At 72.7% G+C, this 56,527-nt stretch carries 49 protein-coding genes and 4 pseudogenes (2 of these 53 cut by a window edge); 34 read left to right on the forward strand and 19 right to left on the reverse strand.

From position 1 onward, the window contains the following. On the reverse strand, positions 1-2,601 hold the 5' portion of the coding sequence (locus tag ACIA8L_RS17415) for a putative bifunctional diguanylate cyclase/phosphodiesterase (RefSeq protein WP_395905436.1). Its footprint begins 321 nt before the window's first position; 2,601 of the gene's 2,922 nt are visible here — the first part of the coding sequence; it begins with the start codon at positions 2,599-2,601; the stop codon falls past the left edge of the window. Between the two features lie 123 nt (positions 2,602-2,724). Between ACIA8L_RS17415 and ACIA8L_RS17420 the strand changes: the two genes are divergently transcribed. Continuing rightward, positions 2,725-3,462 (forward strand): N-acetyltransferase, encoded by a 738-nt coding sequence (locus tag ACIA8L_RS17420; RefSeq protein ID WP_395905437.1) that lies wholly within the window; start codon positions 2,725-2,727, stop codon positions 3,460-3,462. A 6-nt stretch (positions 3,463-3,468) separates the two neighbouring features. On the opposite strand, the gene ACIA8L_RS17425 is transcribed toward ACIA8L_RS17420, so the two are convergent. The 4 genes from ACIA8L_RS17425 to ACIA8L_RS17440 form a co-directional block, all read right to left on the reverse strand. Next, the gene (locus tag ACIA8L_RS17425; protein ID WP_395905439.1) at positions 3,469-5,343 is read right to left on the reverse strand and encodes a diguanylate cyclase domain-containing protein; all 1,875 of its coding nucleotides are present in this window, start codon (positions 5,341-5,343) and stop codon (positions 3,469-3,471) included. 129 nt (positions 5,344-5,472) lie between these two features. Beyond that, entirely contained in the window at positions 5,473-6,726 is a 1,254-nt protein-coding gene (locus ACIA8L_RS17430; RefSeq protein ID WP_395905441.1) for a hypothetical protein, read from the reverse strand. 11 nt (positions 6,727-6,737) lie between these two features. Further along, entirely contained in the window at positions 6,738-8,204 is a 1,467-nt protein-coding gene (locus tag ACIA8L_RS17435) for an NADH-ubiquinone oxidoreductase-F iron-sulfur binding region domain-containing protein (protein WP_395905443.1), read from the reverse strand. Continuing rightward, positions 8,201-8,914, reverse strand: a complete 714-nt coding sequence (locus tag ACIA8L_RS17440) for a hypothetical protein (protein ID WP_395905445.1) — start codon at positions 8,912-8,914, stop codon at positions 8,201-8,203. Before ACIA8L_RS17440 ends, ACIA8L_RS17435 begins: the two co-directional genes overlap by 4 nt. Before the next feature lie 167 nt (positions 8,915-9,081). Here ACIA8L_RS17440 and ACIA8L_RS17445 point away from each other — a divergent pair, with 167 nt between their 5' ends. Next, entirely contained in the window at positions 9,082-9,819 is a 738-nt protein-coding gene (locus ACIA8L_RS17445; protein WP_395905447.1) for a DUF4142 domain-containing protein, read from the forward strand. A gap of 174 nt (positions 9,820-9,993) precedes the next feature. Here ACIA8L_RS17445 and ACIA8L_RS17450 read toward each other — a convergent pair. Further along, positions 9,994-10,368 (reverse strand): annotated as a pseudogene (locus ACIA8L_RS17450) (MarR family winged helix-turn-helix transcriptional regulator); the annotation flags it as partial. A gap of 26 nt (positions 10,369-10,394) precedes the next feature. On the opposite strand from ACIA8L_RS17450, the gene ACIA8L_RS17455 reads away from it, so the two are divergent. Both ACIA8L_RS17455 and ACIA8L_RS17460 read left to right on the forward strand, forming a co-directional pair. Beyond that, positions 10,395-10,835, forward strand: a complete 441-nt coding sequence (locus ACIA8L_RS17455) for a MaoC family dehydratase N-terminal domain-containing protein (RefSeq protein WP_395905449.1) — start codon at positions 10,395-10,397, stop codon at positions 10,833-10,835. Continuing rightward, positions 10,832-11,236 (forward strand): MaoC/PaaZ C-terminal domain-containing protein, encoded by a 405-nt coding sequence (locus ACIA8L_RS17460; protein WP_395905451.1) that lies wholly within the window; start codon positions 10,832-10,834, stop codon positions 11,234-11,236. The genes ACIA8L_RS17455 and ACIA8L_RS17460 overlap by 4 nt, the downstream gene beginning before the upstream one ends. On the opposite strand, the gene ACIA8L_RS17465 is transcribed toward ACIA8L_RS17460, so the two are convergent. From ACIA8L_RS17465 to ACIA8L_RS17480, 4 genes are read right to left on the reverse strand one after another with little or no spacing between them, the layout of a single operon-like run. Next, positions 11,231-12,382 (reverse strand): thiolase family protein, encoded by a 1,152-nt coding sequence (locus ACIA8L_RS17465; protein WP_395905453.1) that lies wholly within the window; start codon positions 12,380-12,382, stop codon positions 11,231-11,233. The genes ACIA8L_RS17460 and ACIA8L_RS17465 overlap by 6 nt on opposite strands. 8 nt (positions 12,383-12,390) lie before the next feature. After that, positions 12,391-13,428 carry a CaiB/BaiF CoA transferase family protein gene (locus tag ACIA8L_RS17470; RefSeq protein WP_395905454.1) on the reverse strand — a complete coding sequence of 346 codons (1,038 nt, stop codon included), beginning with the start codon at positions 13,426-13,428 and terminating at the stop codon, positions 12,391-12,393. Further along, a complete protein-coding gene (locus tag ACIA8L_RS17475; protein ID WP_395905456.1) occupies positions 13,425-14,288 on the reverse strand; it encodes an SDR family NAD(P)-dependent oxidoreductase in 864 nt (287 codons plus the stop codon). Before ACIA8L_RS17475 ends, ACIA8L_RS17470 begins: the two co-directional genes overlap by 4 nt. After that, the gene (locus ACIA8L_RS17480) at positions 14,285-15,490 is read right to left on the reverse strand and encodes a CaiB/BaiF CoA transferase family protein (protein WP_395905458.1); all 1,206 of its coding nucleotides are present in this window, start codon (positions 15,488-15,490) and stop codon (positions 14,285-14,287) included. The genes ACIA8L_RS17475 and ACIA8L_RS17480 overlap by 4 nt, the downstream gene beginning before the upstream one ends. A 112-nt stretch (positions 15,491-15,602) precedes the next feature. On the opposite strand from ACIA8L_RS17480, the gene ACIA8L_RS17485 reads away from it, so the two are divergent. From ACIA8L_RS17485 to ACIA8L_RS17535, 11 genes are all read left to right on the forward strand, one after another. Then, positions 15,603-17,153: an AMP-binding protein gene (locus ACIA8L_RS17485; RefSeq protein WP_395905460.1), complete on the forward strand. Its 1,551-nt coding sequence runs from the start codon at positions 15,603-15,605 to the stop codon at positions 17,151-17,153. Then, on the forward strand, positions 17,150-18,346 hold the full coding sequence (locus ACIA8L_RS17490) for an acyl-CoA dehydrogenase family protein (protein ID WP_395905462.1): 1,197 nt from the start codon (positions 17,150-17,152) through the stop codon (positions 18,344-18,346). The genes ACIA8L_RS17485 and ACIA8L_RS17490 overlap by 4 nt, the downstream gene beginning before the upstream one ends. A gap of 78 nt (positions 18,347-18,424) precedes the next feature. Beyond that, positions 18,425-19,621, forward strand: coding sequence for an acyl-CoA dehydrogenase family protein (locus tag ACIA8L_RS17495; protein ID WP_395905464.1), 1,197 nt, complete (start codon positions 18,425-18,427; stop codon positions 19,619-19,621). Continuing rightward, positions 19,618-20,022, forward strand: coding sequence for a nuclear transport factor 2 family protein (locus ACIA8L_RS17500; RefSeq protein ID WP_395905465.1), 405 nt, complete (start codon positions 19,618-19,620; stop codon positions 20,020-20,022). Before ACIA8L_RS17495 ends, ACIA8L_RS17500 begins: the two co-directional genes overlap by 4 nt. Beyond that, the gene (locus ACIA8L_RS17505; protein ID WP_395905467.1) at positions 20,019-20,879 is read left to right on the forward strand and encodes an acyl-CoA dehydrogenase family protein; all 861 of its coding nucleotides are present in this window, start codon (positions 20,019-20,021) and stop codon (positions 20,877-20,879) included. Before ACIA8L_RS17500 ends, ACIA8L_RS17505 begins: the two co-directional genes overlap by 4 nt. A gap of 17 nt (positions 20,880-20,896) precedes the next feature. Continuing rightward, on the forward strand, positions 20,897-21,448 hold the full coding sequence (locus tag ACIA8L_RS17510) for a VOC family protein (protein ID WP_395905469.1): 552 nt from the start codon (positions 20,897-20,899) through the stop codon (positions 21,446-21,448). A gap of 70 nt (positions 21,449-21,518) precedes the next feature. Further along, positions 21,519-22,742, forward strand: coding sequence for an ABC transporter substrate-binding protein (locus ACIA8L_RS17515; RefSeq protein WP_395905471.1), 1,224 nt, complete (start codon positions 21,519-21,521; stop codon positions 22,740-22,742). Between the two features lie 25 nt (positions 22,743-22,767). Next, positions 22,768-26,217, forward strand: coding sequence for an ATP-binding cassette domain-containing protein (locus ACIA8L_RS17520; protein WP_395905473.1), 3,450 nt, complete (start codon positions 22,768-22,770; stop codon positions 26,215-26,217). Further along, positions 26,210-27,697, forward strand: coding sequence for an AMP-binding protein (locus ACIA8L_RS17525; protein ID WP_395905475.1), 1,488 nt, complete (start codon positions 26,210-26,212; stop codon positions 27,695-27,697). The genes ACIA8L_RS17520 and ACIA8L_RS17525 overlap by 8 nt, the downstream gene beginning before the upstream one ends. Positions 27,698-27,792: 95 nt before the next feature. After that, positions 27,793-28,674: a phosphotransferase family protein gene (locus tag ACIA8L_RS17530; protein WP_395905477.1), complete on the forward strand. Its 882-nt coding sequence runs from the start codon at positions 27,793-27,795 to the stop codon at positions 28,672-28,674. Further along, positions 28,671-29,012: a DUF6285 domain-containing protein gene (locus tag ACIA8L_RS17535; RefSeq protein ID WP_395905479.1), complete on the forward strand. Its 342-nt coding sequence runs from the start codon at positions 28,671-28,673 to the stop codon at positions 29,010-29,012. Before ACIA8L_RS17530 ends, ACIA8L_RS17535 begins: the two co-directional genes overlap by 4 nt. Here ACIA8L_RS17535 and ACIA8L_RS17540 read toward each other — a convergent pair. Beyond that, positions 29,009-29,629 carry a TetR/AcrR family transcriptional regulator gene (locus tag ACIA8L_RS17540; RefSeq protein ID WP_395905481.1) on the reverse strand — a complete coding sequence of 207 codons (621 nt, stop codon included), beginning with the start codon at positions 29,627-29,629 and terminating at the stop codon, positions 29,009-29,011. The two genes, ACIA8L_RS17535 and ACIA8L_RS17540, sit on opposite strands and share 4 nt — an antisense overlap. Positions 29,630-29,769: 140 nt before the next feature. Here ACIA8L_RS17540 and ACIA8L_RS17545 point away from each other — a divergent pair, with 140 nt between their 5' ends. Next, complete coding sequence (locus tag ACIA8L_RS17545; protein WP_395905483.1) at positions 29,770-30,750, forward strand: NAD(P)H-dependent flavin oxidoreductase; 981 nt, start codon at positions 29,770-29,772, stop codon at positions 30,748-30,750. Continuing rightward, complete coding sequence (locus ACIA8L_RS17550) at positions 30,747-31,526, forward strand: enoyl-CoA hydratase-related protein (protein WP_395905485.1); 780 nt, start codon at positions 30,747-30,749, stop codon at positions 31,524-31,526. The genes ACIA8L_RS17545 and ACIA8L_RS17550 overlap by 4 nt, the downstream gene beginning before the upstream one ends. Here ACIA8L_RS17550 and ACIA8L_RS17555 read toward each other — a convergent pair. Next, on the reverse strand, positions 31,514-32,587 hold the full coding sequence (locus tag ACIA8L_RS17555) for a LacI family DNA-binding transcriptional regulator (protein ID WP_395905487.1): 1,074 nt from the start codon (positions 32,585-32,587) through the stop codon (positions 31,514-31,516). The genes ACIA8L_RS17550 and ACIA8L_RS17555 overlap by 13 nt on opposite strands. Before the next feature lie 56 nt (positions 32,588-32,643). Between ACIA8L_RS17555 and ACIA8L_RS17560 the strand changes: the two genes are divergently transcribed. After that, on the forward strand, positions 32,644-33,921 hold the full coding sequence (locus tag ACIA8L_RS17560; protein ID WP_395905489.1) for an MFS transporter: 1,278 nt from the start codon (positions 32,644-32,646) through the stop codon (positions 33,919-33,921). 308 nt (positions 33,922-34,229) lie between these two features. Here the strand turns inward: ACIA8L_RS17560 and ACIA8L_RS17565 are convergent, their stop codons facing one another. Continuing rightward, complete coding sequence (locus ACIA8L_RS17565) at positions 34,230-34,589, reverse strand: hypothetical protein (RefSeq protein ID WP_395905491.1); 360 nt, start codon at positions 34,587-34,589, stop codon at positions 34,230-34,232. Positions 34,590-34,854: 265 nt separating this feature from the next. Between ACIA8L_RS17565 and ACIA8L_RS17570 the strand changes: the two genes are divergently transcribed. Next, the gene (locus ACIA8L_RS17570) at positions 34,855-35,508 is read left to right on the forward strand and encodes a TMEM175 family protein (protein ID WP_395905493.1); all 654 of its coding nucleotides are present in this window, start codon (positions 34,855-34,857) and stop codon (positions 35,506-35,508) included. On the opposite strand, the gene ACIA8L_RS17575 is transcribed toward ACIA8L_RS17570, so the two are convergent. Together ACIA8L_RS17575 and ACIA8L_RS17580 are read right to left on the reverse strand one after the other, a co-directional pair. Further along, a complete protein-coding gene (locus ACIA8L_RS17575; protein WP_395905495.1) occupies positions 35,505-36,275 on the reverse strand; it encodes an SDR family NAD(P)-dependent oxidoreductase in 771 nt (256 codons plus the stop codon). The genes ACIA8L_RS17570 and ACIA8L_RS17575 overlap by 4 nt on opposite strands. Continuing rightward, positions 36,272-36,865: a TetR/AcrR family transcriptional regulator gene (locus ACIA8L_RS17580; protein WP_395905497.1), complete on the reverse strand. Its 594-nt coding sequence runs from the start codon at positions 36,863-36,865 to the stop codon at positions 36,272-36,274. Before ACIA8L_RS17580 ends, ACIA8L_RS17575 begins: the two co-directional genes overlap by 4 nt. Before the next feature lie 83 nt (positions 36,866-36,948). Between ACIA8L_RS17580 and ACIA8L_RS17585 the strand changes: the two genes are divergently transcribed. The 6 genes and pseudogenes from ACIA8L_RS17585 (at position 36,949) to ACIA8L_RS17610 (ending at position 43,094) form a co-directional block, all read left to right on the forward strand. Then, positions 36,949-37,707 (forward strand): 3-hydroxyacyl-CoA dehydrogenase, encoded by a 759-nt coding sequence (locus ACIA8L_RS17585; RefSeq protein ID WP_395905499.1) that lies wholly within the window; start codon positions 36,949-36,951, stop codon positions 37,705-37,707. A 20-nt stretch (positions 37,708-37,727) separates the two neighbouring features. Next, positions 37,728-38,894, forward strand: coding sequence for a thiolase family protein (locus ACIA8L_RS17590; protein WP_395905501.1), 1,167 nt, complete (start codon positions 37,728-37,730; stop codon positions 38,892-38,894). Positions 38,895-38,898: 4 nt separating this feature from the next. Then, positions 38,899-40,080, forward strand: a complete 1,182-nt coding sequence (locus tag ACIA8L_RS17595) for an acyl-CoA dehydrogenase family protein (protein WP_395905502.1) — start codon at positions 38,899-38,901, stop codon at positions 40,078-40,080. Further along, positions 40,077-40,871: pseudogene (locus tag ACIA8L_RS17600) on the forward strand (crotonase/enoyl-CoA hydratase family protein). The gene ACIA8L_RS17595 and the pseudogene ACIA8L_RS17600 overlap by 4 nt, the downstream one beginning before the upstream one ends. A gap of 3 nt (positions 40,872-40,874) precedes the next feature. Continuing rightward, entirely contained in the window at positions 40,875-41,885 is a 1,011-nt protein-coding gene (locus tag ACIA8L_RS17605; protein WP_395905504.1) for a phosphotransferase family protein, read from the forward strand. Positions 41,886-41,888: 3 nt separating this feature from the next. After that, positions 41,889-43,094, forward strand: a complete 1,206-nt coding sequence (locus tag ACIA8L_RS17610) for an acyl-CoA dehydrogenase family protein (protein WP_395905506.1) — start codon at positions 41,889-41,891, stop codon at positions 43,092-43,094. Positions 43,095-43,145: 51 nt separating this feature from the next. Here the strand turns inward: ACIA8L_RS17610 and ACIA8L_RS17615 are convergent. The 4 genes and pseudogenes from ACIA8L_RS17615 to ACIA8L_RS17630 form a co-directional block, all read right to left on the reverse strand. Further along, positions 43,146-43,314, reverse strand: a pseudogene (locus tag ACIA8L_RS17615) (IS630 family transposase); the annotation flags it as partial. Next, positions 43,307-43,420, reverse strand: a pseudogene (locus tag ACIA8L_RS17620) (helix-turn-helix domain-containing protein); the annotation flags it as partial. The pseudogenes ACIA8L_RS17620 and ACIA8L_RS17615, both read right to left, overlap by 8 nt. Beyond that, positions 43,421-44,593 carry a flavin reductase gene (locus ACIA8L_RS17625; protein ID WP_395905507.1) on the reverse strand — a complete coding sequence of 391 codons (1,173 nt, stop codon included), beginning with the start codon at positions 44,591-44,593 and terminating at the stop codon, positions 43,421-43,423. Positions 44,594-44,601: 8 nt separating this feature from the next. Next, a complete protein-coding gene (locus ACIA8L_RS17630; RefSeq protein ID WP_395905509.1) occupies positions 44,602-45,330 on the reverse strand; it encodes a TetR/AcrR family transcriptional regulator in 729 nt (242 codons plus the stop codon). 330 nt (positions 45,331-45,660) lie between these two features. On the opposite strand from ACIA8L_RS17630, the gene ACIA8L_RS17635 reads away from it, so the two are divergent. The 9 genes from ACIA8L_RS17635 to ACIA8L_RS17675 form a co-directional block, all read left to right on the forward strand. Then, complete coding sequence (locus tag ACIA8L_RS17635) at positions 45,661-46,812, forward strand: LLM class flavin-dependent oxidoreductase (RefSeq protein ID WP_395905511.1); 1,152 nt, start codon at positions 45,661-45,663, stop codon at positions 46,810-46,812. Between the two features lie 66 nt (positions 46,813-46,878). Beyond that, positions 46,879-48,090: an ABC transporter substrate-binding protein gene (locus tag ACIA8L_RS17640; protein ID WP_395905513.1), complete on the forward strand. Its 1,212-nt coding sequence runs from the start codon at positions 46,879-46,881 to the stop codon at positions 48,088-48,090. Next, complete coding sequence (locus ACIA8L_RS17645) at positions 48,091-48,834, forward strand: ABC transporter ATP-binding protein (protein ID WP_395905515.1); 744 nt, start codon at positions 48,091-48,093, stop codon at positions 48,832-48,834. Between the two features lie 2 nt (positions 48,835-48,836). Continuing rightward, on the forward strand, positions 48,837-51,554 hold the full coding sequence (locus ACIA8L_RS17650) for an ATP-binding cassette domain-containing protein (RefSeq protein WP_395905517.1): 2,718 nt from the start codon (positions 48,837-48,839) through the stop codon (positions 51,552-51,554). After that, positions 51,551-52,768: an acyl-CoA dehydrogenase family protein gene (locus ACIA8L_RS17655; RefSeq protein ID WP_395905520.1), complete on the forward strand. Its 1,218-nt coding sequence runs from the start codon at positions 51,551-51,553 to the stop codon at positions 52,766-52,768. The genes ACIA8L_RS17650 and ACIA8L_RS17655 overlap by 4 nt, the downstream gene beginning before the upstream one ends. A gap of 2 nt (positions 52,769-52,770) precedes the next feature. After that, the gene (locus tag ACIA8L_RS17660; protein ID WP_395905522.1) at positions 52,771-53,937 is read left to right on the forward strand and encodes an acyl-CoA dehydrogenase family protein; all 1,167 of its coding nucleotides are present in this window, start codon (positions 52,771-52,773) and stop codon (positions 53,935-53,937) included. Next, positions 53,934-54,209 carry a hypothetical protein gene (locus tag ACIA8L_RS17665; protein ID WP_395905524.1) on the forward strand — a complete coding sequence of 92 codons (276 nt, stop codon included), beginning with the start codon at positions 53,934-53,936 and terminating at the stop codon, positions 54,207-54,209. Before ACIA8L_RS17660 ends, ACIA8L_RS17665 begins: the two co-directional genes overlap by 4 nt. 12 nt (positions 54,210-54,221) lie before the next feature. Then, complete coding sequence (locus ACIA8L_RS17670; protein ID WP_395905526.1) at positions 54,222-55,757, forward strand: class I adenylate-forming enzyme family protein; 1,536 nt, start codon at positions 54,222-54,224, stop codon at positions 55,755-55,757. A 118-nt stretch (positions 55,758-55,875) separates the two neighbouring features. Further along, positions 55,876-56,527, forward strand: the beginning of a protein-coding gene (locus tag ACIA8L_RS17675) for a 4-hydroxyphenylacetate 3-hydroxylase N-terminal domain-containing protein (protein ID WP_395905528.1). The gene runs 782 nt beyond the window's last position; 652 of the gene's 1,434 nt are visible here — the first part of the coding sequence; it begins with the start codon at positions 55,876-55,878; its stop codon lies beyond the right edge, outside the window.

Here is a 56,527-nt window from a genome sequence, read left to right on the forward strand (position 1 = left end):
GATGGAGACGCGGACGCCGGCGTCGCGCAGGGCGGCCAGGTCGGCGTGGATGTGCTCGTCGTCGCCGAGCAGCAGGCTCTCGGTGATCTCGAGGGTCAGCGCGCCGCACGGCAGGGCGGCCTGGGTGAGTTCGGTCAGGACCCGCTGGACGAAGCCGGGGGAGCGGAACTGGCGGACGGAGACGTTGACGCTCATGGTCGGGGCGTCGGCCGGATACAGCGTGCGGAAGCCGACGGCGGCGGCGATCGCGTGGTGCAGCACCCAGTCGCCGAGCGGGACGATGAGGCCGCACTCCTCGGCGATCTCGATGAACTCCAGCGGCGGGACCAGGCCGAGGGCCGGGTGCTGCCAGCGGACCAGGGCCTCGAAGCCGTGCGGGCGGCCGGTCGCCAGGTCGACGATCGGCTGGTAGTGCAGGACGAACGCGTCGGTGGCCAGGGCCTGGTCGAGGTCGGTGCGCAGGCGCATCCGGCGCACAGCCTGGGCGTGCATCGCCGACTCGTAGCGGCGCCAGCGCTCCGGGGTGCCCTTGGCGCTGTTCAGGGCCACGTCGGCCTCGCCGAGGAGCTTCGCGGCGTCGGGGGCGTCGGACGTCATCGCCACGCCGATGTTGGGCACGGCGGACACGACGCTGCCGCCGACCAGGAACGGTGGGCGAAACTCCGCGATGATGCGCTGGGCGAGGTCCTCGACGCCGGCCACGTCGGCGTGGGAGATCAGGACGCCGAACTCGTCCCCGCCCAGCCGGGCGATGACCGCCGACGCCGGGCAGACGTCGGCCAGGCGCGCGCCGAAGGCCCGCAGCAGCTGGTCGCCGACCTCCTGGCCCATGGTGTCGTTGATGGTGCGGAAGCCGTCGATGTCGACGATGAGCACCGCCGCGCCGACCGCCGTCTGCGCGCTGTCCTGGAAGCGCAGGCGGTTGCCGAGGCCGGTGAGCGGGTCCAGGTAGGCCCGGTCGAGCAGCTCCCGCTCGAGGCGGCGGCGTTCGGTGACGTCGTGGATGGTCAGGACGCGGCCGGCGACGGTCGGCTCGGCGGTCAGGTCGCGGACCGACACCTCGACCTCGGCCGTCGTGCCGTCGGGCCGGCCGAGGGCGTGCAGGCCGGGGTTGAGCTGCGGGAACTTGCGGCCGACGACGCCGGGGCCGAAGAGCGGCGCGGCGGACGGGCTGGCGTAGGTGACCCGGTCGTCGGCGCCGATGATGAGGATGACGTCGGCCGCGTTGAGGACCAGGGTGCGGAAGTAGGCCTCGGCGTCCCGCTTGGTGATCTCGCGGTTGAGGGCGATGTGGTCGAGCATGCTCGCGGCCTGGCCGGCCAGGACCCGGGCCGACTCCTGCAGCGTGACCAGGGCCCGCTCGTCGGCGGCCACCCACAGCTCGCCGAGCTGGAGGCCGCCGATGGTGAGCGGGCAGTACAGGGCCAGCTCGAACCCGTCCAGTTCGCGGGCGAAGCCCGGCGTCAGCGAGGAGACATACCGCATGCTCATGGCCGGCGGCGAGGCCTGCGCGAAGAACGCCTGTCCGGTGGCCACGCGCAGGACGGTGCGGTGGGCGGTGCCGGGGCGCAGCAGCGAGCCGACGGCGCGGCGGACGACGGCCTCGACCGCGGCCACCTCGGTCGCCGACAGCAGGGCCTCGCACGCCTTGCGCAGCGCCCGTTCGCGGGCCAGGGTGTGCCCGACGCTGCGGGCCGCGACTCCGCCGCGGCTGAGCGACAGGGTGACGAGCACGGCCGAGCCGGTCGCGATGACGACGCCGTTGTGGACGGGGCCGCGCAGGGCCTCGGCGAACAGGATGCCGGGCGCGACCAGCGACGCCACGCCGAGGACGGCCCGGCGGGGCTTGACCTGGGTGGAGCCGATGACGCGGGGCTCGGACAGCTGGGCCATCGACGGGTGCAGCGCGGCCAGGCCACCGGCGGCGAAGAAGACGATCCAGCCGACGTCGACGAAGCTGCCGAGGTCCCAGTCGCCGTTGAGCCGGCGGAGGCTGAACACGACGTCGGAGACGAGCAGGACGGCGCCGGAGGTGAGCAGCAGCGCGACACTCCAGCTGCGCCGGGCCTCGAGGACCATCCGGGCCATGACGGCCAGGAGCATCACGTCGCAGAGCGGGTAGGCGATGGAGATGGCCTTCTGGGCCGCGTTGAGGCTGGGGTCGCTCAGGCCCGGGTCGATGAGGAACACCCAGGCGAGCAGCCCGGCCCCGGCGGTGAAGATGGCCGAGTCGATGACGGTGGCCCAGTCCCGGTTGGCCGCGCCGGACCGGGAGAGCAGCAGCAGGGCGAGCAGCAGCAGCGGGAACGTGCCGCCGAGCGAGATGCCGTCGACGATGGTGGGCCAGGCGGTCGAGTGCAGGACGTCGGTCTGCACGACGGCGGCCGCGGTACCGATCGCCAGCACCAGGGAGCCGCCGGCCCACAGCAGCCAGGGCACCTTGCGGCGGGGCCGGTGCGCGCGGATGCCGTAGAGCATCGCGGCCAGGGTGCTGACGACGAGCCCGGCGAAGCACACGAGCCCAGCCGCCGGGAACAGGATGTAACTCACGGCAAGGATCAGCGCACAGAGCGCATACGCCCAGGTCACCCGCCGTGTCACGCCGCTCCCTCCCGCTCGCCAAGAGCTACTTTGTCGCCCCGATCGAGCCGGGGCAAGGTCTGATCCACCGGTATATGTATCGGCCGCGCGACGGGAGAGTGAAGGTTCTGGCAAGGTGCGCGCATGGACTTTGCCTGGCTCGAGGTGACCACGCTGGCCGAGCGGCCCGACCGCACGCCCCTGACCACGGCTTTCGACGACCCCACGGTGGCGGAGTTCCTGTATCAGGATGCGGTCTCGGCCGCGCTCTTCCCGGGGCTCGTCGCGCGGCACCCGCAGTACACCTTGATGGCGGTTGAAAAGGAGAACGGCCGCGCCGCCGGCATGCTCTGCACCCTGCCGTTCACGGCCGGCGACGCACTGCCGACGGGCGGTTACGACGCGGTGCTGCTGTCGGCCGCGGCCTCGGCGCAGGCGGGCCCGGACGTTTCGGCGCTGTTCGCGACGGTCCGGCCGGATCTGCGCGGCCGCGGGGTCTCCGGGCACCTCCTCGCGCTCGCCCGCCGCAACGCCGCGGCCCTGGGGCACACCGCGCTCGTCGCTCCGGTGCGGCCGACGGAGAAGCACCGGCATCCATTGGTACCGCTGGCCGAGTATGTCGCCCGCCGCCGGCCGGACGGCACCGCGCAGGACCCGTGGCTGCGCGTCCACGAGCGGGCCGGTGGACGGTTCGTGGCCGTCGCGCCGCACTCGATGACGATCACCGCCCCGCTGCAGCGGTGGCGGGAGTGGACCGGTCTGCCCTTCGACGAGCCGGGCCCGGTCCTGGTCGAGGGCGGCCTCGGCCCGGCCCTGTGCGACCCGGAGCGCGGCGTCGCCACCTACATCGAGGCGAACGCCTGGTATCGGCACGACCTGTAGAGGCCGCTACAGGAGGTCGCGGGCGCCGTGCTTGACGGCGTACATGGCGGCGTCGGCGTCGCGCAGCAGGCCGTCGGCGTTGGCGAGGGAGCCCTGGGCGGCGCCGATGCTGGCCCGGATCGGGACCAGGGCGCCGTCGAGGTGGACCGGCTCGGCGAAGCGCTCGTGCACCAGCCGGGTCAGGTCCTCCGCGTAGCCGAGGGACGTGTTGGGCAGCAGCACCGCGAACTCGTCGCCGCCGAGGCGGGCCACGGTGTCGGCCGGGCGCACGCACCGGCGCAGCCGGTCGGCCACGGCCCGCAGGAGCGTGTCGCCGGCGTGGTGGCCGAACGTGTCGTTGACGGCCTTGAATCCGTCCAGGTCGATGATCAGGATCGAGGCCGCGCCCCCGGCGGCGGCGATCCGCTCGGCGAACAGGGCCCGGTTGGCCAGGCCGGTCAGCGCGTCGTGGGTGGCCTCGTGGCGCAGCCGCTCCTCGAACGCGACGACCTCGGTGACGTCGTGGGCGTTGTAGACGACCCCGCCGACGCCGGACACGTGGATCAGGTTCGTGGCCGTCACCGAGACCCAGCGCGGGACGCCGTCGATGTGCGGGACCTGCAGCCGGGTGGTGACGCTGGCGCCGGGCCGGGTCAGCACGTCGGCCAGGCGGGCCTGCCACTCGTCGCGGCCGTCGGCCACGGACAGCTCGTCCATCCGCAGGCCGATCACCGACTCGGGCGGGATGCCGAACGAGCGCTCGACGGCCGGGCTGGCGTAGGTGACGACGTGGTCGGGGCCGGCGATGAGGGTGATGTCGGAGGAGTGCTGGACCAGGCCGCGGAACCGCTCCTCCTGCTCGGCCAGGGCCCGCAGGCTGCGGTCGACCTCGCCGAGCAGGCGCGCGTTGTCGGTGAACGCGATCAGCTGGCGGGTGACGACGATGCCGGTGACGAGCAGCACGCCGATGACGACGCCCCAGACCCGCACGTCCAGGTGGCCGTGGCTGAGCGACACGATCAGCAGGACGTAGGCGGCCAGGACCCCGAAGTAGGGCAGCAGGCTGAACGGGCGCATGGTCCGGCGGGCCAGGACGTCGGGGTCGGCCCGCAGGTTGGCCTCGTTGATCCGGGGCACGGCGGCCAGCAGCGCGCACGGGATGAGCCGGGCCAGCATCGCCACCTCGGGCCGGACCACCTCGACCAGGGCCGCGGTCAGGCCGGTGCTGAGCCCGACGAGGACGCTGGCCAGGCCGGCGCTCCAGCCGGCGATCGGGGTGAACGGCATGTTGCGCCCGAGCATGAGCTTCACCAGGCCGAAGGAGCCGGCCAGGCTGACGCCGGCGGAGGCCAAGGCGAGCAGCAGGGCCCCGCCGCCCTCCCGGACGTCGACGCTGGGGGAGAGGTACCAGACGAAGATCGCGGTCGCCGCGACGACGGTGGCCGCGTCGAGGGTGAACCGCAGCCGCTCCCGCCCGGCGGTGTTGGTCGGGTGCAGGACCATCGCCAGGAGGGCGATCACCGAGCCGAGCGTGACCAGCCCCGACTGCACGGCCCCGCCCTTCACCATCCCGTCGACGGGGGTGGCGAAGGTCGCGACGCCCTGGACGGTGTCGCCGACGGTGAAGAACACCCCGGCGAACGCGATCAGCCGCCAGAACCGCCGGTGCGCGGCCGACATCCCCGGCAGCGCGCTCATCCGGGCCGACAGCACGGCGAAGATGACGTCGAGGAGCACCTGAATCGGCCAGAACAGGGCAAGTTTCGTTGATGCGCCGGTGCCGGGCACCGCATACCAGACGGTGAGGGCCGCGGTGAACAACAGCAGGGCCCGCAGCACCGGATCGCGCAGCAGCACGAACCTCGCCGCCGGGCGAGACGGCTGCTCACTGGATGTGCTCACGGCACTCCTTCATTGCGCCGGACTCTACCGCGTGGGCGGGCACCCTAGGGTGTCGTCTACATCGTCCATACGGCCGAAGACCTGAGTCAGGCTGAAGTGCCTCCTGAAATCGTCCGGGAAACTACGCTGTCAGGGCCGTTTCCGGGAGATGTGGTATTCGAGGGTCAGGAACGGCAGCCCGAATACCGAGAATGCGTGGTCGGCCCGCAGTTGTCCGTCTTCGACATAGACGTCCAGCTCTTCCGCGAAGCCGGGGACGCTCAGGGTCGTCAGGTCGCGGCTGTCGGCGTCGACGTAGCTCAGGTAGTGCCCGGTCTGGCCGTCGTGGGCCTTGCTGGTCAGCCGCAGCCCGCCGCCGGGCCGTTCGCGCGGTGCCAGGGTGGCGGTGAAGTTGGCCTGCGGCAGGGGGAAGCCGACGCTGACGTATCCGCGGTCACCGTGCCGGTAGGTGGTGTAGATGCCGACGTAGATCGGCTCGCCGCTGTGCGCGAAGGACCGGATCCAGCCGCGGGCCGAGATGGTGCCGTCGGTGCCGGTGATGGTGTCGATGCGGCTGTGCATGCCGCGCTGGGCCTCGCGCTGGTTCATCGGCACGTTGGCCTGGCCGAGGGGGCGGGCCACGAGCGTGCGGTAGAGCAGGTAGCCGGGGCGGACCCAGGGCCGCCAGCGGGGCACGATGTCGAGGGTGAAGCGGGTGGTGTGCTCGTAGAACTCGCGGACCAATGGCTCGACGCCGGCCGGGTCGAAGTCGGGGCCCCGCAGGGCGTCGAGGCTCGCGACGATGCCGACGTCGGCGGCCGCCTCCTGATAGGTGCCGCCGGTCACCGCGGCCAGATCCCGGACATAGCCGGTGCCCACGTAGCGGGTCCGGGCTTCCAGCGGTACCACGAAGGGCAGTTGCTCGGCAGTGGCGCTCTCGGCGAGCAGCCGCACCTGGGGCTCCCGGAACAGCAGCTGCGACACGGTCCGGAACGCGACCACGCTCGCCGCGGCGACCTGCGCCGGTGGCCGCTGCCGCATGGCCGCACCGACCGCGAGCCCGACGACGGGGCCGAGGGCCACCTTGTGCGGGCGCACGCCCATCGCCCCGGCCACGGCTCCGGCCGCCACCCCGACCGCGAGCGGTGACGCCCCGGCCTTCCCGGCGACCCAGCCCGCGGGCGCGGCGAGCGCACCACTGGCCGCGATCCGCGACCACACGGCGGGCACCTCGTTCGGCCGCTGCAACGCCCGGGCGGCCCCGTCGACCGCGGCCAGCACCGCACCCCCGGCGGCCGCACCGGCGAGGGCCGCCCGCGGCCCGCGATGCGCGGTCAGGGCCGCCCCGGCGGCGGCGCCCATGAGCGCGGCGAACCCGATTCCCTGCACCCGCTTGGCATCCACGCGCTCCAGTCTCACACGCCCATCCGGAGGGCCATCGCCGGGCACATGTCGACGGCCCGCCGGGCCTGGGGCTCCAGCCAGGTCGGCACCGCGGCGTCGGGGATGGACGGGAAGCCGTTCTCGTCGAGGCGGACGAGCTCCGGGAGGATGTGCGCGCACAGGCCGTGGCCGTCGCAGCTGCTCCAGTCCACCGAGAGCCGCGCCGCCCCGCCGCCGCCCGGGCCGTCGGGGATCGGCAGGAGGCCGCGGACGGGGCGGCCGCAGCCCTGGTGGTAGAGGTGTGCGGTCACGTCGTCGGTGAAGACCTCCAGGGCCGACAGGACGAACCGGGACGTGCCGTCGGGGTGGCTGCAGGCGCCGCGGCCGCGGATCGCCGCGGTCAGGGCCCGGACCGCCTCCGGGGACGTACTGCCGTCGAGCACCCCGGTCAGCAGACGGCCCATCTCCGGCAGGCCGAGCCGGCACGGGCCGCACTGGCCGGCGGACTCGGCGGCCAGGTAGTGCGTCACCCGGGCGACCTCGCCGAGCGCGCAGGTGTTGTCGGGCAGCGGCACGATGATCCCGGCGCCGAGGGAGCCGCCGACCTCCTCGAAGCCGCGGCGGGAGATCTCGGCCTGGCCGGCGTCCTCGGGGGTGATCCAGCGGCCGTGGTACCCGCCGGTCAGCACCCCTTGCCCGGTGGGGGCGCCGCAGACCCGCAGGATCTCCTTGAGCGGGGTGCCGGTCGGGGTCTCGATCACGCCCGGGCGGCGGGCGGCGCCGGTGACGGTCAGCAGGACGGTGCCCGGCTCCTCCTCGGTGCCGCACATCGCGTACTCCCGCGGTCCGATCGCCGCGGCCACCGCCAGCTGCGCGAAGGTCTCGGCGTTGGAGACCAGGGTGGGGCGCCCGCCGACGCCGCTGTCGCTGGCCCGGACCTTCCGGCCGGGCGGGATGTGTGCCTCGCCGTTGATGCCGCGGACCAGGGCACCGGCCTCGCCGGAGATGAACCGGTGCGGCACCGTCACCACCCGGGTCGGCATCGCCGTCGCCCGCCGCTCCCGCAGCGCGTCCAGCAGCGACTCCTCGGCGAACCCGTCGTCGGCGACGGCCACCACCAGCTCCGGGGCCCGCAGCGCCCACGCGGCCAGCCTCGCCCCGTCCAGGACCAGGTGCGGCACCATGCTGAGCAGCATCTTGTCCTTGCAAGCGGCGGGCTCGCCCTCGGTACCGTTGACCACCACGACCGGCGGCAGGTTGCGGCGACGGACCGAGGCGGCCACCGCGCTGAGCTTGCGGGCGAACGGAAACCCGGCGCCGCCGCGGCCGCCGAGCCGGACCTGCTCGGCCAGTTCAGTCAGCTCCGGCAGCGGCACCGGCTCGAGTTCGCCGTATACCTTCGTCTGCGTCCACAGGTCGAGCCGGCCGTGCTCGCGGACGCCGGCCAGCAGCCGGGCCGGGCCGTGACAGCCCAGACCCATCACCTGGTCCGGGTTCATCGCGAGCCGATGCTCGGCCGGGCCGGGGCGGCCGGGATCCGCTGGCGGGGCGGGCTCGCCAGCGGCCCGCCCAGCCCGCCGGCGACGGGCCCGGGCTTCACGCCGATCGCGTAGCGGCTGGACCGGGCCAGGATGCGCACCAGCAGGCCCAGCCCCACCAGCACCAGGCACACCAGGTAGCTGACGATGACCCAGGTGGCCGCCGTCCGGCCGGCGTTGAGCCCGTGCAGCATCGCGACCGGCCAGGACAGGTAGGCGGTGCTGTGCAGGAGCCGCCACACCCAGGGCCGGACCCGGCCGGTGAGGCGGCCGCGGGCCAGGCCGGACCAGTACGCGAGCAGCATCAGGTCGGCGGCGATGGTGCCGAAGCCGATGAACAGCGACCGGCCCTGCGAGAAGAACGGCACCACGACGTCCCCGAGCGCGGCGTGGGCCTCCAGGACCTTCACCGCGATGTGCACGCCCAGCGCGGCCACCGCGATGATCGCCGTTGCCCGGTGGGCGGCCTGCAGCATGATCCGGCGGCCGATGCCCAGCATGATCCGGTCGGTGGAGGCCAGGCCGAGCATGACGGTCAGGGACATGGCCACCAGCGCGACGACGCCGATGTAGAAGTGCAGGACCACGAACACGTAGGCGGTCGCGAGCCGGCCCACGTGCGTGTAGGTGGCGCCGGCCAGCACGGCGCCGGTCGCGAGCAGGGCGAACACGAGCGGCAGCGGGCTGCGCCGGGGCCGTGCCTCGCGGTGGCTGCGCGTCCGAACCAGATTGTCTCGCACGTCTGCGTGTACGGGAGGGTCACGGCGCGAGTTCATTGCATAGGCGAAATATTGCTATCGGTTTGAACTCGCCCGGCCCGGCGTCCGAACTCCCTGGTGTGAGAACGACTCGACTCCTGGCCGCCGCGCTGGCCGTGTTCGCCGGCGCCGTCGTCGCGGCCCTGGCCGCACCGGCCCTCGCCTTCGCCGGGCCGCCGATCCCGACGCAGCTGAGCAACGCCGACCTGACCCTGCTCAACGGCGTGCGCACGGCCGGGCTGTGGGAGATGCCGGCCGGGCAGATGGCGGCCGAGCGCGGCGCGCACCCGATCGTGCGCCAGATCGGCGCCACGATCGCCCAGCAGCACGTCAAGCTCGATCAGGACGTCGTCGACGCGGCCAACCAGCTCGGCGTCACGCTGCCCACCACACCCACCGCGCAGCAGGCCGGCTGGCTCGACGAGATGCGCGGGGCGTCGTCGAACCAGGAGTTCGACCAGATCTTCGTGACCCGGCTGCGGGCCGCCCACGGCAAGATCTTCCCGATCATTTCCGCGGTCCGCTCCGGCACCCGCAACGAGATCGTGCGCAAGGTCGCCCAGGAGGCCAACACCGTCGTCGAGGGGCACATGTCGATGCTGGAGAGCACCACCCTGGTCCGCTTCGGCGAGCTGCCGCCGGTCGCCCTGCCCGAGGCCGACATCGCCGGCGGCGGCTCACTGGTCCAGGCCGCGCAGGGCCGGGCCGAGGCCGGCAGCGGGTTCAGCCCCGCCGTCGTCTGGGTCGTCCTCATCGCCGCCGTCGTCATCGGCGCCGCCCACGCCGTCCGGGTGTTCCGCCCCCGGGCGGTCCGATGAGTTGAACCCGAGCCACCACTCCTCCTCGGGCACCTCGCCCGCCGCGGCCGCGAACGCCCGCAGCGCCGGGGCCACGGCCGGGTGCCAGACGTCGGCGGTGGCGGCGACGACGGCCGCGAGGTGCGCGCGCCGGTTGGCCGTCACCCGCCGGACGAGGTCCCGCCCGGCCGGGGTGAGCGTGAGCCGGACGACCCGCCGGTCCGCCACGGTGCGGGACCGCCGGGTCAGCCCCTTGCGGACCAGGCGGTCGCACATGCGGGTGGCGGTGGACGCGGCCACCCGCAGCTCGGCCGAGATGTCCGCGGCCCGCTGCGGCCCGCGCTCGGCCAGGACGACGAGCGCCCGGAACTGCGGCAGCGTGACCTCCGTGTCGATGTCGGCGAGAGACCGGATGGCGATGCCGACCAGGGCCCGGCTGGCGGCGAGCAGCGCCTCGAGCGTCTCGGCCGCGGCCCGGTCCTCAGCTTCCATGCCGACTGTTCTACACGATCTCGTTTTGTGTACAATTCGAGCGCGAGATCGATCAATGGAGCGAGAAAAGCGCATCATTGCACACAATCTGAGGTGGTGGGCGGATGAGCCGGATGTCGGAGTTCGCGGGGCGGGAGGGCGCCGGATACTCGATGACGGTCGAGCGGGGCAAGATCCGGGAGTTCGCGGCCGCCGTCGGTTCGGCTCATCCGCGGCACTTCGATGACGAGCCCGTGGCTCCGCCGACGTTCCTGGCCTCGAACGCCTTCTGGACGACGGATGACAGCGACCCCTGGGGCGACGAAGGGCCGGACCTGGCCCGCGTCCTGCACGCCGGCCAGCGCTACGTCTTCCACGGCCCCCCGCCGCGGGCCGGGACGGAGCTGCACTGCAAGCAGCGGATCGACCGGGTCTACTCGAAGCAGGGCCGGCGCGGCGGCGCGCTGGAGTTCGCCGACATCGTCACCGAGTTTCGCGACGCCGACGGCAATCTGGTCGCCGAGGCCATCGCCACCCTGGTCGTGACCGAGAAGGCGCCGGAGTGAGCGCCGTGCTGGGCCCGCTCGAGCCGCTGGTCGAGGGGCCGCTCACCGTCACCGACTTCGTGCGCTACCAGGGCGCGTCCGGTGACATGAACCCGATCCACCACGACGGCGAGTTCGCACGGGCGGCCGGGTTCCCGTCGGTGTTCGCCGTCGGGATGCGCCAGGCCGGGGTCCTCGCCGCGTACGTCGGCGACCGGCTCGGGCCGGACAACGTCCGCCGGTTCGAGGTCCAGTTCCGCGCCATCGCCTGGCCCGGCGACACCATCACCTACACCGGCGAGGTGACCGCGGTGGAGCAGACCCCGACGCACACGGTCTGCACGGTCGAGGTCAGGGCGACCCGGCAGACCGGCGAGGTCCACCTCGCCGGCACCGCCGTGTTCGAGGTCCCGAAGCTATAGCCGCTCGACGATCGTGGCGTTGGCCTGGCCGCCGGCCTCGCACATGGTCTGCAGCCCGTAGCGGCCGCCGGTCTGCTCGAGGTGGTTCACCAGGGTCGCCATGAGCCGCACCCCGGAGCCGCCGAGCGGGTGGCCGAGGGCGATCGCGCCGCCGCGCGGGTTGAGCCGCTCCGGGTCGGCCTTGACGTCGGCCGCCCACGCGAGGGGCACGGGCGCGAAGGCCTCGTTCACCTCGTAGGCGTCGATGTCGTCGATGGTCAGGCCGGCCTTGGCGAGGACCTTGCGGGTGGCCGGGATCGGCGCGGTCAGCATCATCACCGGGTCGTCCCCGGCGAGGGCGAAGGCGTGGAACCGGGCCCGCGGCCGCAGGCCGAGCTCGGCCGCCTTCGCCGCGCTCATGATGAGGGCGGCCGCGGCACCGTCGGTCAGCGGCGAGGAGTTGCCGGCCGTGATGTGCCAGCCGACGTCGGTGTGGGCGGGGTCGTGGAAGGCGGGCTTGAGGCCGGCCAGTCCCTCGACGGTCGTGGCCGGGCGGACGGTCTCGTCGCGGCGGTGCGCACCGACCGGCACGATCTCCCGATCGAACCCGCCGGCGTCCGCGGTCGCGGCGGCGAGGCGGTGCGACCGGGCGGCGTACGCGTCCAGCTGCTCGCGGCTGAATCCCCAGCGAGCGGTGACCAGCTCGGCCGCGATGCCCTGCGAGACCAGCGACAGGCGAGCCGCCACCCCCGGGCCGAACGGGTCGGCGCCGCCGACCATCGCGGTGCCCATCGGGACCCGGCTCATCGACTCGACCCCGCACGCCACGACGACGTCGTACGCCCCGGCCATGACCCCCTGGGCGGCGAAGTGCATCGCCTGCTGGCCGGAGCCGCAGGCCCGGTCCACGGTGGTGCCCGGCACCGACAGCGGCCAGCCCGCGGCCAGCACGGCGTTGCGGCCGATGTTCGCCGCCTGCTCGGCGGCCTGCCCGACGCAGCCGGTGATGACGTCGTCGATGAGCGCCGGGTCGATCCCGGTCCGCGCGACGAGCGCCTGGAGCACGGTGGCGAGGAGGTCCACGGGGTGGTGCCCGGACAGCGCGCCGCCGGGCTTCCCGCGCCCGGAGGCGGAGCGGACGATGTCCACGATCACGGCGTCTTGCATGATTCCCCTCATGAGCGCGGCGGCCAGGCCAGCGCGGCGGCCGATGATGGTTGCGGGGCGTGGCCGAACGGCAGGCGGGGCATCCCGTCGGCGAAGCTGCCGCGGGCCACCGCCTGGCCGTGCTGCGGGGCCTCGCTGAGGTCCAGGACCGGAGCCAGGCAGGCGTCGGTGGGGGCGGCGAGCGCGGCCCACTCGTCGCGGGTCCGGGTGCGGACGGCCGCGGCGATCGCCTCGCGCAGCGCCGGCCAGCGGGCCGGGTCGTCGCGGTCGGCGCACACGTCGGCGGCCAGGCCCAGCAGGTCGGCGAGGGCTGCGAAGAACTGCGGCTCGAGGGCGCCGATCGCCACGTAGCGGCCGTCGGCGCAGGCGTAGACGTCGTAGTAGGGCGCGCCGGTGTCGAGCAGGTTGGTGCCGGCCTCGTCCCGCCACTGCCCGTCGCGGCGCATGCCGTACAGCATCGACGCGAGATATGTGGTGCCGTCCGTGATCGCCACGTCCAGCACCCGCCCGGTGCCGGTTCGCTCGCGTTCGAGGAGCGCGGCCAGCACGGCCGTCACGAGGTACATGCCGCCGCCGCCGAAGTCGCCCAGCAGGTTGGCCGTCGGCGTGGGCGGCCCGCCGGTCCGGGTGGCGGCGTGCAGGGCCCCGGTGACAGCAATGTAGTTGATGTCGTGGCCGGCCCGCATCGCGAGGGGCCCGGTCTGGCCCCAGCCGGTCATCCGGCCGTAGACGAGCCGCGGGTTGATGGCGTGGCAGTCCTGCGGGCCGAGGCCCAGCCGCTCGGCGACGCCCGGCCGGTAGCCCTCCAGCAGGACGTCGGCCGAGGCGACCAGCCCGCGCACGACCTCCAGCGTGGCCGGCTCCTTGAGGTCGACGGCGATCACGGGCCGGCCCCGTTCGAGGCCGCCGCCGCCGGGCACCTGGCCGGGGCGGCGCAGCGCCAGCACGTCGGCGCCGAGGTCGGCCAGCAGCATGCCGGCGAACGGCTCGGGCCCGATGCCGAGCAGTTCGAGGACCCGCACGCCCCGCAGCATGCCGTCGGTCATCGGCGTTGTCCTTCCATGTCGGCGGCGGGCGGTGCGGCCGCGACGGCCGCACGTAGAGCCCGGCCGAGCTGATCGGCATCCTCGGGCTGGGTGAAGGTCGGCTCGAGGTGCCAGCCGGAGGCGATGCCGACCTGCGGGCCCCGGATGTCGAAGACGCGGCCGGTGACGTCGCGCGCGTCCGGACCGCAGAGCCAGGCCACGACCCGGGCCACCCAGCCGGGGTCGAGCTCGTGCCGCCGGGCGTCGGTGATCTCGCCCTCGTAGCGCCGCAGCGGCGCCTCGGTCAGCCGGGTCAGCGCGCTCGGCGCCACGCAGTTGACGGTCACGCCGTACGCCCGCAGCTCCTGGGCCGCGACGAGCGTGAACCCGGCGATCCCGGCCTTCGCCGCCGCGTAGTTCGACTGGCCGATGTTGCCGTACAGGCCCGACGCGGACGTCGTCGTGATCAGCCGCCCGTCGACGGCCTCCCCGGCCTTGGCCCGGGCCCGCCAGTGTGCGGCGGCGTGATGGGCAACGGCGAAAGTGCCCTTCAGGTGTACTGCGATGACGTCGTCCCACTCCGCCTCGCTCATCGCGGCCAGGGTCCGGTCACGCAGGATGCCCGCGTTGGCGACCACGACGTCCAGCCCACCGAACGTGTCGGCGGCCAGCGCGATCAGCGCGGCGGCCGCGGCGAAGTCCGTCACGTCGTGGGTGCTGGCCACGGCCGTGCCGCCGGCGGCCGCGATCTCGGCCACGACCTCGGCGGCCGGGGAGTCCCCGAGGTCGTTGACGACGACGGCGTGCCCGGCCGCGGCCAGGGTGAGCGCGTAGGCCCGGCCCAGGCCGCGCCCGCCCCCGGTGACGACGGCGGCGCTCATCCGGCCACGATCCCGCGCCGCAGCAGGTCGGCCCAGGCGGCGTCGTCCACCCCGGCCAGCGCGCCGAGGACCGCCCGGGTGTGCTCGCCCAGGCGCGGGCCGACCGTGGCCACCTCGCCCGGCGTGCGGCTGAACTTCGGCACGATGCCGGCCATCGGCCCGGCCTCCCCGTCGTCGGTCTTCGGCCGCAGCACCATGTCGCGGGCCGCGTAGTGCAGGTCGGCGATCATGTCCGGCGCGGTGTAGATCCGCCCGGCCGGCACGCCGTGCTCGGCGAGAACGCCCAGCAGGTCGTCGGCGGTCAGCGACGAGGTCCAGCGCTCGATCTCCGCGTCGAGCACGGCCGAGTTGCGGCCGCGGGCCTCGTGGCCCGCGAAGCGCGGGTCGTCGGCCAGCTCGGGGCGGGCCATGGCCGTGCACAGCCGGCGATACACGGCGTCGGCGTTGCCCGCGATCGCGATCTCGGCCCCGTCCGCGCTGGTGTATACATTGGACGGTGCCACGCCCGGCAGGACGCTGCCGGTCCGGGTCCGCAGCACGCCCGCCCGCTCGTAGTCGACCATCGTCGACTCCATGAGCGCGGCGACGGCCTCGTAGATGGCGACGTCGACCTCCTGGCCGCGGCCGCTGCGGGCGCGCTCGACGAGGGCGGTGGAGGTGCCGACGACGGCGAACAGCGCGGCCAGGGAGTCGCCGATGCTGATGCCGGTCCGGGCCGGGCGCGACCCGCTGTCCCCGGTCGTGAAGCGTAGGCCGCCCATGGCCTCGCCGATGCTGCCGAAGCCGGCCTCGCGGGAGCGCGGGCCGCTCTGCCCGAGCCCGGAGACGTGCACGACGATGATGCCGGGGTTGATCGCGGCGAGGGCCGGGTAGCCCAGGCCCCACTTGTCGAGGGTGCCGGGCCGGAAGTTCTCCAGCACGACGTCGCACTTGGTGGCCAGGGCCCGGGCCACGGCCTGGCCGTCCTCGTGCCGCAGGTCCAGCGCGACCGACCGCTTGTTGCGGGCGATGGCCGGCCACCAGAGGCTCTGGCCGTCCTGGAGCACACCCCAGCGGCGCATGGGGTCGCCACCGCCGGGCGGCTCGAGCTTGATCACCTCGGCGCCGTAGTCGGCCAGCAGCTGACCCGCGAACGGGCCGGCGATGAAGCTGCCGAGCTCCAGCACCCGGACGCCGGCCAGTGGTCCCGCACGGTTTGTCACGATTGCTCCCCTGAATGTGCACAATCTGAGCCGCAATACTCGTAGAACAGCCAATCTGACCGCGCCGGTCTGCACTATTGCACACAATCCCCGGCTGCGGCACACTCCGATCATGTACGCCGCACCCATCGCGCAGGCCCACCCGGACAAGCCGGCGATCATCATGGCGGAGGCCGGGACCCGGATCACCTACGGCGAGTACGAAGCCGCGGCCAACCGGCTGGCCCACCTCTTGCGGGGCAGCGGCCTGCGCTTCGGCGACCACGTGGCGATGTTCATGGAGAACAACCCGCGCCTGCTGGAGAGCGAGGCGGCCGCCGAGCGCAGCGGCCTCTACTACACCTGCATCAACCACTACCTGGCGCCGGACGAGGCCGCCTACATCATCAACGACAGCACGGCCCGGATCGTGGTCACGTCGGCGGCCAAGCTCGCCGTCGCCCGGCAGCTGCCCGAGCGCTGCCCCGGCGTCGAGCGCTGGCTGATCGCCGGCTGCGACGACCCGCCGCCCCCGTTCGAGTCCTACGAGCGGGCGGTGGCCGGGCTCCCGGCCGCGCCGATCGCGGACGAGCAGCTGGGCATGGCGATGCTCTACTCGTCGGGCACCACCGGGCGGCCGAAGGGCATCTACCACCCCCTCGCCGTCGCGCACCCGTCCGAGGAGCCGCTCGGGTCGCGGGTCCAGCGCGAGCGGTGGGGGCTCGACGAGCACAGCGTCTACCTGTCGCCGGCGCCGCTGTATCACTCGGCCCCGCAGGGCAGCGTGTCCATGACGCTGCGGGCCGGCGGCACCGCGGTCGTCATGGAGTCGTTCGACGCCGAGCGCTACCTGGACCTCGTGGCCGCCTTCCGCGCGACGCACTCACAGCTGGTACCCACCATGTTCTCGCGCCTGTTGAAACTGCCGGAAGCGCGCCGGCGGGCGGCCGACACGTCGTCGCTGCGCACCGTCATCCTCTCGTCGGCTCCATGTCCGCCGCCGGTCAAGCGGGCGATGATCGACTGGTGGGGCCCGATCATCCTGGAGTTCTACGCGGCCAGCGAGGGGATCGGCTACACGTTCTGCCGGTCCCAGGAGTGGCTCGACCACCCGGGCACCGTCGGCCGGGCCGCCCTGGGTGAGCTGCTCATCCGGGCCGAGGACGGCAGCCTCTGCCCGCCGGGGGTGGCCGGCACGGTGTGGTTCAAGGGCCCGGCCGGCTTCCAGTACTTCAACGACCCCGGCAAGACCGCGGCGACCCGCGACTTCGAGCTCGGCGCCAGCTCGGTCGGCGACATCGGCTACCTGGACGAGGACGGCTACCTGTACCTCACCGACCGGGAGAGCTTCATGATCATCTCGGGGGGCGTCAACATCTACCCGCAGGAGACCGAGAACCTCCTGATCACCCACGACAAGGTGTACGACGCGGCGGTCATCGGCGTCCCTGACGAGGACTTCGGCGAGGCGGTCAAGGCGGTCGTGCAGCTCGCGGACGGCGTCGAGCCGGGGCCGGAGACAGAGGCCGAGCTGATCGCGTTCTGCCGGGCCTCGATCGCCCACTACAAGTGCCCGCGCTCCGTCGACTTCGTGGCCGAGCTGCCCCGGCTGCCCACCGGCAAGCTCTACAAGCGCAAGCTCAAGGACCAGTACTGGGCCGGCCGAGAGACGCTGATCCAGTGAACGCCCGGTCAGGCGACACCGGCCTCGTCGGGGGAGACGCAGTCGGCCGGCGGCGGCTCCAGCGCCGCGTCGCGGACTTCCTGCGCGACACCGAGGGCGCCGACCGGACCGCGGCTCTCGGGGCCCAGTTCGACGCCGGCCTGGCCTGGGTCCACCACCCGGAGGGGGCCGGCGGGCTCGGCCTTGCCCCGGACCGCCAGGCCGAGGTGGATGCCCGGCTCGCGGCGGCCGGCCGGCTCGAGTCCTGGGAGCGCAACCCGATGGGCATCGGCATGGTCGCCCCGGCCCTGATGGCCCACGGCACTCCGGCCCAGCACGAGCTGCTCCGGCCGATCTTCACCGCCGAGGACCTGTGGTGCCAGCTGTTCTCCGAGCCGGGCGCCGGGTCCGACATCGCCGGCCTCGCCACCCGGGCCGTCCGCGACGGCGACGAGTGGGTCGTCGACGGGCAGAAGACGTGGACGTCCCTGGCGCACACCGCCCGCTACGGCCTCGCCCTGACCCGCACCGACCCGGACGCCCCGAAGCACGCCGGGCTGACCGCGTTCCTCATCGACATGCACGCCCCGGGGGTCGACGTGCGGCCGCTGCGGGACCTGACCGGCGGCGCGCACTTCAACGAGGTGTTCCTGGACGGGGTGCGGGTCGGCGACAACGCCCGGATCGGCGGTGTGGGGGAGGGCTGGAAGGTCGCCACCACCATGCTCATGAGCGAGCGGTCGGTGATCGGCGCGTCCGTTGGGGAGCGCGGCTCGGGCGCCATCGCCCTGGCCGTCGACACGTGGCGGCGCACCGGCTCCGACCCCGGGCGGCGCACCGAGCTGACCCGGCTCTGGGTCGACGCCGAGGTGCTGCGCATCGCCGCGGTGCGCGACCAGGCGACCCGGGCCGAGGGCGGGCCGGGCCCGGGCGGGTCCGGCCTGAAACTGCGCCGGGCCCTGCTCGAACGGCGCATCGCCCGGTTCGCGGTGGACCTGCTCGGCCCGGCCGGGCTGGTCTACGACGCCGACCTCGTCCGGGCCGGCGGACCGGCCCCGGACGATCCCGTGTGGACCTGGCTGCAGTCGCAGGCCTACACGATCGCCGGCGGCACCTCCGACGTCATGCGCACCATCATCGGCGAGCGGGTGCTGGGGCTGCCCAAGGAGCCCGGTCCGCCCCGCGACACCCCCTGGTCACAGATCCCGCGCTGACCGTTCGGGCAGTTGACCGGCTGTTACAGCGGTGTAAAACTAAAACTGACGTTACTATTACAAAACGAGGTGGCGTACATGACCACTCGACCGGGCCGGGACTTCACCCAGCTCCGCCACGACGTCCGGCGGTTCGTCGACGAGGAATTGATCCCGCGGGAGCCGATCCTGGACCGCAACGACGACAGCAGCGCCAAGGCGATGGCCGAGCTGAAGGGTCTGGCCAAGGAGCACGGGGTCTGGGCGCTCGGGCACCCGGCGGCCATCGGCGGCGGTGGCCTGCCGTTCATGGACTACGTGATGGTCAACGAGATCGTCGGGCGCTCCTACTGGGGCACCGAGGCCCTCGGCACACTGTCCTTTCAGGACTGTCTGATGCTGCTCGAGTTCGGCACCGAGGCCCAGAAAGCGCAGTGGATCCCGCTGCTGTTCGAGGGCGTGACCGGGCCGACGATCGGCATGACCGAGCCCGAGGTCGCCGGCTCCGACCCGACCCTGGTGCGGACCACCGCGGTGCTCGACGGCGACGAGTGGGTGATCAACGGCCACAAGTGGTTCACCTCCGGCGCCAACCACGCCATGTACACCACCGTCTTCGCCAAGACCGACCCCGATGCCGAGAAGCACCAGCAGTTCTCGCTCATCCTGGTGCCGACCGACACGCCCGGCTACAACATCGAGCGGGTCGTGCGGACCATGGGCCACTACGGCGGCAACCACTGCGAGGTCCGCTACGACAACGTGCGGGTGCCGTTCGCGAACCTCCTCGGGCCCCGCGGCGGCGGCTTCTCCGTGGCCCAGGCCCGGCTCGGCCCGGGCCGGATCACCCACAGCATGCGCTGGCTCGGGCAGGCCCAGCGCGCGTTCGAGCTGATGTGCGACCGGGCCAAGACCCGCTACGCCCACGGCTCGCTGCTGGCGGAGAAGGGCGAGATCCAGCGGTACATCGCCGAGTCGGCCGCGCACATCCAGGCGGCCCGGCTCATGACCCTCGACGCGGCCCGGAAGATCGACGCCGGCCAGGACGCCCGGGTCGAGATCTCGCTCATCAAGTTCTTCGGCGCCAAGATGCTGCACGACGTCATCGACAGCGCCCTGCAGGTGCACGGCGCGCTCGGGGTCACCGAGGACACCCCGCTCGAGCGCATGTACCGCGACGCCCGCTACGCCCGCATCTACGACGGCCCCGACGAGGTGCACCGGATGGTCGTCGCCAAACGCCTGCTGCGCCGCGACTACCGCAACGACGCACCGTGGACGGAGATCGTGCGATGACGACAAGCGATGACGAAGCCGTCCCGGCCGAGGTCGCCCTGGCCCTGGCCGCGCGGCTGGTCGCGGCGATCGACGCCAACGACCTTGACGCCCTGCGCGACGAGGTCTACACCCCCGACATCGTCGTCTGGCACAACGACGACCAGCACGAGCAGCGCGTCGACGAGAACCTCAAGGTGCTGAACTGGCTGCACCGCAAGGTCGCCGACAAGCGCTACGAGGAGGTGGTACGCCACGCGACCCCCACCGGCTACGTGGAGCAGCACGTGCTGCGCGGCACCGCACCCAACGGCACCGAGCTCGACATCCACGCCTGCCTCGTGGTGACGGTGCGCGGCGGGCGGATCGCGCGCATCGACGAGTACCTCGACAGCCGCGCCGCCGCCGCACTGCGCCCATGACCGGGCTCAGCGCGTCCGAGCGCGAACAGTGGCGGGCCTCGGTGGCCGCGACGGTCGCCCGCTGTGCGGCCGCCGGCTCCTGGGACGCGCTGTTCGACCTCGGCGTCGCCGACATCGGCCTCGAGGACCTGGGCGTCGCGATCGAGGAGTGCGGCGCCGTGCCGTTCGCGACGCCGCTGCTGGGCCACATGTTCGGGGTCCGGGCCCTGCGGCGCGCGCCCGCGCACCGGCACCGGGTCGCGCTGGTGCTGCCCGAGGGCTTCGCGCTCGAAGGCGGGACGGCCGACACCTTCGTCACCGCGACGGGTGCGGCGATCCCGGCGAGCGGCGTCACCCGCCGTCCACTGTCCACACTGGACCCGACCCGGGTGCTCTGGCGGGTCGAGTGGCCGGAGCCGGTGCCGGAGCTGCCCGAGCGGCTCCGGTCCGAGCTGGCCGCACTCGTCGCGGCCGACTCGATCGGGGGAGCGCGGGCGGTGCTGCGGGGCGCGGTCGAGTACGCCCGGCAACGCCTGCAGTTCGGCCGGCCCATCGGCTCGTTCCAGGCGGTCAAGCACCGGCTGGCCGACATCTCCAGTCAGCTCGACGGTGCCGTGGCGGCGGTCGGCTACGCGCTGCGCCGCCTGGACGAGGACGCCGAGGACGCGTCACTGGCCGCCTCGGTGGCGAAGCTCGCGGCGACCGACGCCTACCTGGCGGCGGCCGAGGGAGCGATCCAGACGTACGGCGGCATCGGCTTCACGTGGGAGCACCCCGCGCACATCTACCTCAAACGGGCCCACACCAACAGCCAGCTCGGCGGCAACACGGAACGGCACCTGGAACTGGTGGCCGACCGGGCCGGGCTCGGCGACTGAACATCGGAGGAAGCGTCATGGCCGAGCAAGAGTTCGAGATCGGCGGCATCAACCACCTCGCGCTGGTCTGCAGCGACATGCGCCGCACGGTGGACTTCTACTCCGGCGTGCTCGGCATGCCCCTGATCAAGACGGTGGAGCTGCCGGACGGGACGGGGCAGCACTTCTTCTTCGACTGCGGCGGCGGCAACGCCCTGGCCTTCTTCTGGTTCCCCGGCGCGCCGGCGAAGGTGCCCGGTGTGACCCACCCCGGCGCGATGCCCGGCTTCGGCGACATCGCCAGCGCCGTCGCGTCGATGAACCACGTCGCCCTGCAGATCCCGCTCGACAAGTTCCACGAGTACCGCAAGAAGCTCAAGGCGAAGGGTGTGCAGGTCGGCGTCGTGCTGTACCACGACGACAGCCCGTCGACGATCGCCACCGAGCTGCACCCCGGCGTCTACGTCGGCTCCCTGTACTTCTTCGACCCCGACGGCATCCTGCTCGAGTTCGCGGCCTGGACGCGCGCGCTCACCCCCGAGGATGTCCGCCACGAGCCGGCCGACCCGCACGTGGTCGTGCAGGCCTGACCGTTCCACCACGTCCACACCCCAACACCCCCCACACCCCACCGAATCCCTGGCCTTGATGGAGGCATCCATGAGAACGCTGCCCACCCGCCTCTTGGCGGCGGCGCTGGTGCTGCCGCTCGCGTTAGCCGGTTGTAGCAACGACAAGTCCAAGTCGCCCACCGCGAACCCGGGCGGCGGCGGCGGTTCGGCCGCCGCCGGCAACCCGGTGAAGGTGATGCTGATCTACGACGAGACCGGCTCGGGCGCCGCACCGGAGCTCGTCGACGGCGCCAACGCCGGCCTGGCCCGCGTGAACGCCAACGGCGGCATCAACGGCCGCCCGGTCGAGCTGACCGTCTGCAAGACCGGCAACGACCCGAACACCGCCGACAACTGCGCCCGCCAGGCCCAGAGCCTCGGCGTGGCGGCCGTGGTCGGCGAGCTGACCCTGCAGAAGGGGCACGAGAAGATCCTCCGGGAGGCGAAGATCCCGATCATCGGGGCCGTCACCTCCGGCACCGACCTGGCCGAGGTCGCCCAGTTCCCGCTCGACGGCAGCACCCCGATCCAGACCGCGTCGCTGGCCAACGCCCTCGCCGCGCAGGGCTTCAAGAAGATCAGCATGGCCCGCATCCAGATCGACGGCGGCGGCGCGTTCAGCGGCTTCGCCAACCAGGGCCTCACCTCGGCCAACCAGAAGATCCTCAACGACGTGCCCGTGCCGACCGGCGCCGCCGACATGGCGCCCTACGTGCAGGCGGTGCTGGCCAACGGTACCGACGCGATCCTGACGGTCCTGCCGGGCACCGACTCGACCGCCTTCATCAAGCAGCTCAAGAAGGACAACCCGAACATCGCCATCGGCATCATCGGCACCCAGAAGGAGAAGGTCGCCGACGCGCTCGGGACCGCCTCCGACGGCCTCTACGAGGCGCTGGGCTACCTGCCGCCGGCGTACCCGAACACGGCCACCAAGAACTTCGTCGCCGACATGTCGAAGCTGGGCTTCTCCGAGACGCGGGGCTTCCGGCTCAACGCCTACGCCGCCGTCCTCGCGTTCGCCGAGGCCGCCAAGAAGGCGAAGGAGCCGACCAGCGCCGCGCTGTGGGACGCGCTGCCGACGATGAGCGGCATCGACATCGGCCTCACCCCGCCGATCCAGTGGACGAAGGGCAACGTCGGCGGCTACCCGCGGATCTTCACCTCGTGCGCGTTCATCGTGAAGTACAGCGGCGGCAAGGAGCTGCCGGTGTACGACACCTTCCGCGACGCCTACACCGGCCAGAACTGCACGACTCCCGCGAAGAGCTGAGGATCGGGCCCACATGCTGACTGACGTGATCAGGTTCGCCGTCCTCGGACTCGGGGCCGGTGCGATCTATGGCCTGTCCGCGCTCGGAATCGTGCTCATCTACCGCGGCTCCGGGATCCTGAACTTCAGCCAGGGCGCGGTCGGCATGCTGGGCGCCTACGTCTTCTACCTCCAGCGGGAGGCCGGCACGCCCACGCCGGTGGCGGCACTGCTCGCCATCGGCGTGGGGCTGGTCATCGGGGCGCTGGTCCACCAGCTCGTGATGCGGCCACTTCGGGACGCCCCGCCGGTGTCGCGGCTGATCGCGACGCTCGGGGTCTTCGCGTTCCTGTTCGGGCTCGGGCAGTACCTCTTCGGGGTGGGCAAGGCTCGGATCGTCACCTCGGTCCTGCCCGACGGCTCGACGACGGTCCTGCCGGGTATCCGGATCGGGACCGACCGCCTCGCCATCCTCGCGGTGGGGCTGGTCCTGGCCGCGGTCCTCACGGTCGTGTACCGCTCCACCCGCTTCGGCCTGGCCACCTCGGCCGTCGCCGAGAACGGCCGGGCCAGCTCGGCGCTCGGCATCTCCCCGGACACCGTGGCCACCGTCAACTGGATGATCGGCTGCGCGCTGAGCGTCGTGTCGGCCGTGCTCATCGTCAGCATCGGCACGCTGCAGGTCGAGAACCTGGCCATGCTCATCGTGCCGGCCCTGGCGGCGGCCCTGCTCGGCGGGTTCCGGTCGTTCCCGCTGACGATGGCCGGCGGGCTGCTGATCGGCATGCTCGAGTCCGAGGTGGCCTGGATCGGCACCCGCCAGCACGCCGACGGCTGGGGCCAGACGGTCCCGTTCATCGTCATCATCCTGGTGCTGGTCATCTCCGGCCGGTCCCTGCCGCTGCGGGGTGAGGCGATCCAGCGTCCGCCGCAGCTCGGCACCGGCGTCGTGCGCCCGCCGGTGCTGCTCGTGACCGGGCTGATCGCCCTCGGGCTCATGTACTTCGTGTTCTCGCCGGCCCTGCTCAGCGCCTCCGAGATCACCCTGGCTCTCGGCCTCGTCGTGCTGTCCCTCGTGGTCGTCACCGGCTACACGGGCCAGCTGTCACTGGCGCAGATGGCCCTGGCCGGGATGGGCGCCTGGATCGCCGCCCGGCTGGTCGCCGACCACGGCGTGCCCTTCTGGGCCGCGTTCCTGATCGGCGTCGCGGGTGCCGTCCCGGTCGGCATCATCGTCGGCCTGCCCGCGCTGCGCACCCGCGGCATGAACCTGGCCGTCGTGACGCTGTGCCTGGCCGTGGTGCTGGAGCACCAGATCTTCTCCTCGACCGAGCGCACCGGCGGCTTCACGGGCATCAACGTGGGCTCGCCGAAGATCTTCGGCGTCGACATGGACACCTACTTCTGGCCCAGCCGCTACGCGATCTTCTGCCTGGTGGTGTTCATCCTGGCCGCCCTGATGGTGGCCAACCTCCGGCGCGGCCGGGCCGGGCGGCGCCTGGTCGCCGTGCGCTCCAACGAGCGGGCCGCGGCCAGCCTCGGCATCAGCGTGGCCCGGGCCAAGATCTTCGCGTTCGGCATCTCGGCCGCCCTGGCCGCGGCCGGCGGCGTGCTGCTGTCGTTCCGGCAGCCGAACGTCACCTTCGTGCCGACGTACACGGCGTTCCAGTCCATCTTCGCCGTCGTCTTCTCCATCATCGGCGGCATCGGCTACCTCGTCGGCGCCGTCATCGGCGCCATGTACGCCCCGGCCGGGCTGCTCTCCGGAGTCATCTCGGAGCTCTTCCCGGGCACCGCGTTCGCGCAATTCCTCAGCCGTAACGAGGTCGGTCAGATGGTCCTCGGCCTCACCTTGCTCCTCGTGCTTCCCCAGCTACCCAACGGCCTGGCCACCCAGAGGCTCCCCGGCTTCCTGATCCCGAAGTGGGTCACCGCGGGTAGGAACCGTCGGGCCCGCAAGCGCGACGTTGCCGAGCTGCGGGAGACGACCGAGTTCAACGTGCCCGAGCGGGTGGTGGATGTGCGCGGGCTGACCGTGCGCTTCGGCGGCGTGACCGCGCTCGACGACGTGGCCATCAAGCTCGTGCCGGGTCAGGTTCACGGGCTCATCGGCCCGAACGGAGCCGGCAAGACGACCCTGATCGACGCCCTCACCGGGTTCGTCGACGGCCCCGGCGCCGTGATGACCCTCGACGGCCAGGACATCAGCCGCTGGCCGGCCCAGCGCCGGGCCGCCGCCGGGATCAGCCGCTCGTTCCAGAGCCTCGAACTGTTCGAGACGATGACGGTCCGGGAGAACCTCCTGGCCGCCTGCGACCGCCAGGACTGGCCGGCGTTCGTGTCCAACCTCGTCCGGCCCGGCCGGGACCGGTACTCACCCGCGGCGCTCGCCGCCATCCGCGAGTTCCACCTCGAGGACGACCTCGAACGCAAGCCCGACGAGCTGCCCTACGGCCGCCGCCGGCTCCTCGCGATCGCCCGCTCGGTCGCCACCGGGTCCTCGGTCCTGCTCCTCGACGAACCTGCGGCCGGCCTGGACGACACCGAGACCGCCGAGCTCGGCCGCCTCATCCGCCGGCTCGCCACCGAACTGCGGATGGCGGTGCTGCTGGTCGAGCACAACGTCTCCGTCGTGCTCGACGTCAGCGACCAGGTCTCGGTCCTCAACTTCGGCAAGCTGATCGCGACCGGCACCCCCGCGGAGATCCGTGACGACCCGGCCGTCATCACCGCCTACCTCGGCGAGTCCAGGAAGCCCGGCCCGGTCGAGGTGACGGAGCGCGAGCCGGTGCCCGCCGCCGGCGAGCCACTCGTCGAGGCCCGCGGCCTGAGCGCCGGCTACGGCGACCTCGCCGCGGTGCGCGACCTCGACCTGGTCGTGCGACCCGGCGAGATCGTGGCCCTGCTCGGCCCCAACGGCGCGGGCAAGACCACGACGCTGCTGACCCTGGCCGGGGAGCTGAAACCCCTCGCCGGGACCGTGCACTGGCGGGGCAAGCCGGCCGCGGCCCGGCTGCACCGGCGGGCCCGCGAGGGCATGGCCTTCGTGCCCGAGGAGCGCTCGGTCTTCATGCAGCTCAGCGCGGCCGAGAACCTCCGCCTCGGCCGGGGTGCGCGGGCGGCCGCGCTGGAGGCGTTCCCCGAGCTCGAACCGCTGCTCGACCGCCGGGCCGGCCTGCTCTCCGGCGGCGAGCAGCAGATCCTGACCCTGGCCCGGGCCCTCGCCGGCCGGCCCGCGCTGCTGCTCGCCGACGAGCTCTCGCTCGGCCTGGCCCCCCTCGTGGTCGACCGGCTGCTGAAGGCCATCCGCCGAGCCGCCGACGACGGCCTCGGCGTCCTGCTGGTCGAACAGCAGGCGGCGCGGGCCCTGGAAGTCGCCGACCGGGCCTACGTGCTGCGCCGCGGCCGGGTCATCACCGAGGGGAGCGCGGCCGAGCTGGCCCGGGACTGGTCCAACCTGGAGCGCAGCTACCTGAGCGAGGTGGCCGGTGGCTGACGTGCTGCCCGGCCTCATCCGGCGGCGCGCGACCGAGCTGGGGGATCGGGACTTCCTCATCGACGCCACCCGGGGGCGGTACACGTACAGCGCGTTCGAGCGCCGGGTCGAGGAGTTCGCCGGGCTCCTGCGTGAGCGGGGCGTCGGCCCGGGCGACCGGGTCGCCGTCCTGCTGCCCACGTGCGTCGACGAGCAGGCCCTGTGGATCGCGTGCGGATGGCTGCGGGCGGTGCAGGTGCCGATCAACCCGGCCTACCGCGGCGCGATGCTCCGGCACGTGCTCGACGACTCCGCCCCCCGGCTGGTCGTCACCGTCGCCGACCGCGCCGGCGAGGTCGAGGCGGCCGACGTCTTCGTGCTGGAGCTCGGACAGCCGCTCGCACACGACCCGGCGGTGCTGGACGGGCTGGCCGACCCGGAGCCGTGGGACACCGCCGCCATCATCTACACGTCGGGCACCACCGGGCCGTCGAAGGGCGTCATCACGCCGTGGGGGCAGCTCGTCACCGGCGTCGACGCCTTCGACGACATCGGCCCCGGCGACGTGCTGTACGCCCCGTTCGCCGCCTTCCACCTCGGCGGCAAGGTGCCGCTGCAGATCGTCGCGCACTGGGGCGGCACGTTCGTCTTCCGCGACGGCTTCAAGACCGACCGTTTCTGGCCCGACGTCCGCGCCCACGGCTGCACCCGGGCCTGGGCCTTCTACGCGATGGCGAACTTCCTCTGGCAGCAGCCGCGCCGCCCCGACGACCGCGACAACCCGCTGCGCAGCATCACCGGCGGTCCGCTGCTGCCCGACCACGCCGCGTTCGGCGAGCGGTTCGGGCTGCGGATGCGGACCAACTACGGCATGACCGAGGCCGGCTGGCCGATCGCGACCGGCGACCACGTCGTCGACCACCGCAGCTGCGGCCGCGCCCGCGCCGGGTTCGAGCTGCGCATCGTCGACGACCACGACACCGAGGTGCCGGCCGGGCAGATCGGCGAGCTGATCGTGCGGTCCGACCGGCCGTGGACGATGAACCAGGGCTACCTCGGCCGGCCCACGGACACGGCACAGGCGTGGCGCAACGGCTGGTACCACACCGGCGACGCCTTCCGCCGCGACGAGGACGGCAACTACTTCCTCGTCGACCGGGTCAAGGACGCGGTCCGCCGGCGCTCCGAGAACATCTCGTCGTTCGAGGTCGAATCGATGGTCACCGCGCACCCGGGCGTCCTCGAGTGCGCCGCGATCGGCGTGCCCTCCGCGGACGGCGAGGAGGAGATCAAGATCTGCGTGGTACCGATGCCGGATTGGAAGCTCGAAGCACCGGACCTCGCCGAGTTCCTCACGGCGACCATGCCGCGGTTCATGGTGCCCCGATACATCGAGTTCCTGGACGAACTGCCGAAGACCCCGACCAGCAAGGTGCGCAAGGTGGAGCTCAAACGCGATCCGTTCACGGCCGGCACATGGGATCGGATGACGGCCCGATGAACGAACAAGCCCAAGCGGAAGCTCAGGATTCCGGGGCCGCTTCGCTCCCGCCCCGGGCCGGGGGCTCACCGCCCCCCACACCCCCGGCCGCGTCCTTGGTCGCGCTGAAGGCACCGGTCACGGGCCTGGAGCGGCTCACCGGCGGCTCATCGCGGGAGGTCTGGGCGTTCGAGTCCGCGGGCCGCCGGCTCATCCTGCTCTCGGACCCGCCCGGCGAGCAGCGCGGCGGCGGCGCGGCGTTCGAGGCGAGCGTCCTGCGGGCCGTCCGTGCGGCCGGAGTGGCCGCGCCGGAAGCGGTCGCCGTGGTGCCCGGCGGCCTGGTCCTGGAGCGGCTCGACGGCGAGACCGTGCCCCGGCGGATCCTCGACGGACTGACCGACGGACGGCGTCTGGCCCGCCAGTGCGGTGCGGCTCTGGGCCGGCTGCACACGGTCGACCCTTCGGCTGTCGCCGGACTTCCGGACGAGGACCGCCTCGTCGAGTACCGCGCGACCCTCGACCGGCTCGACCCCGACCGGCCGGTGCTCGAACTCGCCTACGCGTGGCTCCGCGACCGGCGGCCGGCGCGGCGCCGGACGACCGTGACGCACGGAGACTTCCGGCTCGGCAACTTCGTCGTCGACGTCGACGGCGACGGCCTCGTCGGAGTCCTCGACTGGGAGTCGGCCCACCGCGGCGACCCCCTGGAGGACCTGGGCTGGATCGCGGTGCGCAGCTGGCGGTTCCGCGGGCCGGGCGTCGTCGGCGGCTTCGGCGATGTCGGGGATTTCCTGGACGGGTACCGGGCCGCGTCGGGCGTCGACGTGTCGGCCGACGACTTCGCCTGGGCGGTCGTGCTGGGCACCTGGATCTGGGCCGTCGGCTGCCTGCGACAGGCCGACCGGCACCTGTCCGGCACGACCCGCTCGATCGACCTCGCGCTCGTCGGCCGGCGGGTCGTCGAGGTCGAGCACGACCTGCTGGAGCTGCTGCGATGACTGGAGAACCCATGCCGCACGCCGCGGTGCCCGGTTATGAAGAGCTGCTGACGGCCGTCGCGGAGACGCTGCGGGACGAGATCCTGCCGTCGGTCGCAGGCCGGCCCCGCTATCTGCTCAAGGCCTGCGTCGCCGCCCTCGAGACGGTGCGGCGGGACCTGGTCGCCGGCCCCGAGCGGGAGCGGGTCGACCGCGAGGTGTTCGCGGAGCTCGGCGTGGCCGACGAGCGCGCCCTGGTCGACGAGATCAGGGCCGGCCTCGACCCGGCCCGGTTCGCTGCCATCGCCGCGGCACTGGACCGGCGGACCGACGTCGAGCTGCGCGTGCTGGGGCGCTAGGCGTGGTCCCCGGCCCGCCAGTAGATGGCGTGAAACCAGATGCTCGCCAAGGAGTCGATCGCGGCCTGCTCGTCGACGACCGAGCCGGCGTTGTCGCCGCCCTGGGCCAGCCACACGTAGCAGGAGAGCTCGAGCATCGACGACAGCGCCGAGGACGTCATGCGCACGTCGACGCCGGGGCAGTAGCCGTCCTTCTGGGCCTGCTCGACACCGCGGACGATGAAGTCGATGGCCGAGCGCCGGATCTCCCGCCAGCTCTCCAGGAACGCCGGGTCCGCCATCGACGCCTGGAAGACGCCGCTGAGCGCGCCCAGGCGGTCACGGTACGTCTCCCAGAAGATCGTGATCGCGAGCCGGATGGCCTCCTGCGGCGGGCGGCCCTCCTGATACGGCACCGCGATCTGGGCCCGGGTGTCCTCGTGGAACGCCTGCGCCAGGGCGGCGAGGACGTCGGCCTTGTCGGTGAAGTAGTTGTAGAAGCTCGCCGACGAGCGGCCGGCCGTGCGCGCGATGTCCTCGACCTTGGTCAGCAGGTAGCCGCGCTCCGCGAACTCCTTGTTGGCCGCCTCCAGGAACGCGGCCGCCGTCCGCGCGCCTTTCGTGTACTGGCGAGGCATCGCTCCTGCTTTCGGCGCATATAGCTCTTCGGCTTCTTCGTTTTCCGGCCGCTCGTTCGTTCGCTCTTTTGAGATCTAAAAGTGATATTAGCATCAGCATTTTCCCCTCATTCCGGGCGATCGCGACAGGAGTCAGCGGCATGATCGAGACCCGCTTCACCCGTGAGTTCGGCGTCCGGCACCCCATCGTGCAGGGCGGGATGCAGTGGGTCGGCCGGGCCGGCCTCGTCGCCGCCGTGGCCGAGGCCGGCGCGCTCGGGTTCATCACCGCGCTCACCCAGCCCACGCCCGAGGACCTCGCCAAGGAGATCGCCCGCACCCGCGAGCTGACCGACCGCGAGTTCGGCGTCAACCTCACGATCCTGCCCGCGATCAAGCCACCGCCCTACGCCGAGTACCGCGACGCCATCATCGAGTCCGGCATAAAGGTCGTGGAGACGGCCGGTTTCAGCCCGGCCGACCACATGCCGGCCTTCACCGCCGCCGGCATCAAGGTGATCCACAAGTGCACGAGCGTCCGCCACGCGCTCAAGGCCGAGTCGCTCGGCGTCCACGCGGTCAGCATCGACGGCTTCGAGTGCGCTGGCCACCCGGGCGAGGACGACGTTCCCGGCCTCGTCCTCATCGCGGCCGCGGCCGGCCGCCTCACGATCCCGATCGTCGCCTCCGGCGGCATCGCCGACGCCCGCGGCCTGGTCGCCGCCCTGGCCCTGGGCGCCGACGCGGTCAACATGGGCACCCGCTTCATGTGCACCGTCGAGGCCCCGGTCCACGAGAACGTGAAACGCCGCATCGTCGAGAGCAGCGAGCTCGAGACCACCCTGATCTTCCGGACGCTGCGCAACACGTCACGGGTCGCGGTGAACGCCGTCAGCAACGAGGTCGTCGAGATCCTCCGGGCCGGCGGCGAGTTCGCCGACGTGCGCGACCTCGTGGCCGGCGTCCGCGGCCGCGAGGTGTACGAGACCGGGGACCTGGACCGCGGCCTGTGGACCGTCGGCCAGTCGCAGGCCCTGATCGACGACATCCCGACGGTGGCCGACCTGGTCTCCCGCATGGTCGCGGAGGCCTCGTCCATCATCACCGCCCGCCTGGCCCCGCTGGTCGCGGCGGACCGATGACGCACGACGCCGTACGCCTCACGATCGACGGCCCGGTCGCGACGCTCACCCTGACCCGCCCGGACCGCCTCAACGCCCTCGACCTCGCCGCCATGCACCGGCTGGCCGACCGCCTGCGCGAGGCATCCGCCCTTCCCGGCGTGCGCGGCATCGTGCTCACCGGCGAGGGCCGCGCCTTCTGCGCCGGCGCCGACGTCTCCCCGACCGCCGCGGCGACGGGCGGCACCGACGGCCGGGCCATCGTCGCCGCGGCCAACGAGGTGGTCCTGGCCGTGGTGCGAGCCGACGTCCCGGTCATCGCCGCCGTGAACGGCCCGTGCGTCGGCGTGGGCGTCTCGTTCGCCATCGCCGGCGACGCCGTCATCGCCGCCGACTCCGCCTGGTTCCAGCTGCCGTTCGTGAAGATCGGCCTGACCCCGGACGGGGGAGCGACCCACCTGCTCCCGGCCACGATCGGCCGTGCGCGAGCGTCACGGATGGCCCTGTTCGCCGAGCGCGTCCCGGCCGCGACCGCCCTGTCCTGGGGCCTGGTCTACGACGCGGTCCCGCCCGCCGAGCTCCTGCCCGCCGCCCAGGCGCTCGCCGCCGGGACCGCCGGCTCATCCCGCGAGGCCCTGCGCCGCACCAAGCGCAACCTGCGCCGGGCCCAGGCCGACGAACTCGAGGCGGCCATGCGACGCGAGCACGACGACCAGGGCGAACTGCTCGACGGCCCCGACTACGCGGAGGGCTTGACGGCACTGCGCGAGAAGCGACCGCCGGTCTACCCCGAGTAGCCTCGCACCGGCCGTCCTTCGGGCGCGACCACGGACCACGGCACCCGGTGTCCCTCGAGCCCCCCGGCCAGGGCCGCTCGCGCGCACGCGCGACCCTGGTCGCGCAGCGGGGCCGCCACCGACCACACTCCGGCGGCGGCGGCCTCGCGCGAGCCGTCCCATCCGGTGAGCGTCACCTCCCGCCGCGTGCGGCCCACCGCCGCGCGGGCCCCCAGCGCCAGTTCATCGCTCATCGCCAGCACCACCACGTGGCCGCCGCCGTCCAGCGTCTCGAGCAGCGCCGCGGCGGCTCGCTCACCGAGCTCGCGCTGGTTGCGCTCCACCACGGCGATCCGCACGTCGCTCCAGTCGTGTCCGGCCGCGGTCAGCGCATCGCGGTAGCCGGCCAGCCGGGCCGCGGTGACGGGGAACGGTACGGCCTGCGGGTCCATCAGGTCCGGGGGCAGGTCGCGGCCGCGCAGCACGCCGCCGGCGCGGCGCCGGTCCAAGGGGAAGCTGATGATGACGGGCGTCGCCTCGGCCAGGGGCGTGGCGGCCGCGACCGCGGCCGCCCCCGCGCGGTCATCGGGCCCGATGCACACCAGCCCCGGGTGGGCCGGACCGCCTTGGATGGCCGCGGGTCGCCCACTCCTCGCGACGGCGGCCAGCACCGGGTCATCGGCGACGGTCGTCCACAGCACGTAGCCGTCCACCGCCGCGGCCAGCACCCGGTCGACGTCTGAGGCGTCCCCGCGGGTGGGGATCAGCACTACGCCCAGGCCCTCGCCGACGCAGACGTCGGTGATCCCGGCCAGGAACTGGGCCGCCTGCGGGTTATCGAAGAGGTAGGACAGGTGCTCGCCGACCACCACGCCCAGCTGGTTGGCGCGCCCCGAGCGCAGGGCCCGGGCGGTGCTGTCGGGGCGGTAGCCGAGCTGGGCCGCGGCCTCCAGCACCCGGCTCCGGGTGGCCGCGGCGACCCGCGCGGGCTGGTTGAAGGCGTAGGAGACCGTCATCGGCGCGACCCCCGCCTGCTTGGCGACGTCCTTGACCGTGGGTCGCCGGCGCGCGGGTGTGGGCACAGCGCCAGCATAGCGTGTTGTGTAACGTTACGAAATTATGTGTAACGTTACGAAGCATGAGTCGAGACACGGCCACCACCTCGCCCCGCCCGCTCGCCGTCCAGGCCGGCGCCGCCTACGCGCCCTACGCGGCGTTCGCCGCGTACGGGGTCTTCTGGGGCGCCTGGGGAGCGGCCCTGCCCGCACTGCGCACCCAGGCCGGGGTCGGCCAGGGTCAGCTGGGCACCGCCCTGCTCTTCATCGGCCTGGGCGCGCTGCCGGCGATGGCCGGCACCGGACGTGCCGTGGACCGCTACGGGCTCCGCGTGGCGCCGTGGCTGCTGGCCGCACTGGCCGGCACCGGGCTGCTCATCACCGCCGGCGGCGGCGGGATGGTGCGGCTGAGCATCGGCATGCTCGTGGTCGGCGCCGCCTCCGGTGCCGCGGACGTGGCCATCAACACCCTGGCCGGCCGGGCCGAACACGCCACCGCCAAGCCGCTGCTCACCCGATCCCACGGGGTGTTCTCCGTGGGCGTGTTCATCGCCAGCCTGTCCACCGGGGCACTGCTGGGCGCCGGGCTGTCGCTCCTGATGGCCTTCGCCGTGGTCGCGGCGGTGATGTGCGCCCTGGCCGCGGCCGCCTACCTGACCAGCACGTCCCGGCCGGCCCCGGCGCGCCAGGGCGATGCGAGCACCCGCCGGCGGCCCGCGGCACCGCCCGGCTCCGGCACCGCCGAGCCCCGCGGCGCACACCGGCTCACGGACGTGCTGCGCCGGATCAACCCGGCCTCGCCCCTGCTGGTCGTGGGACTGGTGGCGGCCTTGGCCTACGCCGTCGAAAACGCCCACCAGAGCTGGGGCGCGGTCCTGGTCACCGACGTCTTCAGCGCCTCACCCCAGCTGGCGGCCGCGGCCCCCGCGACCTTCGCCGCCACCGCCGCACTGGCCCGCCTGAGCCTGGCACCGCTGTCACGCAGCCACCCCACCGCGATTTTGCTCGGGGGCGGCGCGTTCGCCACCGCGGGCAGCGCGGTGCTGGCCACCGCCCCGACGGTCACCATTGCCCTGGCCGGGCTGGTGCTGGCCGCCCTGGGCACCGCGACGCTGTTCCCCACCTTGCTCAGCCGCAGCCTGCGCGGCACCGACCCCGCACAGCACGGCCGAGCCACCTCCACCGTCGCCGCCACCGCCTACCTGGGCTTCCTGCTGGGCCCGGCCTACGTGGGCCTGCTGGCCGAGCACACCGACCTGCGCGGCGCCCTGCTCGGCGTGGCCGCCCTGGCCTCGGCCTTCACCCTGTCCGCCGCACCGATCAGCACCTGGGCCGCGAGAAGACCGCCCACCGGTCACTAGCGTCGTGAGCCGCCAATGCGGTGCCGCGCGTGCGACGGCTTCGACGCTCTGCTCGGCGATCTCTGACCCAGGCCGGGGCCGATCGGGAACCGCTGCGCCGGCGGCTCGCGGTGGAGTCGGAGCCTGAGGTGCGGGCGGCGCTGATCCTCGCGCAGCTCGATTCGGTCCGGAGCCGGCTGCGAGACGGGCCGGATGCGCTGCGGGTGTTCGCGGGCGAGGGCATAGTGCCGCTGCGTACGGGCCCGCGTCCTCTGTGTACGGTCCTGCCGGTGCGTTGACGGACCGCTCGTTCAGCGGAGGAGGATCGCTCAGCGGAGGAAGATCACTGCGTAGCCGATGACCCAGGCGGGAACGGCGGCGAGGGTGCCGGCCAGCACCCCGGGGCGCAGGCGCAGTGCCGCCAGGGCGCCGACCAGGAGGACGCCCGCGATGCAGGCGACCACCATGGCCGGGAGCGCGCCGAAGGCCAGCATCAGCCCGTAGCCTTCGCGGTCGCTCATGGCGCAGTTGAGGCCGAGGCCTTCGTCCTCGCAGTCGGGGCCCGGCTGGGCCGTCGACTGGAGGAACCACCCGACGACCGCGGCCACGACCGGAAGCGCCTGCCACGCGAGGAGAGTCGCCACGCCGCGGGCGAAGACCTCACCGCGGGAGCGTCGTGCCGCATCCATGTCGATCAGGATATGGATCGGACGAACGAGCCGTATCCGCACACGTACTCATGGGCGGTCTGAGTATCAACGCCCGATCGCGCGTGCGGCCCGGACCGCGTCGGGTCCGGTCACGGCAGCGTGCTGGCCATCGAGGGGGCCGGGCCGCGGCTCGAAGCCGAGCTTCTCGTTCAGGGGCCGGCCGTCCTCGGAGGCGCGCAGGTTGACCCGGCGGCCGGGGTGATCGGGGGCAGCGGGGTGCGGGCGGGATAAGTATCTTGTCGATGTGACGACCTCGTATCCGCGGATCGCTGGGCAGAGTCTCGAGCGGCTGGCGGCGCTCAGTGACGGAATCTTCGCGGTGGCGATGACGTTGCTGGTGCTCGATCTGCGGGTGCCGGTCGGCGAGGTGACGGGGCAGCATCCGGTGTGGTCGGGTGCGGGGCGGGCGGCGGATCGGGCCGCGTGGGAGGTGCTGGTCGAGGTCGGGCCGCATTTTCTGCCGTTCGTGATGAGTTTCATGACGCTCGGCATCTTCTGGATCGGGCAGCAGACGCAGTTCAACCATTTCGCCCGGACCGACCGGCACCTGACGTGGATACATCTGGCGTTCCTGGCGCTGGTGTGCCTGATGCCGTTCTCGACGAACTTCGTCGGGGAGTATCCGACGGCGCGGGTGCCGTTCGTCGTCTACTGGCTCAACCTGCTGCTGCTCGGGCTGGCGCTGCTGGCCAGCCTGCGCTACGCGGCGCGGCACGGGATGTTCAAGACGGAAGACGTGCTCGGCGCGCTCCGGCGGCGGATCGTGTTCTATCAGGCCGGTTACGCCGGGGCCGTGGTGCTGAGCCTGGTCGACACCTACGCCGGGATGGGCGCACTGGTGCTGCTGCAGCTGTTGTCGGCCCTGGCGCCGCCGATCCCGCCGTTCAACCGGTTCTAGACCGTCGCCGCGAGGCCCCCGTCGACGACCAGCGTGGTGCCGGTGACGTACGACGAGGCGCGGCTGGCCAGGAACAGCAGGGCGCTGTCGACCTCGGGCTGCTCGCCGAAGCGGCCCAGCAGGCTGTGCTCGGCGACCATCGCGCGGAGTTTGTCCGCGCCGTGCGCGGTCGTCATCTCGGTGGCGAAGTAGCCGGGGCACAGGGCGTTGACGCGGATGCCTTTGCGGCGGGACCACTGCTGCGCCAGGTCCCGGGTCAGGCCGATGACGCCGGCCTTGCTCGCGGCGTATGAGGCGCCCGGGTAGCGCGAGGCCACCATGCCGTGCACGCTCGACACGTTGACGATCGACGAGCCCGGCGGCATCACCCGGGCGCAGGCCTGGGCCATCCAGAACGAGCCGTTGAGGTTGACGTCGATGACCTGGCGGAAGCCCTCGGGGGTTTCGCGGGAGGCGGCGACGGAGCCGCCCAGGCCGGCGTTGTTGACGAGGACGTCGACCCGGCCGTGCGCGGCCACCGCCGCGTCGACCAGGGCCTGGCACTGCTCCGGCACGGTCACGTCCACGGCCTGCACCAGCACTGACGCTCCGGCCGCGCGCAGTGCGGAGGCCAGCTCCTCGAGGCGGTCCAGGCGGCGGGCGCCGAGGACCAGGCGGCCGCCCACGGCCGCGACCGCGCGGGCGAACCCCAGGCCGAGGCCGGAGCTCGCACCGGTGATGACCACGACCCGGTCGTCGAGCCGGAACGCGTCCAACGGGCCGGTCATCGGCGGTACTCCACGGTCGCGAGGGCCAGGTCGGCGTACCGGCGGGCCATGGTGGGCGGGTCGACCGGGCCGCCGGGGCGGTACCAGCCCGCGACGCCCTGGCACATGGACAGGATCGCGCGGCCGCACTCGTCGGCGTGCGGGGTGTGGAAGACGCCCTGCGCCACGCCGCCGCGGATGGTGTCGCGCAGCTCGCGTTCGAGCTCGTCGCGCCGGGCGATGTAGTGCTCCCGGTTCTCGGGGGTGAGGCTGCGCCGCTCGGAGTCCAGGAACGCCAGGTCGCGATGGTGTGCGGTGTAGAGGACGATGGCCTCGACCAGGGCCCGCAGCCGGGCCGGGCAGTCGGCGCCGGCCTCGTCGAGCGCGGCCCGGGCGTGGGTGAGCACGATCCGCATCGCGTGGTCGAGCAGCTCCCGGAGCATGGCCTGCTTGTTTTCGAAGTGGTAGTAGAGCGCGGGGACGGTGACGCCGGCCCGGTTGGCGATCTTGCGCACGGACGTGCCGTCGTAGCCGTGCTCGACGATCTCGTCGAGCGCCAGTGCCAGCAGCGGCTGCAGCTCGAGTGGTGGGTACTCCCGCCAGTCGCTCAAATGTCACTCTCCCTAGCTAGCGATCGCTCAGTACGCTACCTTAGCGATCGCTCACTCAGTCCACCAGGCGCGGAGGTCAGGCCATGGAAGTCCGGGGCAAGCAGGCACTGGTGACCGGAGGCGCGTCCGGGCTCGGGCTGGCGACGGTCGAGGCCCTCGTCGCGGCCGGCGCCCGGGTGGTCGCCCTCGACCTGCCGAGCGCGGACCGCGGCCGGCTCGACGGGCTGGGCGACGCGGTCCGGTTCGCCGGCGCGGACGTGACCGACGAGAGCGCGGTACAAGCGGCGGTCGACCTCGCGAATGACGAAGGCGGACTGGCCGTGCTCGTCAACTGCGCGGGCATCGGCAACGCGTTCCGGACGGTCGGCAAGCAGGGGCCGTTCCCCATGGCCGACTTCGAGCGCGTGATCCGGGTCAACCTGCTCGGCACCTTCAACGTGCTGCGCCTGGCCGCGGCCGCGATGGCCGGCAACGAGCCGGACGGCGAGGAGCGCGGCGTCATCGTCAACACCGCCTCGGTCGCCGCGTTCGACGGGCAGGTCGGGCAGGCCGCCTACTCGGCGTCCAAGGGCGCCATCGTCGGCATGACGCTGCCGATCGCCCGCGACCTCGCCGGGCTGAGGATCCGCGTCGTGACCATCGCCCCCGGCACCTTCGAGACGCCGCTGCTCGGCCAGCTGTCGCAGGAGGTCCGCGACTCGCTCGGGGCCCAGGTGCCGCACCCGAGCCGGCTCGGGCAACCCGCGGAATACGCGCAGCTGGTCACCGCGATCGTCGCCAACCCGATGCTCAACGGCGAGACCATCCGGCTCGACGGCGCCATCCGCATGGCTCCGCGGTAACGACGGAAAGGGAACCGATCATGCGTCAAGCGGTCATCGTCGACATCGTCCGGACCCCCTCGGGCAAGGGCAAGCCCGGCGGGGCGCTCTCCGGCGTCCACCCGGTCGACCTCTACGCCACCGTCCTGCGCGCCCTCGCCGAGCGCAACGGCCTCGACCCGGGCCGGGTCGAGGACGTCATCACCGGCTGCGTCAGCCAGGCCGGCCAGCAGGCCATGAACATCGGGCGCAACGCGGTCCTCGCCGCCGGCTGGCCCGAATCGGTGCCGGCCACCACCATCGACCGGCAGTGCGGCTCCAGCCAGCAGGCGCTGCACTTCGCCGCCCAGGGCGTGATGGCCGGGGCCTACGACATCGTCGTCGCCGGTGGCGTCGAGTCGATGAGCCGGGTGCCAATGGGCTCGTCCACGACGGGCGAGGACCCGCAGGGGCCCTCCATCGCCCGGCGCTACCCCGAGGGGCTGGTCGGCCAGGGTGTCTCCGCCGAGCTCATCGCCCGGAAGTGGGGGCTGTCCCGGGAGGTCCTCGACGACTACTCGGCCCGCTCCCACCGGCTGGCCGCCGAGACCGCGAAGCACGGCGGGTTCGACCAGGAGCTCGTGCCGGTCGACACGTTCGCGGCCGACGAGACGATCCGGGCCGCGACGACCCCGGAGAGCCTGGCCGGGCTGAGGACGGCGTTCGACGCGCCCGCGTTGCGCGAACGGTTCCCCGACATCGACTGGCGCATCACCGCCGGCAACTCCTCCCCGCTGACCGACGGCGCCTCCGCGGCGCTCGTCATGGGCGAGGACGTCGCCGCGAAGCTCGGCCTGCGCGCCCGGGCCCGCTTCCACGCGTTCGCGGTCGCCGGTGACGACCCGCTGTTCATGCTCACCGCGCCGATCCCGGCCACCCGCCTGGTGCTGGAGCGGGCCGGCCTCGGCATCGACGCGATCGACGCCTACGAGGTGAACGAGGCCTTCGCCCCGGTACCCCTCGCGTGGCTGGCCGAGCTCGGCGGCGACCTCGAGAAGCTCAACCCGCGCGGCGGTGCCATCGCGCTCGGCCACCCCCTCGGCGCGTCCGGCATCCGGCTCATGGCCACGATGCTCAACCACCTGGAGGCCACCGGCGGCCGCTACGGGCTGCAGACCATGTGCGAAGGCGGCGGCATGGCCAACGCCACCGTCATCGAGCGCCTGTGACGCCATGACCAAGGATCTGTGGGCCCGCCGCCCCTTCTTCAGCGCCGACCAGGAGGCGTTCCGCGGCAGCGTCGCCGAGTACATCAGCCGGCACGTCACCGCCGACGTCGAGGCGTGGGACGAGGCCGGCATCATCCCGCGGGAGCCGTGGCTCGAGGCGGGGCGCCAGGGACTCCTGGGCATCAACGCGCCGGAGCAGTACAACGGCGGCGGTTGTCTTCGGGATTTTGGTTTTCGCTGCGCCATGATGGAGGAGTTCGCCAAGGCCGGCGCCACCTCCCTGAGCTCCGGGTTCTCGACCCACGCCGACATCGTGCTGCCCTACTGCTTCGACCTGGCCACCCCGGAGCAGGCGGAGCGGTGGGTGCCGGCGCTCTGCTCGGGCGAGCGGATCGGCGCGATCGCGATGACCGAGCCCGGCACCGGCTCCGACCTGCAGGGCATCCGGACAACGGCCAGGCGCGACGGCGACGACTGGGTGCTCGACGGAGCCAAGACGTTCATCACCAACGGCATCCTCGGCGACCTCGTCATCGTGGTCGCCCGGACCGATCCGGACCCCGCCGCCCGCAGCCGGGCGTTCAGCCTGCTCGTCGTGGAGCGGGGCATGCCCGGGTTCGAGCGCGGCCGCAAGCTCGACAAGGTCGGCCTGCGATCCCAGGACACCGCGGAGCTGTTCTTCGACAACGTGCGGGTCCCGGCCGCCAACGTGCTCGGCGAGGTCGGCCGCGGGCTGCACTACCTGATGGGCCACCTGCCCCTGGAACGCCTCGGCATCGCCGTCGCCGCGTGCGCCGGGGCCCGGGCCGCGCTCGCCTGGACCATCGACTACGTCACCCAGCGGCGCGCGTTCGGGCAGCCGATCGCCGACTTCCAGAACACCAGGTTCGCGATCGCCGAGATGCTCACCGAGCTCGAGGTCTCACAAGCCTATGTGGACGATGCGGTACTGCGCTTCAACCGGGCCGAGCTCAACGCCGTCGACGCGGCCAAGGCCAAGTGGTGGGCGACGGAGATGCACAAGCGGCTCGTCGACCGCTGTGTGCAGCTGTTCGGCGGCTACGGATACATGCGGGAGTACCCGATCGCCCGGGCCTACGCCGACACCCGCGTCACCACCATCTACGGCGGCACCACCGAAATCATGAAGCACATCATCGCCCGTGACGTCCTGGAGGCCCGATGACAGCGGCGCTGTACGAACGGACCGGCCGCATCGCCGTCATCCGGCTCAACCGGCCGGACGCCCTCAACGCCGTCAACGCGGAGCTGTCGGCCGCGGTCGGCGACGCCCTCGAACGCGCCGCCGCCGACCCCGAGGTGCGGGTCGTCGTCGTCACCGGCAACGGCCGCGCGTTCTGCGCCGGAGCCGACCTCAAGGAGCTCGCCGCCGGCCGCTCGGTCGCCGCGCCCGGGCACCCGGAATGAGGCTTCGCCGGGCTCGTCCGGCACTGGATCGACAAGCCGCTCATCGCCGCCGTCAACGGCTACGCCATGGGCGGCGGCACCGAGATCGCCCTCGCCTGCGACCTGGTCGTCGCGGCCGAGGACGCCAAGCTCGGCCTGCCCGAGGTCAAGCGGGGCCTGATCGCCGCCGCGGGCGGGGTGGTGCGGCTCCAGCGGCAGGTCCCCATCAAGCGGGCGCTGCAGATGGCGCTCACCGGCGACCCCATCGACGTGCAGGAGGCCGCCGAGTGGGGCCTGGTGAACGTCGTCGCCCGGCCCGGCGCCGCGCTCGCGGAGGCGCTGCGGCTGGCCGAGCGCATCGCGGCGAATGCGCCGCTTGCAGTGCAGTACACCAAAAGGGTCCTGCATCAAGTGGCGGAAGCGGGCTCGGACTGGGACCCCGAGTGGTCGCGCCTGGAGCCGTGGGCCGTCAACGACGAGGCGACCGCGATCGTGTTCGGCAGCCGGGACGCCGTCGAGGGCCCGACCGCGTTCGCCGAGAAGCGGGCGCCGGTCTGGGAAGGCCGTTAGCCGGTGCGCGACCTGGTCTCCCCGGAACGTATCGGGCCGGTGCTGGCCGAGGCGCTCGGCGACGACCGCTGGCTGACGTTCGAAGCCACGCTGATCGCCGGCGGCAAGTCCAACCTGACCTTCTTCTTGAAGAGCCAAGCCGGTTCGGTGGTACTGCGAAGGCCGCCGACCGGTGAGCGCCTGCCGAGCGCGCACGACATGGGCCGCGAGGCGAGGGTGCAGCGCGCGCTGGCCGGGACGTCGGTCCCCGTGCCCAGGGTGCTGCTGGAGGAGCGCACGGGGGACCTGCTCGGCGTACCGTTCTACGTGATGGAGAAGGTCGACGGCCACGTGGTCCGCGACGAGCTTCCGCCCCCTTCGGCCCGGGCCGCGCTCACCGATGCGCTCGTCGACGTCCTCGCCGACCTGCACCGGATCGACCCGGAGTCGGTGGGCCTGGGCGACTACGGCCGCCCGGCCGGTTTCCTGGCCCGGCAGCTGCGCCGCTGGCGGGGCCAGTGGGACGCGTCGAAGACCCACGACCTGCCGGACCTGGACGAGCTCGGGTCCAGGCTGGGCGCCGCGGTGCCGCAGGCCCAGCGGTCCGCGATCGTCCACGGCGACTACCGCATCGACAACTGCATGCTGGATGTGCGGGATTCGGCGCGGGTCCTGGCCGTGCTGGACTGGGAACTGTCCACATTGGGCGATCCCCTGGCCGACCTGGGCATGCTGCTTTTCTATTGGCGCGAGCCCGGCGAGCCTCGGCCGCTCCTGACTCCAGCGCTCACCCGCGAGGGCGGCTTCCCGGGCCGCGCCCACCTCGCCGAGCGCTACGCTCGCCGGACCGGCACCGACCTGGCCGAGCTGGCGTTCTACGAGGCGTTCGCGCACTTCAAGTTCGCCGTCATCGCCCAGGGCGTGGCGGCCCGGGCCGCGGCCGGGGCCATGGCCGGGCAGACGTTCGGCGACCTCGACGACGAGGTGCGCCGGGTCGCCGCCGAGGGCTTGGCCGTCATCGACCGGAAGGGCTGAAACATGGACTTCGCGCTCTCACCGCCGGCGGAGGACGCCGTCGCGCGGATGTGGGACTTCATGCGGGCGGAGGTCTTCCCGGCCGAGCCGGTGTGGGCCGCCCACCTGGCCGAGCACGGGCCGCACGCGTACCCGCCGGTGATGGACGATCTCAAGGCGTCCGCGCGGCGCCGGGGCCTGTGGAACCTGTTCCTGCCGGAGCTGTCCGGCCTGAGCAACCTCGACTACGCGGCCGTCGCCGAGGTCTCCGGCTGGTCCCCGGTCATCGCCCCCGAGGCCATCAACTGCCAGGCCCCGGACACCGGCAACATGGAAACTCTGCACCGCTTCGCCACCGCCGCGCAGCGGTCACGATGGCTGGAGCCGCTCCTGGCCGGCGAGATCCGCTCCGCGTATGCGATGACCGAGCCGGACGTGGCCTCCTCCGACGCCACCAACATCACCACCACCATCCTCCGCGACGGCGACGACTACGTCATCAACGGCCGCAAGTGGTGGATCACCGGCGTAGCCGACGAGCGCTGCCAGATCTTCATCGTCATGGGCAAGTCGGATCCGGCCGCCGACCCCCACCGGCAGCAGACGATGATCCTGGTCCCGAGGGACACCCCCGGCCTGGAGATCGTCCGCCACCTGCCGATCTTCGGCTACCAGGACCAGCACGGCCACTCCGAACTGCGCTTCCACGACGTCCGCGTCCCCGCCACCAACCTCCTGGGCGCCGAGGGCGACGGCTTCGCGATAGCCCAGGCCCGCCTGGGCCCGGGCCGCATCCACCACGCGATGCGCGCCATCGGCATGGCCGAACGGGCGCTGGGCCTCATGGTCGCCCGGGCCAAGTCGAGGGTCGCGTTCGGCCAGCCCCTCGCCGAGCAGGGCGTGGTCCAAGAGCTCATCGCCCGGTCAAGGATCGACATCGACCAGGCCCGCCTCCTGGTCTACAAAACCGCGTGGCTGATCGACCACCACGGCGCGAAGGCCGCCCGCACCGAGATCGCCGCCATCAAGGTCGCCGCCCCGGCGATGGCCACCGCGGTGATCGACCGAGCCATCGAGGTCTTCGGCGCCGCCGGCGTAGGCGACGACACCCCCCTGGCCTACTTCTACGCCTGGTCCCGAGTCCTGCGCATCGTAGACGGCCCCGACGCCGTCCACCGCCGCACGATAGCCCGCGCCGAACTCCGCCGCGAACGCCCCTACACCGGCTAAAGCGCCCTGCCTGAAGCCGTGTCCGTAGCCCTCGGGGAGTCAGGGTGAGGTTCAGTGTGCGGCGGTGGTGTGGTTGTGGTTGTTGGTGTGGTGGCGGAGGAACGCGTGGGCTTGCCGGACCCGGTCGGTGATGGTGGCGGGCTGTGGCGGGCGCTTCGATGAGCAGCAGTCGGGGGTGTTCGGCAAGGCACCGTTTCGTGATGCCGCTGTGGTGGGTGGTCCGGCCGGCCGCCGAGACCTTCCGCGTGATGCCGGGCGATCCATCGGCGCACCGTGCGGGGGTCGACGTGCAGGACCTCGGCGATCTCGGCCTTCAGGCGACCCGCTCAGCGGAGTGTGCGGGTGGCCTTCGCGGCGCAGGCGGTGACGGCGGTGATGGCGTCGTGGACGATGTCTGGTTTGGCCTTGAAGCCGAACACCGTCATCGCCAGGACCGGGTGGCCGGCGTTGTCGAAGACGGGGGCCGAGATGACGCGGGCCTGGGTCAGGACTTCGTCGGAGAGGTCGGCGGGCTCGTAGTCCAGCGAGGCTACCAGCGCGTCGAGCTCCTCGTTGGGGACCGTGCCGGGCTCGGCGGCCAGGCGTTCCAGGGCGGCGGCGAAGCGGCGGTGGCCCTCGCTGCCCAGGCCGATGGAGAAGCCGCGGTCGCGGATGCGGGCCAGGGCCTGGGTTTCGGCCTCCTGGGAGTCAGGGGCGAACTTGGCGACCCAGGCCGCCTGTTCGCGTTCGGGGGCCCAGGCTTCGAAGATGGAGGGGCCGTGCGGGCGGAACGGGAGGCGCTGGCCGACCAGGGTGGTGGGCTGGGCCGAGGAGGATGCGGACGGCGGGTCGAGCTGGCCGATGACGACGACGCTGTCGCTGACGGGGGCGGTCACCAGGCAGCGCAGGCCGCTGTCGGGCAGCTCCTGGGCGATCGAGCGGATGAGCTCGAAGTGGCGCAGCGGGCGGGCGAGGCTCATGTCCGGGTCGTAGGCGGTCAGGGTGAGCGGGGTGAAGCTGCCGTAGCCGCCGCGGAAGAACAGCAGGGGCAGTTCGGTGCTGGCGGTGTCGAGGTGTTTGACCTCGGCGATCGCGATCTTGTGGTCGCCGGCGTCGTGGACGGCGACGGGGACGCAGTCGATCCAGGCGACGGCGCCCTCGATGATGGGGGCGCCGGACGGGGCCGGGCGCCAGGGGACGCCGTCGAAGCGCTGGGCCAGGGGGGCGGTGGCGATGCGGCGGCACACGTCGGACTGGTGGGCGGCGAGGATGTTGACGCACCAGTTGCCGGCCTTGTGTAGGTGCGGCCAGGTCTCCGAGGTGACGCTCGGGTAGAAGCCGACGAGCGGCGGGTGCATCGACACGGACGAGAACGAGCCGACGACCATGCCGATCGGCGGGCCGTCGTCCGGCTGGGCGGTGATGACGCAGACGCCGGTCGGATACTGCCCGAGGACGTGGCGGAACCAGGCGGGGTCGTCGGGGCGGCCGGCCGGGCGGTGGGCGGTGCTGGTCGACATCGCGGTCCTCACATGTCCCCGGGGCGCAGTTCGCGGTCCTCCCGCAGGCCGATCGCGTCGGCCCACAGTGCGGTCAGGTGGTCGATCACGCCCTCGGGGTCCAGCGGCGGGTCCGGCGGGTCGGCGATGAAGGCGTCGTAGCAGTACGCGCTCACCATCAGGCTCATGGCCCGGGCCGTCTCCTCCGGGTCCAGGCCGGCGCGGACGTGGCCGCTCTTCATGCCCCGGGCCAGGGACCGGGCGAAGGAGTGCCGGAAGTTGCCGACCCACTCCCGGCGCAGCTCGGCCAGGCGGGCGTCGCTGTGGCTGGCGGTCTCCCAGAGGCTGAAGAAGTCCCGGTTCTCCCACTGCGTCGTCACGATCGCGCTGATCGCCCGGCGCAGGCCGAGGCGGCCGGTGGCGGCGTCCCAGAAGTCGGCGCCGAGGTTGAGCATGCGCAGGGCGCTCTCGGCCGCGATCGTGGCGACGATGTCGTCGCGGTCGGCGAAGTACTGGTAGACGGTGCCGAGGCTGACGCCCGACCGCTGGGCGATGTCGCCGAGGGAGACGTTGGCGTAGCCGTCGCGGGCGAAGAGCTGCTCCGCGACCTCGAGCAGCTTCGTGCGGGTGCGCATGGCCCGGGGCCCGACCGGCGTCTCCCGGCCGTCCTGGCGGCGCACCGCGCCCCGCAGGTCGGCGGCGACCTTCTCCAGGCGCCGGCTGCGGGCCGGGTCGGGATCGTCAGGCAGATCCTGCATGCCGCCACCTCTCGTTGCCCGGCTCCCACGTGAACGCGGAGAACCATAACGCCATCCGTGTGTCGTACGCCACCCTGAATCTGAATAGATTCAGGCAAGTCGCCCGGCACTGCAGCGAGCGTAAGCGCGTCGAGACACATGTATATCTGCACAGCCGCACGCGACGGCCCAGTGTCGAACATGTTTCGGCAGGGTCTTGCGCTCGACGAGTTTCTGAGTAGATTCAGCAATCACTTCCTTGAGACCGGCGTCACACACGCACGGTCGGCCTTCGCTGCTCTCGATCGACACCCGCTTATGAGGGGGATCTCCATGGCTCGTCCGACGCCCATGACTTTCGGTGTGTTCATCGCCCCGTTCCACGCCAACGACGACAGTCCGGTGCTCTCCCTGCGTCACGACCTGGCGCTCATCGAGCTCGCCGACCGTCTCGGCTTCGACGAGGCATGGGTCGGCGAGCACCACTCGACCGGCGTCGAACGCATCGCCGACCCGTTCATGGCCCTCGCCGCGGCGGCCGTGAAGACCTCGCGGATCCGGCTCGGCACCGGCGTCGTCAGCCTTCCGTACCACCACCCCCTGCTGGTCGCCGACCGCACCGTGCTGCTGGACCACCTGAGCCTGGGCCGCGCGATGCTCGGCGTCGGGCCGGGCGCCCTCATCTCCGACGCCGACATGATGGGCATCGCCCCGGTGACCCAGCGGTCCCGGATGAACGAGGCCCTCGATGTGATCATCAAGCTTCTCGACGGCGAGGTGGTCACCGCGTCCACCGAATGGTTCGAGCTGCGCGAGGCCCAGCTGGCGTTCCTGCCGCTCAACCCCAACGGCGTCCCGATCGCCGTGGCCAGCACGACCTCGCCCTCGGGCGTCACCACGGCCGGCCGGCACGGCGTCGGCGTCCTGTCGCTCAGCGCCGGGTTCATCGGCGGCAAGAAGGACATGCGGGCGCAGTGGGAGATCGCCGAGCAGGCGGCCAAGGAGGCCGGCACGACCATCAGCCGCGACGAGTGGCGGATGGTCGTGCGGGTCCACCTCGCCGAGGACCGCGAGGAGGCCATCCGCGACGTCGAGCGCAACCGCGAACAGGAGCGGCAGGACTACTTCAAGCCGGTCCTGGGGCTGGAGAACGACTACACCCTGGCCGACGAGATCGCCGACGACAGCTCCATCATCGGCACGCCCGCGGACGCCATCGCCGCGATCGAGCGGATGCTCGAGCAGACCGGCGGCTTCGGCGGGTTCATGATCATGACGCACGACTGGGCGAGCCGGGAGAAGGCGTACACCAGCCTCGAGCTCTTCGCCCGCTACGTCATGCCGCACTTCCAGGGCACGCTCACGGCCGCGCAGCGGTCCGCCCGTGTCGTCACCGAGAAGCGACCGTCCTACAAGCCACTGGCCCAGGCCGCGATCTCCAAGGCGTACTCCGACTCCGGCCGCGAGCTGCCCGCCGGGGCGAACATCCAGAGCCTGCGCTGACTTGGTCCCGTGCTGCACACCCCCTCTGCGTACCGCAGACAGCTCGGATGATCCGAAAGGACCGACATGCCCATCCCCTCACCCCGCCATGTCCTCGCCCCTTTAGTCGTCCTCGCCCTCGCGGGCAGCCTCGCTGCCTGCCGCGGTGAGGACCAGCCCGGGAGCACGTCAGCCAGCAACAGCGGCCCGATCAAGATCATGCAGATCGGCACCTTCGAGAGCCCCAACCTGTCGCTCAAGGACGCCAAGGCCGGCCTCGACGCGCACGTGCAGTCCATCAACGCGGCCGGCGGCATCGACGGCCGGAAGATCGAGGTCACGTTCTGCAACGACGCCTACAACGCCAACACCGGGGCCGCCTGCGCCCGCCAGGCCGTGAGCGACGGTGTCGTCGCCGTGGTCGGCGCGGCCAGCTCGCAAGCCCCCGCCGAGCTGCCCGTGCTCGAGGCGGCCGGCATCCCGTGGCTGGCCGGAGCCGGCTCGGGCGGACCGACCGAGGGCACGAGCAAGGTGTCGTACCCGATCACCGGCGGCACCCAGTCGATGCAGGTCGGCCTGGGCCGGCTCCTGGCCAACAAGGGCGGCAAGAACATCGCGGTCATCGTCGCCGACGCGGCCGCCGCCTACGCCGCCGCCGACGACATCGCCAACGGCGCGAAGGCCGGCGGCGCCCAGTCGTACCGCATCCTGGCACCGCTCGGCGCGCCCGACTTCAGCGCCGTGGCCTCCTCGGCCCTGGCCAAGACCCCCGACGCGATCGCCGTCGCCTCCACCGCGACCGACGCCCCGCGCATCATCCGGGCCGTGCGCCAGGCCGGGTTCAAGGGCAACATCGCGACCCTCGCGAACATCTTCAAGCCGGCCGACCAGAAGGCCCTCGGCGACCTCGCCAACAACGTCTTCATCACCTCGTCCGCGGTGCCCGTCACCAACACGACGATCCCGCAGGTGAAGCAGTTCCTGGACGACATGGCCAAGTACCACCCGGAGGCCGTCACCGACAACGGCTCACTCGGCACCTGGAGCTCGATCACGTTCCTCGTCGAGATCGTGAAGCGCCTCGGCGGCAACGTCTCGGCCGCCGCGATCACCGGCCTGCTGGACAAGCTCGACAAGCCGATCGTCCTGGGTACCGTGACCGACTACGCCGGCATCCCCAGCACGCCGATCGTCGCGGCCTACCCGCGCGTGCCGACCTTCAAGGTCTACGTGTCCGAGGCCGTCGGCGGGACGCTGAAGCAGGACGGCGACGCGATCGACCCGCTGGGCACCAAGTAGATGAGCACGGCGGCGGTGACGGCCGCGGAGTCGGCGGAGTCTCTGGACGCACCCGTCCTCGAGCTGCGCGGACTGAGCGCGGGGTACGACGACCTGGCCGTGGTGCGCGACGTCGACCTCACGGTGATGCGCGGCGAGATCGTCGCGCTCCTCGGGGCCAACGGGACGGGCAAGTCGACGACGATCCTCACCGCGGCCGGCGAACTGCCGCCGATCGGGGGCGAGGTGCGGTGGCGCGGTGCGGTCACGACGGCCCCGCTCCACGTCCGGGCGCGCATGGGCATGAGCTTCGTGCCCGAGGAGCGCTCGGTGCTGATGAGCATGTCCGTGCGCGACAACCTGCTGCTCGGGCCGGGCCGCATCGAACGGGCGCTGGAGCTCTTCCCGGAGCTCCAGCCGCTGCTGGCGACCCGGGCCGGGCTGCTGTCCGGCGGCGAGCAGCAGATGCTCTCGCTGGCCCGGGCGCTGGCCGCGAACCCGGTCGCGCTGCTGCTCGACGAGCTGTCCCTGGGCCTCGCCCCGCTGGTGGTCGACCGCCTGTTCGCCGCGCTGCGGCGGGCCGCCGACACCGACGGGGTGGCCGTCCTGCTGGTCGAGCAGCAGGCCCGCCGGGCCATGGCGGTCGCCGACCGCTGGTACCTCCTGCGCCGCGGCGTCGTCGCGGCGGCCGGGAACGCCGCCGACGGCATCGCGGCCGTGGAGTCCCTCTACCTCGGCGACGCCACCGACTCAGGACCGGAGTGACAGTGGAAATCGTCCAGTTCCTCCTGCTCGGCCTGGGCATCGGCGCCATCTACAGCCTGCTCGGCCAGGGCCTGGTGCTGATCTACCGGGGCTCCGGGATCGTCAACTTCGCCCAGGGCTCGTTCGTGATGGTCGGCGGCTACGCCTACTACGAGTTCCGCGTGGCTGCGGGCTGGCCCGCGCTGCCGGCCGTCGTCTGCGCGACCGCGGTCGGCGTCCTGCTCGGGGTGGCCGTGCAGTATCTGATCCTGCGCCCGATGCGCACCTCGTCGCCGATCGAGCGGGTCATCGCGACCCTGGGCGTGCTGCTGACCCTGCAGGCCGTGGCCGTGCTGCGCTACGGGGTCGGCCCGATCAGCGTGCCCTCGTTCCTGCCCACCAACGCGGTGGAGGTCCTGCCTGGCACGACCCTCGGCGTCGACCGGCTCATTATCCTGCTCATCGGGGTCGCGCTCACGACCGCGCTGTACGCCGTCTTCCGCTGGACGTCGTTCGGGCGGGTGTCCAGCGCCATGGCCGAGAACCAGCGCGCGGTCGCCAGCCTCGGGCACTCCCCGGACCGGATCGCGGTCGCCAACTGGGCCCTGGCCACCGGCATCGCGGCCCTGGCCGGCGCGCTGATCGGCCCGATCACCTACCTGCAGCCGACCCAGCTGACCCTGCTGATCGTGCCGGCCCTCGCGGCCGCGCTGCTGGCCCGCTTCGTCTCGTTTCCGATCGCCTTCGCCGGCGCCCTCGCCATCGGCGTCGTGCAGTCCCTGATCACCCGCTATGTGACGGTGACCGGATGGGGGGACAGTGTTCCCTTCATCGTCATTGTTGCTTATCTGGTACTGCGTGGAAGCTCACTACCCCTGCGCAGTCACGTGCTGGAGCGCCTGCCCAGCGTCGGCGACGGCCGCATCCGGGTCATCCCGGCCGTCGTGATCGTGGGCGTGTTCGCGTTTCTCATCGCGTTCGTGGTGTCGCCGGTGTGGGCGCAGGCTCTCACGGTCACGATGGCGTTCGCGATCCTCACGCTTTCGGTCACGGTCGTCACGGGGTACGCCGGCCAGCTGTCCCTGGCTCAGTACGTGCTCGCCGGCGCGGGGGCCTTCGCCGCGGCGACCTTCGTCCACCGCGCGGGCTGGAGCTTCCTGCCGTCGCTGATCGGCGCGATGCTGGCCGCGGCGCTCATCGGTGTCCTGGTCGCGCTGCCGGCGCTGCGGACCCGCGGCATCAACCTCGCCATCGCCACCCTCGGCATGGGCATCGTGCTGTTCAGCCTGGTGCTCAGTGACTTCGCGCTGACCGGCGGCGACGTCGGCATCCCGATCGGCGAGCCCTCGATCCTGGGCTGGGACTTCGACGCCATCAAGCACCCGTACAACTACGGCCTGGTGGCGTTGGCCGCGCTGACCCTCAGCGCGCTCGCCGTGGCCAACCTGCGCCGCGGCCGGGCCGGGCGGCGCCTGCTCGCCGTGCGCTCCAACGAGCGGGCCGCGGCGGCGCTGGGCGTCAACGTGTTCGTCGGCAAGCTCTACGCCTTCGCCCTCGCCTCGGCCCTGGCCGCCCTGGCCGGAGTCCTGCTGGCGTTCCAGGGCGTGGCGGTCCTGCCGGCCCAGTTCGACGTGCTCACCTCGATCACCGTCATCGGCATGGCGGTCGTCGGCGGCATCGGCACCATCGGCGGCGCCGTGCTCGCCTCGACCCTGCTGCCCGGCGGTGTCGGCACCCAGATCCTGCACGGCGCCGACAACCTGGAGAGCTACCTGCCCCTCGTCAGCGGCCTGTTCCTGCTGTACGTCCTGCGCAGCGGGCGCAACGGCCTCTACGAGATGAACGCCCATCTGGTGCGCCGCATCGGCCGGCTCCTGCGGGTGCCGTCCCTCCCGGCCCGGGCCGCGAAGCCGCACGCGGAGCCGGAGCCGGAGACGCACGAGCGCCGGGCCGCGCGGACCCTGCGCGTGGCCGGCCTGCGGGTGCAGTTCGGCGGGGTCGTCGCCGTCGACGACGTCACCCTGGAGCTCGTCCCCGGCGAGGTGCACGGCCTCATCGGGCCCAACGGGGCCGGCAAGACGACCGTCATCGACGCCCTCACCGGGTTTGTCCGGCCGGCCCGCGGCACCATCGCGCTCGACGACGAGTCGATCGCGCCGTGGAGCGCGCGGCGGCGGGCCCGGGCCGGGCTGGCCCGCTCGTTCCAGTCCTTGGAGCTCTTCGCCGACCTGTCCATCCGCGAGAACCTGGCGGTGGCGTGCGACGACGGCGGCGCCCGCCGCTACCTCAGCGACCTCGTCGTGCCCGGCCGCATCCGGCTGACCCCGCCCGCGCTGGCCGCGATCCGGGAGTTCCGGCTGGAGGACGATCTCGACCGCAAGCCCGGCGAGCTCGCGTTCGGTAAGCGCCGCCTGGTCGCGATCGCCCGGGCGGTGGCGGCCGACCCGCGGGTGCTGCTCCTCGACGAGCCAGCCGCCGGGCTGAGCGACGAGGAGGCCCGCGAGCTCGGCATCCTCATCCGGACCCTGGCCCGCGACTGGGACATGAGCATCCTGCTCGTCGAGCACAACGTCGACCTGGTGCTCAGCACCTGCGACCGGGTCACCGTGCTCGAGGCCGGGGCCGTGCTGGCCCGCGGCACACCGCAGGAGGTCGCCCGCGACCCGCGCGTCGTGTCCGCCTACCTGGGCCGCGAAGCAGAAACCGAAGCAGCAGCAGAAACCGAAGCGAGGACCCGATGACCGAGCCGGTGACGCCCGCATCCGTAGCGGCCGAGGCGCACGCCTTCTTCGCGGCCCGGGCGCCGAAGCGGGAGCGGCGCGGCATGCTGCACGGCGTCGGTGACGACGACGTGGTCGGCGTCGGGCTCACCCAGCCGGAGGACGAGGCGGCCGAGGTCGCCGAGGCCCAGCGCTGGCAGCGGGAGCTCTTCGACGCCGGGCTGGCCTGGCTCGACGGGCCGGTGGCCCTCGGCGGGCGCGGCCTCGACCACAGCTACGTCGAGCTGGTCGCCGGCATCGCGGCCGAGTATGAGCTGCCCTCCACGGGGACCTACATGGTGAGCCACGGGATCGTGGCCCCGACGATCCTCGCGCACGGTACCCCCGAGCAACACAAGGCTTTTCTGCCCGGCATCTGGCGCGGTGATCTCATCTGCTGCCAGCTGTTCTCCGAGCCGGAGGCCGGCTCCGACCTCGCCAGCCTGCGCACGACGGCGGTCCGCGACGGCGACGACTGGATCGTCACCGGGCAGAAGGTCTGGTCGTCCTTCGCGCACGTCGCGAAGCTCGGCGAGCTCCTCGTGCGCACCGGGCCGCCGGAGAGCCGGCACCGGGGCCTGAGCATGTTCCTCATCGACATGGACTCGCCCGGGATCGACGTGCGGCCGCTGCGCCAGGTCACCGGGTCCGAGCACTTCAACGAGGTCTTCCTGGACGGTGTGCGGGTGCCCGACGCCCGGCGGCTGGGCCCGGTCGACGGCGGCTGGAACATCGCGATGACCACGGTCGGCAGCGAGCGCTCGGTGCTCGGCCGGGCCCACAACGGCATCATGATCGAGCCGGTCATCCGGCTGTTCGCCCTGGCCCGCTCGACCGGGGCGATCGACGACCCGGCGATCCAGGATCTCCTGGCCGAGTGCTGGGCCCGCGAGCAGGTGCTGCACGAGACCGCCACCCGGCTGCGCGACGCCGGCGGGCCCGCCCCCGGGTCCGTGGTCAAGCTCATGACGACCTCCGACATGGAGTACTACTCCGACGTCGCGGCCCGCCTCCTGGGCTACCGGATGGTCGCCGACACCGGCGCCTGGGGCACCTACTCCTGGTCGCAGCTGCTGCTCAGCGCGCCGTCGCACCGCATCGCCGGTGGCAGCGACGAGATCCAACGCAACATCCTCGCCGAGCGTGTGCTCGGTCTTCCGCGCGAGGAACGCCCGGTCAGCGAGAAGAGTGCCTGAACATGGACGAGATCGAACAACTGCGGCGGGTGGTCCGTGACCACCTCGAGCGCGACCCGGGCGCGGCCCTGCGCGGCGGCTCCCTCGCCCCGGACGCGGTCCTGCGCCTCGACCGGGACCGCTGGCGGCGGCAGGCGAACGACCTGGGGCTGCCCGGCGTCCGGATCCCCGAGGAGTTCGGCGGGGCGGGCATGGGCCTGGCCGAGGAGGTCGCCGTCCACACCGAGCTGGGCCGGGCCCTCGACGACGGCCCGTTCCTGACCACCTCCCTCGTCGCCGCCGCGCTCACCGCGCTCACCGACGACGAGGCGAACCACGGCCGGCTGGCCCGGATCGCCACCGGTGACCTGGTCGCCGTGCCGGTACTGCCCATCGAGGAGACGTTCCCGCTCCAGTACCCGCACGCCAAGGCCGGTACCGGCGGCGACTTCGAGGTCACCGGCGAGCTGCCCTGCGTGGTCGACGCCACCGTGGCCGACGCGATGCTGGTGCTCGCCGACTACCAGGGGTTCCACGCGTTCTTCTGGGTCGAGACCGGTGACCCCGGCGTCGAGGTCGTCCCGCTCAAGACGCTCGACCTGACCCGGCGGATGGGCGCGGTCCGGCTGCACGGGGCGCGCGCCCAGCTGCTGGCCGAGCAGGACCGGGCCCGAGCCGGGGTGGCCGCCATCCGCCAGGGCGCGATCCTCGGCATGGCGGCCGAGAACGTCGGCGCGGCCGAGCGGGCCCTCGAAATGGCGGTCGAGTACGTCAAGGTGCGCACCCAGTTCGGCCGGCCGATCGGCTCGTTCCAGGCCGTCAAGCACAAGTGCGCCGACCTGCTGGTCTCCCTCGAACGGGCCCGCTCGGCGCTGTCGGTCGCGGTGCGTTCGGTGCAGCACAACGACCCCATCGGCCGGCGGCCCGAGTCCCTGGCCGGGCTGGCCGTCGCCCGGATGTACTGCGGGCGGGTCGGGGCCGAGATCACCCGCGAGGTGATCCACCTGCACGGCGGCATCGGCTTCACCTGGGAGCACCCGGCCCACCTGTACTACCGGCGGGCGGTGTCGAACCGGCAGCTGCTCGACTCGACCGGGCAGCAGCCGCGGCTGCTGACGGCGTCGGTGCTGGCCGCGCACGGCGAGGACACCCAGCTGGCCTCGTTCTACGCCGGGAAGGCCGGCCGATGATCCTGCGCGTCGAGGCAGGCGGGGTCACGCTCGATGACCTCGACGACCTCCAGCGGCTCAGCGCCCGGGTCACCGGCGGCGCTTCGATCGGTGACTGGGGACGCCTCGAAGCCGGACACGTCGTGGTCACCACCGAGAAGCTCGTGCGGTTGGCCGGGGCCCGGGCGAGCGATCCCCAGTGGCGGAGCCGGTTCGACGGCATGGTGGATTACGCGCGCCGACACGGCTGGGTCCACGGCGACGAGGTCCGCATGCACGTCGTCGGCGAGTGAGGAGTACCCCCGATGCAGCTTTCCGGTCTCGCACCGGGTGACTGGGTCACCCTGCACGCGCGTTTCACCCCGCAGGCGGATTTTCTGGTCGCCGCGGACGGGCGGGCCCGCAGCTACGCCGAGGGCGACGCGCGGATCACCCGGCTCGCCCGCGCGCTGCGGCAGCTCGGGATCGGCCCCGGCGACCGGGTCGCGCTGCTGGCCGTGGACTCGCCCGAGTACGTCGAGGTGCTCCTCGCGTGCATGAAGCTCGGCGCGACCTACGTGGCGCTCAACTTCCGGCTCTCGCCGGCCGAGGTCCGCACGGTCATGGCGGCCAGCGGCGCCCGGGTCATCTTCCACAGCACCCGATATCAGGAGATCGTGGACGACCTCGAGCTTCGCGTGGCCATCGGGTTCGAGTCCGGCTACGAGGATTTCCTGGCCAGCGGGCCGGACGGCGGCGAGCTGACGGCGGTCAGCCACGACGACGACATCCTGAGCATCTCGTTCACCAGCGGCACGACCGGCACCCCGAAAGGCGTGCTGCAGTCCCAGCGCATGATCAAGGCGATCACGCAGTCCGGGATCCTCGAGCTCGGCCTGCGGCCCGGCGACCTGATCTACGCCGGGGCGCCGCTGTTCCACGCGGCCGGGTTCGGGCACGTGCTCTACGGCCTGGCCCGCGGCGGCGCCTCGATGATCATGCCGCAGTGGGACGCCGACCTGGCGCTGTCCTGGCTCGGGTCGGGGCGGGTGCGGCACACGACGCTCGTCCCCAGCATGATCATCCAGCTGCTCGAGCACCCGAAGCTGGCGGAGGCCGACTTCTCCGGGCTGCGCTCGATCATGTACGGCGGCGCGCCCATGCCGACCTCCGTCGTCCGGCGGATGGTCGAGGTCTTCGGCTGCGACCTGCACAACGGGTTCGGCGCCGGGACCGAGGCGGGCGGGCAGCTCGTCCTGCGGCCCGAGGACCACCGGCGGGCCCTGGCCGGCGAGGAGTGGCTGCTCGGCACCATCGGCCGGCCCGCGTTCGGCGCCGACGTGCGGCTCCTCGACCCGTTCGGGGCGGAGGTGCCGGACGGGCGGATCGGGGTGATCGCCAGCCGCGGCGACACCGTCATGAGCGGCTACCTGGACCGGCCCGACCTGACCGCGGCCGCCGTCCGCGACGGCTGGTTCATCGCCGGCGACCTGGCCTGGAAGGACCCGGAGGGCTTCCTGCACCTGGCCGGCCGGGCCGACGAGATGATCATCCGGGGCGGCGAGAACGTGTATCCGGTCGAGATCGAGGACGTGGTCGGCGGCCATCCGGCGGTCGCCGAGATCGCCGTCGTCGGCGAGCCGGACCCGCACTGGGGCCAGGTGGTGACCGCGATCGTGGCGCTGCGCGACGGCCACGGCGCGCTTTCGGCGGCGGACGTCAAGGAGCACTGCCGCGGCCGGCTGGCGAGTTACAAGGTGCCGCAGCGCATCGTCGTCGTCGAAACCTTCCCCCGCAATCCGGCCGGCAAGATCGACAAGCTGCGCCTGCGTGAACTGCTCGCCGAGGAACCCCCTTCGTGAGTTCGTGTCGTGGGGGTGCGGGGGGCGCGGAGGTCCCCGCCCGGGGCGGGAGCGAAGCGGCCTCGGAATCCCCTTCGTCTTGTTCGTTGTTTTTCTTGGTTTTTAAGGAGCCGTTCTGATGCTCACCGGCGACCAGTACTTCGAATCCCTGCGCGACGGCCGGCGCATCTTCGTCAACGGCCACTCGGTGCCCGACGTGACCGCGGAGCCGCTGCTGCACGGCCCCGCCCTGGCCGCGAAAATCGGCTACGACAAGCACTACCGGCCCGGCGAGCATGTCCACGGCCCGTACTTCTTCATCCCCACCTCGGTCGAGGAGCTGCGCGAGACCCAGCAGCAGCAGCTGCACTGGGACTTCCCGACCATCTCCACCGCCAACGGACTCCTCATGGTGCTCACCGCGGCCAGCCGGATGCGCGCGCAGCAGCCGCAATACGCCGAGCGCGCGCTCGCCTATTTCGAGGAAAGCAAACGCCGCGACATCCGGATCGTGCAGTGCATCACCGATGCGAAAGGCAACCGGGCGCTTGCTCCCGGCAAGCAGGACGACCCGGATCTGTACGTCCGCATCGTCGACCGTCAGCGCGACGGCGTCGTCATCCGGGGGGCGAAGCTGCACATCTCCTCGGCCGCGGTGGCGCACGACCTCATGGTCATGCCGACCAAGCGGATGAAGCCGGGGGAAGAGGACTGGAGCGTCGCCTGCGCGGTGCCGGTCAACTCGCCCGGGGTGCGGGTCATCAACGCCTCGTTCGCGCCGCGCCCCGACC

The organism is Dactylosporangium sp. NPDC051541 (genome assembly GCF_044454505.1).
GTDB lineage: Bacteria > Actinomycetota > Actinomycetes > Mycobacteriales > Micromonosporaceae > Dactylosporangium.

What these genes read in the sequence shown, in the direction of transcription:
- ACIA8L_RS17645 (WP_395905515.1), top strand. Translation starts at nt 48,091, where the DNA reads ATGAGCACGGCGGCGGTGACGGCCGCGGAGTCGGCGGAGTCTCTGGAC.
- ACIA8L_RS17610 (WP_395905506.1), top strand. Translation starts at nt 41,889, where the DNA reads ATGGACTTCGCGCTCTCACCGCCGGCGGAGGACGCCGTCGCGCGGATG.
- ACIA8L_RS17495 (WP_395905464.1), top strand. Translation starts at nt 18,425, where the DNA reads ATGACCACTCGACCGGGCCGGGACTTCACCCAGCTCCGCCACGACGTC.
- ACIA8L_RS17475 (WP_395905456.1), bottom strand. Translation starts at nt 14,288, where the DNA reads ATGAGCGCCGCCGTCGTCACCGGGGGCGGGCGCGGCCTGGGCCGGGCC.
- ACIA8L_RS17640 (WP_395905513.1), top strand. Translation starts at nt 46,879, where the DNA reads ATGCCCATCCCCTCACCCCGCCATGTCCTCGCCCCTTTAGTCGTCCTC.
- ACIA8L_RS17435 (WP_395905443.1), bottom strand. Translation starts at nt 8,204, where the DNA reads ATGAACCCGGACCAGGTGATGGGTCTGGGCTGTCACGGCCCGGCCCGG.
- ACIA8L_RS17625 (WP_395905507.1), bottom strand. Translation starts at nt 44,593, where the DNA reads ATGTCGACCAGCACCGCCCACCGCCCGGCCGGCCGCCCCGACGACCCC.
- ACIA8L_RS17485 (WP_395905460.1), top strand. Translation starts at nt 15,603, where the DNA reads ATGTACGCCGCACCCATCGCGCAGGCCCACCCGGACAAGCCGGCGATC.
- ACIA8L_RS17595 (WP_395905502.1), top strand. Translation starts at nt 38,899, where the DNA reads ATGACCAAGGATCTGTGGGCCCGCCGCCCCTTCTTCAGCGCCGACCAG.
- ACIA8L_RS17655 (WP_395905520.1), top strand. Translation starts at nt 51,551, where the DNA reads ATGACCGAGCCGGTGACGCCCGCATCCGTAGCGGCCGAGGCGCACGCC.
- ACIA8L_RS17545 (WP_395905483.1), top strand. Translation starts at nt 29,770, where the DNA reads ATGATCGAGACCCGCTTCACCCGTGAGTTCGGCGTCCGGCACCCCATC.
- ACIA8L_RS17470 (WP_395905454.1), bottom strand. Translation starts at nt 13,428, where the DNA reads ATGACCGACGGCATGCTGCGGGGCGTGCGGGTCCTCGAACTGCTCGGC.
- ACIA8L_RS17585 (WP_395905499.1), top strand. Translation starts at nt 36,949, where the DNA reads ATGGAAGTCCGGGGCAAGCAGGCACTGGTGACCGGAGGCGCGTCCGGG.
- ACIA8L_RS17505 (WP_395905467.1), top strand. Translation starts at nt 20,019, where the DNA reads ATGACCGGGCTCAGCGCGTCCGAGCGCGAACAGTGGCGGGCCTCGGTG.
- ACIA8L_RS17630 (WP_395905509.1), bottom strand. Translation starts at nt 45,330, where the DNA reads ATGCAGGATCTGCCTGACGATCCCGACCCGGCCCGCAGCCGGCGCCTG.
- ACIA8L_RS17665 (WP_395905524.1), top strand. Translation starts at nt 53,934, where the DNA reads ATGATCCTGCGCGTCGAGGCAGGCGGGGTCACGCTCGATGACCTCGAC.
- ACIA8L_RS17540 (WP_395905481.1), bottom strand. Translation starts at nt 29,629, where the DNA reads ATGCCTCGCCAGTACACGAAAGGCGCGCGGACGGCGGCCGCGTTCCTG.
- ACIA8L_RS17465 (WP_395905453.1), bottom strand. Translation starts at nt 12,382, where the DNA reads ATGCAAGACGCCGTGATCGTGGACATCGTCCGCTCCGCCTCCGGGCGC.
- ACIA8L_RS17515 (WP_395905471.1), top strand. Translation starts at nt 21,519, where the DNA reads ATGAGAACGCTGCCCACCCGCCTCTTGGCGGCGGCGCTGGTGCTGCCG.
- ACIA8L_RS17670 (WP_395905526.1), top strand. Translation starts at nt 54,222, where the DNA reads ATGCAGCTTTCCGGTCTCGCACCGGGTGACTGGGTCACCCTGCACGCG.
- ACIA8L_RS17575 (WP_395905495.1), bottom strand. Translation starts at nt 36,275, where the DNA reads ATGACCGGCCCGTTGGACGCGTTCCGGCTCGACGACCGGGTCGTGGTC.
- ACIA8L_RS17420 (WP_395905437.1), top strand. Translation starts at nt 2,725, where the DNA reads ATGGACTTTGCCTGGCTCGAGGTGACCACGCTGGCCGAGCGGCCCGAC.
- ACIA8L_RS17510 (WP_395905469.1), top strand. Translation starts at nt 20,897, where the DNA reads ATGGCCGAGCAAGAGTTCGAGATCGGCGGCATCAACCACCTCGCGCTG.
- ACIA8L_RS17635 (WP_395905511.1), top strand. Translation starts at nt 45,661, where the DNA reads ATGACTTTCGGTGTGTTCATCGCCCCGTTCCACGCCAACGACGACAGT.
- ACIA8L_RS17550 (WP_395905485.1), top strand. Translation starts at nt 30,747, where the DNA reads ATGACGCACGACGCCGTACGCCTCACGATCGACGGCCCGGTCGCGACG.
- ACIA8L_RS17500 (WP_395905465.1), top strand. Translation starts at nt 19,618, where the DNA reads ATGACGACAAGCGATGACGAAGCCGTCCCGGCCGAGGTCGCCCTGGCC.
- ACIA8L_RS17455 (WP_395905449.1), top strand. Translation starts at nt 10,395, where the DNA reads ATGAGCCGGATGTCGGAGTTCGCGGGGCGGGAGGGCGCCGGATACTCG.
- ACIA8L_RS17565 (WP_395905491.1), bottom strand. Translation starts at nt 34,589, where the DNA reads ATGGATGCGGCACGACGCTCCCGCGGTGAGGTCTTCGCCCGCGGCGTG.
- ACIA8L_RS17560 (WP_395905489.1), top strand. Translation starts at nt 32,644, where the DNA reads ATGAGTCGAGACACGGCCACCACCTCGCCCCGCCCGCTCGCCGTCCAG.
- ACIA8L_RS17660 (WP_395905522.1), top strand. Translation starts at nt 52,771, where the DNA reads ATGGACGAGATCGAACAACTGCGGCGGGTGGTCCGTGACCACCTCGAG.
- ACIA8L_RS17590 (WP_395905501.1), top strand. Translation starts at nt 37,728, where the DNA reads ATGCGTCAAGCGGTCATCGTCGACATCGTCCGGACCCCCTCGGGCAAG.
- ACIA8L_RS17535 (WP_395905479.1), top strand. Translation starts at nt 28,671, where the DNA reads ATGACTGGAGAACCCATGCCGCACGCCGCGGTGCCCGGTTATGAAGAG.